General features: G+C 70.4%; 57 protein-coding genes and 3 pseudogenes (1 of these 60 running past the window's edge). 30 read left to right on the top strand and 30 right to left on the bottom strand.

Going from position 1 to position 54,893, the window contains the following annotated elements; translation table 11 throughout:
- From ACWGKQ_RS31090 to ACWGKQ_RS31075, 4 genes are all read left to right on the top strand, one after another.
- Positions 1-227: the 3' portion of a cytidine deaminase family protein gene (locus ACWGKQ_RS31090; RefSeq protein ID WP_453295328.1), read on the top strand. The gene continues 187 nt to the left of window position 1, outside the view; only the last 227 of its 414 coding nucleotides appear in the window; its start codon lies beyond the left edge, outside the window; the stop codon is at positions 225-227.
- 241 nt (positions 228-468) lie between these two features.
- Entirely contained in the window at positions 469-1,386 is a 918-nt protein-coding gene (locus ACWGKQ_RS31085; protein ID WP_453295327.1) for an endo-beta-N-acetylglucosaminidase H, read from the top strand.
- Positions 1,387-2,024: 638 nt separating this feature from the next.
- Positions 2,025-2,525 carry a cupin domain-containing protein gene (locus tag ACWGKQ_RS31080; RefSeq protein WP_453295326.1) on the top strand — a complete coding sequence of 167 codons (501 nt, stop codon included), beginning with the start codon at positions 2,025-2,027 and terminating at the stop codon, positions 2,523-2,525.
- A gap of 232 nt (positions 2,526-2,757) precedes the next feature.
- Positions 2,758-3,348, top strand: coding sequence for a TetR/AcrR family transcriptional regulator (locus tag ACWGKQ_RS31075; protein WP_453295325.1), 591 nt, complete (start codon positions 2,758-2,760; stop codon positions 3,346-3,348).
- 180 nt (positions 3,349-3,528) lie between these two features.
- On the opposite strand, the gene ACWGKQ_RS31070 is transcribed toward ACWGKQ_RS31075, so the two are convergent.
- The gene (locus ACWGKQ_RS31070) at positions 3,529-4,233 is read right to left on the bottom strand and encodes a TetR family transcriptional regulator (RefSeq protein ID WP_453295324.1); all 705 of its coding nucleotides are present in this window, start codon (positions 4,231-4,233) and stop codon (positions 3,529-3,531) included.
- A gap of 80 nt (positions 4,234-4,313) precedes the next feature.
- Here ACWGKQ_RS31070 and ACWGKQ_RS31065 point away from each other — a divergent pair, with 80 nt between their 5' ends.
- Complete coding sequence (locus tag ACWGKQ_RS31065; RefSeq protein WP_453295323.1) at positions 4,314-5,546, top strand: MFS transporter; 1,233 nt, start codon at positions 4,314-4,316, stop codon at positions 5,544-5,546.
- 26 nt (positions 5,547-5,572) lie between these two features.
- Here the strand turns inward: ACWGKQ_RS31065 and ACWGKQ_RS31060 are convergent.
- A pseudogene (locus ACWGKQ_RS31060) lies at positions 5,573-5,725 on the bottom strand (IS1380 family transposase); the annotation flags it as partial.
- A gap of 108 nt (positions 5,726-5,833) precedes the next feature.
- Positions 5,834-6,799 (bottom strand): helix-turn-helix transcriptional regulator, encoded by a 966-nt coding sequence (locus tag ACWGKQ_RS31055; protein WP_453295322.1) that lies wholly within the window; start codon positions 6,797-6,799, stop codon positions 5,834-5,836.
- 63 nt (positions 6,800-6,862) lie between these two features.
- Here ACWGKQ_RS31055 and ACWGKQ_RS31050 point away from each other — a divergent pair, with 63 nt between their 5' ends.
- From ACWGKQ_RS31050 to ACWGKQ_RS31015, 8 genes are all read left to right on the top strand, one after another.
- The gene (locus tag ACWGKQ_RS31050) at positions 6,863-7,249 is read left to right on the top strand and encodes a VOC family protein (protein ID WP_453295321.1); all 387 of its coding nucleotides are present in this window, start codon (positions 6,863-6,865) and stop codon (positions 7,247-7,249) included.
- Between the two features lie 154 nt (positions 7,250-7,403).
- Positions 7,404-7,565 (top strand): hypothetical protein, encoded by a 162-nt coding sequence (locus ACWGKQ_RS31045; protein WP_453295320.1) that lies wholly within the window; start codon positions 7,404-7,406, stop codon positions 7,563-7,565.
- Positions 7,562-8,551 (top strand): TIGR03564 family F420-dependent LLM class oxidoreductase, encoded by a 990-nt coding sequence (locus tag ACWGKQ_RS31040; protein ID WP_453295319.1) that lies wholly within the window; start codon positions 7,562-7,564, stop codon positions 8,549-8,551. Before ACWGKQ_RS31045 ends, ACWGKQ_RS31040 begins: the two co-directional genes overlap by 4 nt.
- Positions 8,552-8,674: 123 nt before the next feature.
- Positions 8,675-9,562 carry a patatin-like phospholipase family protein gene (locus ACWGKQ_RS31035; RefSeq protein ID WP_453295318.1) on the top strand — a complete coding sequence of 296 codons (888 nt, stop codon included), beginning with the start codon at positions 8,675-8,677 and terminating at the stop codon, positions 9,560-9,562.
- Between the two features lie 652 nt (positions 9,563-10,214).
- Positions 10,215-10,343: a hypothetical protein gene (locus ACWGKQ_RS31030; RefSeq protein WP_453295317.1), complete on the top strand. Its 129-nt coding sequence runs from the start codon at positions 10,215-10,217 to the stop codon at positions 10,341-10,343.
- Positions 10,344-10,489: 146 nt separating this feature from the next.
- A complete protein-coding gene (locus tag ACWGKQ_RS31025) occupies positions 10,490-11,155 on the top strand; it encodes an SDR family oxidoreductase (protein ID WP_453295316.1) in 666 nt (221 codons plus the stop codon).
- Positions 11,156-11,172: 17 nt separating this feature from the next.
- Positions 11,173-11,964, top strand: coding sequence for an SDR family NAD(P)-dependent oxidoreductase (locus ACWGKQ_RS31020; protein WP_453295315.1), 792 nt, complete (start codon positions 11,173-11,175; stop codon positions 11,962-11,964).
- A 326-nt stretch (positions 11,965-12,290) separates the two neighbouring features.
- Positions 12,291-13,250 (top strand): NADP-dependent oxidoreductase, encoded by a 960-nt coding sequence (locus tag ACWGKQ_RS31015; RefSeq protein WP_453295314.1) that lies wholly within the window; start codon positions 12,291-12,293, stop codon positions 13,248-13,250.
- 144 nt (positions 13,251-13,394) lie between these two features.
- Here ACWGKQ_RS31015 and ACWGKQ_RS31010 read toward each other — a convergent pair whose 3' ends face one another.
- The 4 genes from ACWGKQ_RS31010 to ACWGKQ_RS30995 form a co-directional block, all read right to left on the bottom strand.
- Positions 13,395-13,553 (bottom strand): hypothetical protein, encoded by a 159-nt coding sequence (locus tag ACWGKQ_RS31010; RefSeq protein WP_453295313.1) that lies wholly within the window; start codon positions 13,551-13,553, stop codon positions 13,395-13,397.
- A 489-nt stretch (positions 13,554-14,042) separates the two neighbouring features.
- Positions 14,043-14,540: a hypothetical protein gene (locus ACWGKQ_RS31005; protein ID WP_453295312.1), complete on the bottom strand. Its 498-nt coding sequence runs from the start codon at positions 14,538-14,540 to the stop codon at positions 14,043-14,045.
- Positions 14,541-15,005: 465 nt separating this feature from the next.
- A complete protein-coding gene (locus tag ACWGKQ_RS31000) occupies positions 15,006-15,773 on the bottom strand; it encodes a dienelactone hydrolase family protein (protein ID WP_453295311.1) in 768 nt (255 codons plus the stop codon).
- Positions 15,774-15,878: 105 nt separating this feature from the next.
- Positions 15,879-16,241 carry a hypothetical protein gene (locus tag ACWGKQ_RS30995; protein ID WP_453295310.1) on the bottom strand — a complete coding sequence of 121 codons (363 nt, stop codon included), beginning with the start codon at positions 16,239-16,241 and terminating at the stop codon, positions 15,879-15,881.
- Here ACWGKQ_RS30995 and ACWGKQ_RS30990 point away from each other — a divergent pair.
- From ACWGKQ_RS30990 to ACWGKQ_RS30975, 4 genes and pseudogenes are all read left to right on the top strand, one after another.
- A pseudogene (locus ACWGKQ_RS30990) lies at positions 16,240-16,457 on the top strand (transposase); the annotation flags it as partial. The gene ACWGKQ_RS30995 and the pseudogene ACWGKQ_RS30990 sit on opposite strands and share 2 nt — an antisense overlap.
- Before the next feature lie 146 nt (positions 16,458-16,603).
- Positions 16,604-16,966 (top strand): MarR family winged helix-turn-helix transcriptional regulator, encoded by a 363-nt coding sequence (locus tag ACWGKQ_RS30985; protein WP_453295366.1) that lies wholly within the window; start codon positions 16,604-16,606, stop codon positions 16,964-16,966.
- A complete protein-coding gene (locus tag ACWGKQ_RS30980) occupies positions 16,963-18,396 on the top strand; it encodes an MFS transporter (protein ID WP_453295309.1) in 1,434 nt (477 codons plus the stop codon). The genes ACWGKQ_RS30985 and ACWGKQ_RS30980 overlap by 4 nt, the downstream gene beginning before the upstream one ends.
- 33 nt (positions 18,397-18,429) lie before the next feature.
- A complete protein-coding gene (locus ACWGKQ_RS30975; RefSeq protein ID WP_453295308.1) occupies positions 18,430-18,723 on the top strand; it encodes a DUF1330 domain-containing protein in 294 nt (97 codons plus the stop codon).
- 286 nt (positions 18,724-19,009) lie between these two features.
- On the opposite strand, the gene ACWGKQ_RS30970 is transcribed toward ACWGKQ_RS30975, so the two are convergent.
- The 3 genes from ACWGKQ_RS30970 to ACWGKQ_RS30960 form a co-directional block, all read right to left on the bottom strand.
- Entirely contained in the window at positions 19,010-19,810 is an 801-nt protein-coding gene (locus ACWGKQ_RS30970) for a Tn3 family transposase (protein WP_453295307.1), read from the bottom strand.
- A gap of 244 nt (positions 19,811-20,054) precedes the next feature.
- Positions 20,055-21,017 carry an aldo/keto reductase gene (locus ACWGKQ_RS30965; RefSeq protein ID WP_453295306.1) on the bottom strand — a complete coding sequence of 321 codons (963 nt, stop codon included), beginning with the start codon at positions 21,015-21,017 and terminating at the stop codon, positions 20,055-20,057.
- A 394-nt stretch (positions 21,018-21,411) separates the two neighbouring features.
- Positions 21,412-21,708, bottom strand: coding sequence for a hypothetical protein (locus ACWGKQ_RS30960; protein ID WP_453295305.1), 297 nt, complete (start codon positions 21,706-21,708; stop codon positions 21,412-21,414).
- A 138-nt stretch (positions 21,709-21,846) separates the two neighbouring features.
- Here ACWGKQ_RS30960 and ACWGKQ_RS30955 point away from each other — a divergent pair, with 138 nt between their 5' ends.
- The gene (locus ACWGKQ_RS30955) at positions 21,847-22,644 is read left to right on the top strand and encodes a hypothetical protein (RefSeq protein ID WP_453295304.1); all 798 of its coding nucleotides are present in this window, start codon (positions 21,847-21,849) and stop codon (positions 22,642-22,644) included.
- 21 nt (positions 22,645-22,665) lie between these two features.
- Here the strand turns inward: ACWGKQ_RS30955 and ACWGKQ_RS30950 are convergent, their stop codons facing one another.
- On the bottom strand, positions 22,666-23,403 hold the full coding sequence (locus ACWGKQ_RS30950) for an SDR family oxidoreductase (RefSeq protein ID WP_453295303.1): 738 nt from the start codon (positions 23,401-23,403) through the stop codon (positions 22,666-22,668).
- A gap of 93 nt (positions 23,404-23,496) precedes the next feature.
- Between ACWGKQ_RS30950 and ACWGKQ_RS30945 the strand changes: the two genes are divergently transcribed.
- Together ACWGKQ_RS30945 and ACWGKQ_RS30940 are read left to right on the top strand one after the other, a co-directional pair.
- A complete protein-coding gene (locus tag ACWGKQ_RS30945; protein WP_453295302.1) occupies positions 23,497-24,360 on the top strand; it encodes a LysR family transcriptional regulator in 864 nt (287 codons plus the stop codon).
- Between the two features lie 296 nt (positions 24,361-24,656).
- The gene (locus ACWGKQ_RS30940; RefSeq protein ID WP_453295301.1) at positions 24,657-25,409 is read left to right on the top strand and encodes an SDR family NAD(P)-dependent oxidoreductase; all 753 of its coding nucleotides are present in this window, start codon (positions 24,657-24,659) and stop codon (positions 25,407-25,409) included.
- A 63-nt stretch (positions 25,410-25,472) separates the two neighbouring features.
- On the opposite strand, the gene ACWGKQ_RS30935 is transcribed toward ACWGKQ_RS30940, so the two are convergent.
- A complete protein-coding gene (locus ACWGKQ_RS30935; protein ID WP_453295300.1) occupies positions 25,473-26,090 on the bottom strand; it encodes a TetR/AcrR family transcriptional regulator in 618 nt (205 codons plus the stop codon).
- Positions 26,091-26,730: 640 nt separating this feature from the next.
- Between ACWGKQ_RS30935 and ACWGKQ_RS30930 the strand changes: the two genes are divergently transcribed.
- The 3 genes from ACWGKQ_RS30930 (at position 26,731) to ACWGKQ_RS30920 (ending at position 28,749) form a co-directional block, all read left to right on the top strand.
- Positions 26,731-27,165 carry a VOC family protein gene (locus tag ACWGKQ_RS30930; protein WP_453295299.1) on the top strand — a complete coding sequence of 145 codons (435 nt, stop codon included), beginning with the start codon at positions 26,731-26,733 and terminating at the stop codon, positions 27,163-27,165.
- A gap of 148 nt (positions 27,166-27,313) precedes the next feature.
- Positions 27,314-27,892, top strand: coding sequence for a carboxymuconolactone decarboxylase family protein (locus ACWGKQ_RS30925; RefSeq protein WP_453295298.1), 579 nt, complete (start codon positions 27,314-27,316; stop codon positions 27,890-27,892).
- Complete coding sequence (locus tag ACWGKQ_RS30920) at positions 27,889-28,749, top strand: RNA polymerase sigma-70 factor (protein WP_453295297.1); 861 nt, start codon at positions 27,889-27,891, stop codon at positions 28,747-28,749. Before ACWGKQ_RS30925 ends, ACWGKQ_RS30920 begins: the two co-directional genes overlap by 4 nt.
- Before the next feature lie 70 nt (positions 28,750-28,819).
- Here ACWGKQ_RS30920 and ACWGKQ_RS30915 read toward each other — a convergent pair.
- The 12 genes and pseudogenes from ACWGKQ_RS30915 to ACWGKQ_RS30860 all read right to left on the bottom strand — a co-directional run.
- Positions 28,820-29,068, bottom strand: a pseudogene (locus ACWGKQ_RS30915) (undecaprenyl diphosphate synthase family protein); the annotation flags it as partial.
- A gap of 321 nt (positions 29,069-29,389) precedes the next feature.
- Positions 29,390-30,148, bottom strand: coding sequence for a DUF2182 domain-containing protein (locus ACWGKQ_RS30910; RefSeq protein ID WP_453295296.1), 759 nt, complete (start codon positions 30,146-30,148; stop codon positions 29,390-29,392).
- The gene (locus tag ACWGKQ_RS30905) at positions 30,145-30,759 is read right to left on the bottom strand and encodes a DUF1326 domain-containing protein (RefSeq protein WP_453295295.1); all 615 of its coding nucleotides are present in this window, start codon (positions 30,757-30,759) and stop codon (positions 30,145-30,147) included. Before ACWGKQ_RS30905 ends, ACWGKQ_RS30910 begins: the two co-directional genes overlap by 4 nt.
- A 179-nt stretch (positions 30,760-30,938) precedes the next feature.
- Complete coding sequence (locus tag ACWGKQ_RS30900) at positions 30,939-31,955, bottom strand: Gfo/Idh/MocA family oxidoreductase (protein WP_453295294.1); 1,017 nt, start codon at positions 31,953-31,955, stop codon at positions 30,939-30,941.
- 30 nt (positions 31,956-31,985) lie between these two features.
- A complete protein-coding gene (locus tag ACWGKQ_RS30895) occupies positions 31,986-33,476 on the bottom strand; it encodes a CoA-acylating methylmalonate-semialdehyde dehydrogenase (RefSeq protein ID WP_453295293.1) in 1,491 nt (496 codons plus the stop codon).
- A 13-nt stretch (positions 33,477-33,489) separates the two neighbouring features.
- Positions 33,490-35,367 carry a 3D-(3,5/4)-trihydroxycyclohexane-1,2-dione acylhydrolase (decyclizing) gene (gene iolD / locus ACWGKQ_RS30890; protein WP_453295292.1) on the bottom strand — a complete coding sequence of 626 codons (1,878 nt, stop codon included), beginning with the start codon at positions 35,365-35,367 and terminating at the stop codon, positions 33,490-33,492.
- The gene (gene iolB, locus ACWGKQ_RS30885) at positions 35,364-36,233 is read right to left on the bottom strand and encodes a 5-deoxy-glucuronate isomerase (RefSeq protein ID WP_453295291.1); all 870 of its coding nucleotides are present in this window, start codon (positions 36,231-36,233) and stop codon (positions 35,364-35,366) included. Before iolB ends, iolD begins: the two co-directional genes overlap by 4 nt.
- Positions 36,230-37,102 (bottom strand): Cgl0159 family (beta/alpha)8-fold protein, encoded by an 873-nt coding sequence (locus tag ACWGKQ_RS30880; protein ID WP_453295290.1) that lies wholly within the window; start codon positions 37,100-37,102, stop codon positions 36,230-36,232. Before ACWGKQ_RS30880 ends, iolB begins: the two co-directional genes overlap by 4 nt.
- Before the next feature lie 4 nt (positions 37,103-37,106).
- Complete coding sequence (iolC, locus tag ACWGKQ_RS30875) at positions 37,107-38,051, bottom strand: 5-dehydro-2-deoxygluconokinase (protein ID WP_453295365.1); 945 nt, start codon at positions 38,049-38,051, stop codon at positions 37,107-37,109.
- Positions 38,052-38,231: 180 nt separating this feature from the next.
- Entirely contained in the window at positions 38,232-39,089 is an 858-nt protein-coding gene (locus tag ACWGKQ_RS30870) for a sugar phosphate isomerase/epimerase family protein (RefSeq protein WP_453295289.1), read from the bottom strand.
- Positions 39,090-39,209: 120 nt separating this feature from the next.
- Positions 39,210-40,223: a sugar phosphate isomerase/epimerase family protein gene (locus ACWGKQ_RS30865; RefSeq protein WP_453295288.1), complete on the bottom strand. Its 1,014-nt coding sequence runs from the start codon at positions 40,221-40,223 to the stop codon at positions 39,210-39,212.
- A 49-nt stretch (positions 40,224-40,272) separates the two neighbouring features.
- A complete protein-coding gene (locus tag ACWGKQ_RS30860; protein ID WP_453295287.1) occupies positions 40,273-41,454 on the bottom strand; it encodes a Gfo/Idh/MocA family protein in 1,182 nt (393 codons plus the stop codon).
- 273 nt (positions 41,455-41,727) lie between these two features.
- Between ACWGKQ_RS30860 and ACWGKQ_RS30855 the strand changes: the two genes are divergently transcribed.
- From ACWGKQ_RS30855 to ACWGKQ_RS30840, 4 genes are all read left to right on the top strand, one after another.
- A complete protein-coding gene (locus tag ACWGKQ_RS30855) occupies positions 41,728-42,765 on the top strand; it encodes a LacI family DNA-binding transcriptional regulator (protein WP_453295286.1) in 1,038 nt (345 codons plus the stop codon).
- Positions 42,766-43,199: 434 nt separating this feature from the next.
- A complete protein-coding gene (locus ACWGKQ_RS30850) occupies positions 43,200-44,291 on the top strand; it encodes a sugar ABC transporter substrate-binding protein (RefSeq protein ID WP_453295285.1) in 1,092 nt (363 codons plus the stop codon).
- Between the two features lie 98 nt (positions 44,292-44,389).
- A complete protein-coding gene (locus ACWGKQ_RS30845; protein WP_453295284.1) occupies positions 44,390-45,454 on the top strand; it encodes an ABC transporter permease in 1,065 nt (354 codons plus the stop codon).
- Positions 45,455-45,456: 2 nt separating this feature from the next.
- Positions 45,457-46,248, top strand: coding sequence for an ATP-binding cassette domain-containing protein (locus tag ACWGKQ_RS30840; RefSeq protein ID WP_453295283.1), 792 nt, complete (start codon positions 45,457-45,459; stop codon positions 46,246-46,248).
- Positions 46,249-46,326: 78 nt separating this feature from the next.
- Here the strand turns inward: ACWGKQ_RS30840 and ACWGKQ_RS30835 are convergent, their stop codons facing one another.
- Both ACWGKQ_RS30835 and ACWGKQ_RS30830 read right to left on the bottom strand, forming a co-directional pair.
- Positions 46,327-46,596, bottom strand: coding sequence for a hypothetical protein (locus tag ACWGKQ_RS30835; RefSeq protein WP_453295282.1), 270 nt, complete (start codon positions 46,594-46,596; stop codon positions 46,327-46,329).
- A 110-nt stretch (positions 46,597-46,706) separates the two neighbouring features.
- Positions 46,707-47,594, bottom strand: coding sequence for a sugar phosphate isomerase/epimerase family protein (locus ACWGKQ_RS30830; RefSeq protein ID WP_453295281.1), 888 nt, complete (start codon positions 47,592-47,594; stop codon positions 46,707-46,709).
- A gap of 259 nt (positions 47,595-47,853) precedes the next feature.
- On the opposite strand from ACWGKQ_RS30830, the gene ACWGKQ_RS30825 reads away from it, so the two are divergent.
- A complete protein-coding gene (locus ACWGKQ_RS30825; protein WP_453295280.1) occupies positions 47,854-48,543 on the top strand; it encodes a helix-turn-helix transcriptional regulator in 690 nt (229 codons plus the stop codon).
- A gap of 31 nt (positions 48,544-48,574) precedes the next feature.
- On the top strand, positions 48,575-49,084 hold the full coding sequence (locus ACWGKQ_RS30820; RefSeq protein WP_453295279.1) for a DUF3291 domain-containing protein: 510 nt from the start codon (positions 48,575-48,577) through the stop codon (positions 49,082-49,084).
- Here ACWGKQ_RS30820 and ACWGKQ_RS30815 read toward each other — a convergent pair.
- The 4 genes from ACWGKQ_RS30815 to ACWGKQ_RS30800 all read right to left on the bottom strand — a co-directional run bounded on the left by ACWGKQ_RS30815 (position 49,018) and on the right by ACWGKQ_RS30800 (position 53,433).
- Positions 49,018-49,917, bottom strand: a complete 900-nt coding sequence (locus tag ACWGKQ_RS30815; RefSeq protein ID WP_453295278.1) for an SDR family NAD(P)-dependent oxidoreductase — start codon at positions 49,915-49,917, stop codon at positions 49,018-49,020. The genes ACWGKQ_RS30820 and ACWGKQ_RS30815 overlap by 67 nt on opposite strands.
- A gap of 45 nt (positions 49,918-49,962) precedes the next feature.
- Positions 49,963-50,868, bottom strand: a complete 906-nt coding sequence (locus ACWGKQ_RS30810) for a LysR family transcriptional regulator (protein ID WP_453295277.1) — start codon at positions 50,866-50,868, stop codon at positions 49,963-49,965.
- A 121-nt stretch (positions 50,869-50,989) separates the two neighbouring features.
- Positions 50,990-52,693: an NAD-dependent malic enzyme gene (locus ACWGKQ_RS30805; RefSeq protein ID WP_453295276.1), complete on the bottom strand. Its 1,704-nt coding sequence runs from the start codon at positions 52,691-52,693 to the stop codon at positions 50,990-50,992.
- Between the two features lie 263 nt (positions 52,694-52,956).
- Complete coding sequence (locus ACWGKQ_RS30800) at positions 52,957-53,433, bottom strand: MarR family winged helix-turn-helix transcriptional regulator (RefSeq protein ID WP_383704931.1); 477 nt, start codon at positions 53,431-53,433, stop codon at positions 52,957-52,959.
- 304 nt (positions 53,434-53,737) lie between these two features.
- On the opposite strand from ACWGKQ_RS30800, the gene ACWGKQ_RS30795 reads away from it, so the two are divergent.
- Positions 53,738-54,838 carry an MBL fold metallo-hydrolase gene (locus ACWGKQ_RS30795; protein WP_453295275.1) on the top strand — a complete coding sequence of 367 codons (1,101 nt, stop codon included), beginning with the start codon at positions 53,738-53,740 and terminating at the stop codon, positions 54,836-54,838.
- The last annotated feature ends 55 nt before the right edge of the window (positions 54,839-54,893 follow it).

The following is a 54,893-nucleotide window of genomic DNA, read 5'->3' as shown; positions in this document are numbered from 1 at the left end:
GTGCGGCAGCCGCCCAGGGCGCCTACGAGCTGGACACGATCGTCGCCGTGGGCGACCGCGACCGAGGGGTCGTTCCCCCGTGCGGTCGCTGCCGTCAGGTCCTTCTCGACTACTTTCCCGCCCTCAAGGTCATCGTTGGCGAAGGCGACCGCGTCCGAACCGTCCCTGTCACCGACTTGCTGCCCGAAAGCTACGTCTGGGCCGACCATCAGCTCGACGCTGAGTAACCACGACGCTCAGCACGGGCCGGCACCGTCAACCGACAACCGGGCGAACGTTGTCTGATGCGGCACTAGTAACTCCCTTGCCGGGACCCAGGGTTACGGTGCGACGTGCGTGCGTGGGACTCGGGAAGAGTTCCCGCATGGTTCTGGGGAGTCGGTCACGGGAACGGAGAGATCCGGGGGGCTTTCTCGGCGCCCGCGAACAGGTCGGGCGCCGCTCCATGCGATGGGAGACCGATCAACGATGTTCACTCCGGTGCGGAGCAGAATACGGACGGCCGCGCTCGCGCTCTCGGCCATTACGGCCCTCGTCTTAGGCGCGACCGCCACGACCGGCGCGGCAGCGGCCCCCGCTCCCGCGAAACAGGGACCAACCTCGGTGGCGTACGTCGAGGTGAACAGCAACAGCATGCTGAACGTCGGCAAGTACACCCTCGCCAACGGCGGCGGCAACGTCTTCGACGTCGCCGTGATCTTCGCCGCGAACATCAACTACGACACGGGCACGAAGGCGGCGACCCTGTACTTCAACGAGAACGTGCAACGCGTCCTCGACAACGCCGCCACGCAGATACGGCCGTTGCAGCAGAAGGGCATCAAGGTCGTCCTCTCGGTGCTCGGCAACCACCAGGGCGCGGGCTTCGCCAACTTCCCGTCCCAGCAGGCGGCTTCGACGTTCGCGAAACAGCTGTCGGACACCGTGGCCAAATACGGCCTCGACGGTATCGACTTCGACGACGAGTACGCCGATTACGGCAACAACGGCACCGGCCAGCCCAACGCCAGCTCGTTCGTGTACCTGGTGTCGGCGCTGCGTGCCAACATGCCGGACAAGATCATCAGCCTCTACAACATCGGCCCGGCCGCGTCGCGCCTGTCCTACGGTGGCGTCGACGTCTCGTCCAAGTTCGACTACGCCTGGAACCCGTACTACGGCACCTGGCAGGTCCCCGGCATCGCGCTGCCCAAGTCGAAGCTGTCGCCGGCGGCCGTCGAGATCGGCGGAACCTCACAGAGCACGGCCGCCGACCTCGCCCGCCGCACGGTCAGTGGGGGGTACGGCGTCTATCTGACGTACAACCTCGACGGCGCCGATCGCAGCGCCGATGTCTCCGCGTTCACCAGGGAGCTGTACGGCAGTGACGCCCACTACACGCCGTAGGTCGACCACACTCCCCGGCGTCCGCTGTCCCCTCGGGGCGTGCTGCATCCCGTAGGGTCGCGCCTCGGGCAGGCCGCGCTTTCGACAACGATGTCGGAGGCGCGGTCGCCACAGGTACCGTGACCTACGCTGTACCAAAGTGCCGGCCATCTCCCTGATTCTGTGCTTCCGGCCGCTGAAGCTGGTTGGCGTCAGCGCAGGTCGCGAACGTCGCCCGATGTCAACTAGCAGTCTTCGTCACATCCAGCAGTCCTTGTGCCTCTGGCCGTAGAAGGATCTCCGGAACCCCCACCGATGGAACCCGTTCTGGCAGTTCCGAGAGGAACCCGCAGCAGCTGCCCGAGGACTGGTTCAGGGTTGTCGTCGAGGCATCGGCCTCGGACCCGCTCGCACGTAGCCCTCAGGTTCCGACGGGCGGGAGTCGTTCGACTGGTCCGGGTGGCGACCGGCACGCCGATGACCGATGCCGCTGTCTTTCTGTAGATCTCCGAAAACATTTCATTTGTGTCAGTTGACATCGCACAACGCGCGCTACTAGGTTGCAGACCGTTCGGTCCATGGACCGAACGGTCCGGTATGGAGTTCGGGCGGCACGGTAGCCGGCCGCCGGTCTGAAGATGTCAGGAAAGGTGTCTCTCTTGTTGACGACAGACTCAAATGAGCACGAGAAGAGCGCGGTTCACGTTCCCGCATCCGGAGGTACCGTCAAGTGGGTTTCGGGTGACGAGTACACCATCAAGCTCACCGGTGAGCAGTCGAACGGATCGCTCGGTTTCGTCGTCGCGACCGTGCCGCCCGGAAACGGGCCGGTCGCGCACATACACACGGAGCACGACGAGTCCTTCTTCCTGCTCGACGGTGAACTGGAGTTCCTTGGCGGCGAAAAGACCTTCACGGCTTCGACCGGCGACTTCGTTTTCGTGCCGCGTGGTATCCGGCACCGTTTCAAGAACCTGACCTCCACGGACGTCAAGATGGCATTCTTCACCACCCCCGGGGGTCAGGAGGAGTTCTTCCTCAGGTATGGCGACGAACCGCTGCCCGGTCATTCGCCGGAGCTGTGGACCATGGACCGTTTCACCCCGGAAATGCTTGAGTTCTCCGACAAGGTTCTCAAGAACGTACTCGCGCCCGAGTAGAACCCAAGACGTGCACCGCCGCTTGGCCGGGATCGGTGCCGCGGCCCGGCGGAATGTGCGAACCAACCGATGTGTCCGGCGGCATCGGCGCCGGTATCGCCAAGGCTCTTGCTGCCGAGAGCGATATTGGGCCGATCGGCCTGGAGGTTGATCGGCCCGGAGGTCGACCCTGCTGATCGCGGGCCGTTCAGCCGACAGATGCAGACCGTTCGGTCTGCTAGGGTTCGCGGGTATGTCCCCTCGTACTCGCGACCCGGAAGTCCGGGAACGGATCCTCGACGTGGCGTCCCGGCTGTTCGACAGTCACGGTGTGCGCGCGGTCGGAATGCAGCAGATCACCGATGAGCTGGGCTGCGGCAAGGCAATGCTGTACCGCGAGTTCCCCACCAAGGACGACCTGGTCGTGGCTTATCTGGAGCGGTACATCCACGCATGGGACCGGGTCAGGGAGTCGGTGGCTGAGCGACAGCCCGACGACCCTGCCGGCCAACTGGTCGCGATCATCAGTTTCACCGCCGAGCAGGCTATGGCGCCGGGCTACCGTGGTTGCCCGGTCCGCAACATCCACGCCGAGTTCCCCGACGAGGGTCATCCCGCACACAGGGTCTCCGTCGCCTACTACGACCGGGTGCACGGCGACCTGATCGACCTGGCCGAACAGACGGGCGCCGCGGACCCGCGCAGGCTGGCCGACCGGCTGATGCTGATCATGGACGGCCTGAACGCCGGCGGCGCAGCCCGCGGCCGCGCGGGTGCCGCGCCCGCAGGCGTGGCGTTCGCCGAGGAAGCGACCCGACACGCCCTGGGGCGGTGCGGGACGTAGGCGGTCCCGCGATGCAGTACCAGATACGGCGTGCGGCAGGTGAGCCGGAGCCGCCCCCGTCTTTTGGGGCGGTATGCCGGTGTGACCAGAGCGGATCGATGAGAAGGGTCACCGGAGAACTCGCCGGGAACCAGGGGTGCGGCCGGCGTGGCCGCGGGTGCCCTGGGCGACGGGGAGACCCTACGACCGCGCTTCGGCCAGGCTGAGGACACCGAGGATCTGGCGCAGGAAGATGTCTTGCAGGGTCTGACGGAACGATTCCGGTGCGAGCGACTGCCCGAGTTCGCGCATCACGGTGGCGATGGCGTCGGTCGGCCGTGTGAAAGGCCACAGCCCCGTGAGGGTGAACTGGACGGTGACACTGAAATCCCAGCTGTCGCCCTCGCTGAATGCGGGGAACTCCGCGCGTACAAGGTCGGCGAGCCGTCGGCGGTTCGCGTACGTCTGGCGCTTGAACTCCCGGGCGAACTCGACGGGGATGTTGCGTTCCAGGATCGTCGCGATGCCGCTCATCAGCTCACACAGCAGCGGCCGGGCCAGTAGCGTGCCCGCGAGGACGGCCGCGACCCGGCGCGGGCGGGCGGGCCCCGAGCGCAGCAGACCCCGGGTCGCCGCCGGCAGCGCGGTCTCCAGTTCGCTGAGCCAGTCCTGCCATTCGGCGTGCAGGATCTGGGCGAAGATCGCCTCACGGCTGTCGAAGTAGCGCAGCACGTTCGACATGGACAGGCCGACTTCGTCCGACAGTTCGCGCAGACTGACGTCGGCGGCGCGGCGACGCGCGAGCAACTCGCGAGCGACGGCAAGGATCGCATCCCGCCGCTCCTGCACCTGCTCAGGGGTGCGCGCCCGCTTGAATGCCCCCTGCGGCGTGCTCTGCGTGCTCACATTCCGGATACTAGCGCCCGGTCTCTGTAATAGAGAGGCTCTCTCTTAATAAGAGAGAGCCTCTCTGTTATTTTGGAGGCATGTCGACGTCAACGCCGCCCGCCACTGGTCAGTTCAGGGCGGACGGGAACAAGCAGGAGGGCCTGGGTGCACTTGCCTTCGTCCTCGCCGCGGCCTGCGGTCTGGCCGTCGCCAACATCTACTACGCGCAGCCGCTGCTGAGCCTGCTGGCCAGGTCGTTCCACACCAGCGACGGCGCGGTCACGATCGTCGTGACCGTTACGCAGATCGGCTACGCGGCGGGCCTGTTCCTGCTGCTTCCCCTGGGCGATCTGATCCAGAACCGCAAGCTCACGTCGGCCATGCTGGTGGTGACCGCCGCCGCACTGGCCGTCGCCGGGTTGTCGCCCGGCCTCGCCGTGTTCCTGGCCGCCTCGATGATCATCGGCGTCACGTCCGTGGTGGCGCAGATCCTCATCCCGTTCGCAGCGCATCTGACCGGGCCGCAGAACCGGGGGCGGACGATGGGAACCGTGCAGAGCGGGATGCTGCTCGGCGTCCTGCTCGCCCGGGCGCTGTCCAGCCTGGTTGCGGCAGCGTGGGGCTGGCGTGCGATCTTCTTCATCTCCGGCACGCTCATCCTGTGCCTGGCCGTTGTCCTGTTCCGGATGCTCCCGCCCCGCGCCCCGGACCACACGGCCGGCTACGGCCGGCTCATGTTGTCGATAGTGGCGATCGTGCGGGAGGAGCCGGTCCTGCGGGAACGATCGCTGCGCCAGGCGATCATCTTCGCCGCGTTCAGCGCCTACTGGACAACCATCGCCTACGAATTGGGGGACGCACACGGGTTCAACCAGGCGATGATCGGGCTGTTCGCACTGGTGGGCGCGGTCGGCGTCGTCGTCGCCCCGGTGGCCGGTCGGATCGCGGACCGCGGCACGGACCGGTTCGCCACCGGCGTCGCGCTCCTCATCCTCGTCGCCGCCATGGTGATCGCATGCACGGGCGCCGGCAGCGTCATCCTGCTCGGCGTGGCCGCGGTGCTGCTCGACATCGGCATGATCTGCAACCAGATCCTCAGCCAGCGCCAGATCTATCAGTTGCGGCCGGACGCGCGGGCGCGCCTGAACACCGTCTACATGGGCAGCGCGTTCATCGGCGGCGCGATCGGCTCAGTGGCCGCCGGCCACCTGCACGGCGCGTACGGCTGGACCGGGGACACGATCTTCGGCGCGGCGCTCGGCGGCCTCGCCTTCGTGCTGTGGGCCCAGTCCCGCCTCCGGGCACACTTCGTGCGGCCATCCCATTCCTGACAGGTTGTTCTCTCGAACCTCGCGTGCAACACAGCCAGGATCCGGATCGCTTCGCCTCCGTCGGCGAGTACGACCGCCGGGTCCACCTCGACGAGGCCGGTATCGTGCCCGGTCCCACGCGGCCGCAGCCGGTACAGAGCATCGGTGAAGGCGCTGGTCAGCGAGGTGGCGTCGACCACGTGACCTCGGACGAAACGCGCCGTCGAGCAGCAACGGCGAACAGAAAGTAGGCCCTGGAGACGCTTCCGGCGCCGGTTGAGATCGGCGCTCGTGCTCGGCGTGATCCTTTACGAGAGCCGATTGCCCCCGTTGTCCTCGAACAGTTCTTGGGTGCGGCGCAGCAATGCCTGCCTCACGTCGTCCGGGGACAGCACGTGTAGCGGGGTGCCCAGGCTGAGCAGGTATGCGGCGAGCTCGTCAGCGTCGTTGCCGCCGATCTCGACGATGGTTTCCTCGGGGTCGTCCGGATGGTGGATGCCGACTATGGGCCGGACCAGTCGCAGCGCTGCGTCCAACGGCAACGGCAGGCGGACCTTCGCGGAAAGCGGGTAGGTGCCGCCGCTGATGCTGCGTGAGACGAGAACCGCCGGGTCGGGTGGGTCGACGATTTCCACCAGCTGCCCCGTCGGCTGTGTGTGCGCCACCCGGTCGGCCCGGAACGTCCGCCACTGGTCGCGCGCCACGTCCCGGGCGACGAAGTACCAGCGGCGCCCGGTGTGCACGAGGCGGTACCGGTCGACCTCGCGGACCGTGGCCTTCCCTTCCCGGTCTCGGTACGACAGGCGGGTGCGCTCGCTGCGGCGGCACAAGACGGCCAGTTCCAGCAGCATGCCCGGCGCGATCTGCTGCTCGTCGTGCCTGGGCGTGTACGCGAACGCGCCGTCCAGTTCGCCGAGCCGGTCCGCGATCCGCGGGGGCAGTCCCTGCCGCAGTTTCAGCAGCGCGGACAGCGATGCCTCGTTGCTGCCGAGGACGCCGCTGAGTGCGGCCTCGCGCAGGGCGACGGCCACGGCGAGCGTCTCCTCGTCGTCGAGGACCAGCGGCGGCATGCGGGTGCCGCTCCCCAGGCGGTAGCCGCCCCAGGGGCCGGGCTCGGACTCGACGCCGTAGCCCAGTTCCCGCAGCCTGGCGATGTCCCGGCGGACGGTGCGTTCCGTGACCTCCATCCGACCGGCCAGATCGCGGGAGGTCCACGACGGCCGTGAGGACAGCAGCGAGACCAGTCGCAGCAGACGGGCGGAGGTACTGATCACATCTCGAAGTATCGCCGATGACCCGGACAGAACCTGTCCTGATCCCGGCATAGCGTCGTTTCCATGAGCACTGAAACCACGCCCGCACCGCCGATCCGCTACGCGTCCGTCACGTTCGACTGCCCGGACCCCGCCGAGCTGGCTCGCTTCTACGGCGAGGTCCTCGGCCTGCCCGTGCGCTTCTCCAGCGACGACTTCATCATGCTCGGCAAGGAGGGCTCGACCGGACTGAGCTTCAACCGGTTGGCCGACTACCAGCGTCCCACCTGGCCGGACCCCGACCAGGAAAAGCAGGCCCATCTCGAACTGGGGGTCGACGACCTGGACGCCGCCCAGGCACGACTGCTCGCCCTCGGCGCTGTCGAGGCGGCTACTCAACCCAACCCTGATCTCTGGAGGGTCCTGCTGGACCCCGCCGGCCATCCGTTCTGCATCACCACCCTGGGCTGAGCAGGACCGGCCGACCAGTGACCTGCCCCCCGTGCCCGGTGGGAGTCGGTGAAGTCGCGGCAGCCCTGCCAGGGGGATAGCCGGGCGTCCGCACGGCGGGGTGCCTCGCCATGTCTACCAGGCCGTCGGACTCCGCGACGGCCAGGCCGTCCTCATGGCGAACTGGGCCATTTTGATTGCGGAACTGGAGAAAACCATGACTGCACAAAACGCTGAATCGAAGCGTGCATTGGCTTTGGGCGGCGCGCTTGACGCCGCCGCACGAATTTCCCACAAGCGGACGACGGTGGCTTCCGGGAATAGGGCGGTGATATGAGCATCGGTGTGGTCCTCGCCACCACCGCCACACCCTCCGGCAACTACGTCGACGCCGTCACACGCCGGGCCCGCGAGGCAGCGGAGGCCGGTCTGCGGTCGGTCTGGTTCGGCCAGCCGTTCGGCTACGACGCGGCCGCCCTCGCCGGGATCGTGGGTCGGGAGGTCCCGGGCGTCGAGGTCGGCACCTCCGCGATCCCGATCTTCGGCCGCCATCCACTTCTGGTGGCCGGTCAGGCGCAGACGGCCCAGGCCGCCACCCACGGTCGTTTCCACCTCGGGCTCGCGCTGGGCAGCAAGGCGTTCACCGAAACGGCCTTCGGTATCCCCTACGAGCGGCCGATCGCCCGGCTGCGTGAGTTCCTGACCGCGCTGCGCACCCTTCTGGAGACCGGTGGCGCCGACTTCCACGGCGAACTGCTCAGCACCGCGCCGACGCTGCCCGTCGGCCTGCCCGGGGCCGATCCGCGGGTGCCGCTCCTGATCGGCGCGATGGGGCCGCAGGCGCTGCGGGTCAGCGGGGAGGTGGCCGACGGCATCCTGCCCTACCTCGCCGGGCCCAGAGCCCTCAGCGAGCGGATCGTCCCGGCTGTGACCTCGGCCGCGGCCGAAGCCGGCCGTCCCGCGCCCCGCATCGTGGCCTTCGTGGCCGGCGCGCTGGCGTCGGACCCGGAGTCGGCACGGGCGGCCGCCGTTCGGCAGATGGCCTTCTACGACCGCATTCCGTCCTACCAACGGGTGATTGCCCTGGAAGGCGCGGAACGGGCCGCTGACCTGGCGGTTATCGGCGACGAGGACACCTTGGCCGCGGCGGTGCGCCGCTACTTCGACGCCGGCGCCACCGACGTGGTCTTCACCCAGACCGACATCGCGGGGGAGGCGGACCGCGAGCGCACCGTGCGGTTCCTGGGCACGCTCCGCCGGGACCGGCAACCTGCCGGGGCACCGCAGGCGGGATCTGCCGACGGCCAGGCTCTCGCCCAGTGACCAGGGCAATGCCCAGCGAGTCCGCACGTCTTCGGATGCCGTCCGCCGACCCGCCGGCGACACCGGATGACCTCGACACCCGACCACCGAACTGACCTCATGATCGTGAAACTGGAGAATGCCATGACGAAACAGAACGGCGAACCGACACGTGCGTTGGTCCTCGGCGGCGGCGGCCTGGTGGGCATCGCCTGGCAGACAGGTCTGCTCACGGGCCTGCGCGAGGCCGGGCTCGACCTGGCCGATGCCGACGTGATCCTCGGCACCTCGGCCGGTTCGGTGGTCGGGGCCATGACGGCCGCCCGCACCGACCCAGCGGCCGTGCAGGCCAGGATGGCCGCCGTGGCCGAAGTCGTGGGCGCCGAGCGGCTGGCCGCGGGCTTCCAGAAATTCATGACCGCCATCTGGCAGGTCGACCTGGAGAGCGCACCCCAGCAGGGGCTGCGCTCGATCGCCAAGGACGCCGAGGACGCGGACACGATCGACGAGCAGGCCTACCTGGGCCTGTACGAGGCGTTCGCCGGCCTGCCCTGGCCCAGCGCGTACCACTGCACCGCCATCGACGCCGAAACCGGCGAACTGGTGGTGTGGGGTCCCGAGTCCGGCGTCCCGTTGCGGAACGCGGTGGCCTCCAGCTGCGCCGTTCCGATGATCTACCCGAGCGTCACCATCAAGGGGCGCCGCTACATCGACGGCGGGCTCGCCAACCACCTCAACGCCGCCGCCGCCCCCCGGACTGACCGCATGATCGTCCTCTCGTCCGTCCCGGTGGGCGCCGAGGTGCCCGGCATGCCCGCCGCGATGGGCAAGAACGCCGACCGCGGACTCGCCGAGGTCGCCGCGGACAGGTGGCTCGCCACGGTCGAGCCGCTCGGCTCGGACGAGGGCAAGCCGGTCAACCCCATGGACCCGCAGGCGGCCGCCGGGGCCTACGCCCTTGGCCTGCGCCAGGCGGAGGCAGAACTCGAGCGCCTCACCGCCGTCTGGAGCGGCCGGCGCCCGCAGGACTGACACGGCCCAGCGGAATGCGGAGCACTCTGCCCCGTCGGCGGGTCCGCCTGTTCACCCGGGCCCGGGCAGCAGCCCACCTGGCCCGAGTGCAGGCCCGCGCGGTCACCGTGTGAGGCGGTCGCCAGGTGCTGGGCCTACCAGGGACGGCCTGTGCCTGACGGCCTGTGCCTGACGGCCTGGCCTGCCGTTCGCGCGCGTCGTCCGCGCACGCTCGCCTGGCCAGATCCCCTCCGCCCGCTGGGCACCCGATCGCACCGGGCGACGGCAAGGGTGTGCGCGGGGTGCTTCTCATCAGGGGCTCCGGTGCGGCCGCTGCGGACCGGGGAGCCGCGGCAGTCCGGGGGCATGACCAGTTTCGGCGGTCCAGCCGACGATCGCGATCAGACGGCCTCGCAGAGCTGCCGGGCTGTTGTCCGGCCACGGGTCGCTGACGTGGTCCCGGGCAGGGTGCGCCTGCGCCACAGCCGGGCCGCCACGTCGAGGGCCCGTTCCCGCAGCTCCGGTTCGCGTCCGCCGGGCGACACGCCGACGCACTTATCGGACTAAGTGGTCTATTTCACTCGTTTGACTGCTCGGGGTCTGCGGGGTTAGGTTTCAGACTGATCAGTCCATGGACCGATCGGTCCGTTCTTGGTTGCGCGGAGGAGGCCCAGTGAACCTGCAGGAGGCCACCGCAGCGGAGGTCGGCGGACCGCCGGCGCTCGCCCGCCGTGCGGTCTCCACCCCCGGCAGCCAGGTGGCGGGTGCTACCGGCCCGAGGCCGAGCGCACCACCGTCGTGAATGGCGGCGACCGACGGAAATTCCCCACGTACGGCCCGGTACGGACTCAGCGGAGAGTAGTGGGTTCCGGTTGCTGGGGGCCGTAGCTACCCACCCCGACTTCCCGCACCCGCCCAGGGGCGGGACCACGCCCCACGAGGAGCAGCATGCCCACCATCGCCGTTGTCGGAGCAGGTCCCGGCCTTGGCCTGTCGGTCGCCAAGGTCTTCGGGAGCCACGGATTCGACGTCGCCCTGATCTCCCGGAGCGAGACCAAGCTCGCCACCCTGGTCGCCGAGCTCGCCGACGCAGGCGTCACGGCGGCTGCCTTCCCCGCCGACACCTCCGACCGTGACCAGCTCACCGCGGCCCTGGAAGGTGCCGTAGCCCGGTTCGGGCGCATCGACGTCCTCGAATACTCCCCCTTCGCCAGCCTGGTGCAGAACGCACCGCAGGACGTGACCGTGGAGGACCTGCAGCAGCAGATCGACGAGATCCTCCTCGGAGCCGTCACCGCCACCCGGGCCGTGCTGCCGGGAATGCTGGAGGCCGAAGCAGGCACCCTGCTGTACACAGTCGGCGGCGGAGCGATCAACCCGCTCCCGTTCATGGCCGGCATGAACGTCGCCCAGGCCGCACTGCGGAACTGGGTCCACAACCTGCACAACACCCTCGGCGAGAAGGGCATCCAGGCCGCCACCGTGTCCATCAGCGTTGTGATCGCCGAGCAGTCACCGGAGGGCTACCCCCACCGCGCCGCCGACGACATCGCCACCACCTACTGGGACCTGCACACCCACCGCGACCAGATCGAGCACGCCATCAACCCCTGAGCGTTCCGGCGGACCGAGTGCTGGGCCGAACACCATTATCGAACCAAGGATCTGACATGAAACTGACCGGAAAGGTCGCCGTCGTCACCGGCGCATCGGCCGGCATCGGTGCCGGCATCGCCGAGGCCCTCGGTGCCGAGGGCGCCACCGTCATCGTGAACTACGCCACCAACAAGAGCGCCGCCGACACCGTTGTCGCGTCGATCGAAGAAGCCGGCGGCACGGCCACCGCCGTGCAGGCGGACATGAGCAACTCGGCTGACGTGGTACGCCTGTTCGGCGCGGTCAAGGCCGAGCACGGCAAGGTGGATGTGCTCGTCAACAACGCCGGCATCGCCGTGTTCGAAATGGTCGACGACCTCACCGAAGAGGCTTTCCACAAACAGTTCGACGTCAACGTGCTGGGCTATTTCCTGGCGATCCGGGAAGCGGTGAAGCTCTTCCCGGACGCCGGCGGCAGCATCGTCAATATCAGCTCGATCCTCAGCACCGACCCCTACCTGGCCTCCAGCGTCTACTCGGCGACGAAGGGCGCCGTGGACACGATGACCTTTGCGCTGGCCCGCGAACTCGGGCCGCGCAGGATCCGGGTGAACTCGATCCTGCCGGGCCACACCAACACACCCGGCACCGACGGCAACTTCGCCGGCGAACTCGGCGAGAGGCTGCTCGCCGGCACGCCGCTCGGCCGTTTCGGTGAACCCGACGACATCGCACCGGTCGCGGTCTTCCTGGCCTCGGACGACTCGCACTGGGTGACGGGTGAATCGCTTCGGGCCGCAGGTGGCGTTCGCGGCGTCGGATACTGAGCAACCAGGCCAGGCCCGCTCAACCGGTATACGGCACCCGCTCCATGTACTGGGCGCCGTATGCGGCCGGGTTTGTGTGTTCATGGGGACCGCGGGCCTTCCCCGGGGTGCCCTTGAGTGCCCGGGGAGCGCGAAACCCGGACATGCACGTCCCTCCAGCTCGGCGCGTGCGAATGCGGTGGACGTGGCGGTGCAGCTGCGCGCGCCGTGGTCGGCGGCCGGCGAGTAGCAGTTCGGCAGCGACCGGTTGGCGCCGGGCTGTCAGGCCGTGGCCGATGCGGAGCCGGCCGGTCGAAGTCCCGGACAAGAGAGTTCAGGAGTGTCAGATGCGTGCTGTGGGATTCACCGAGTTCGGCGGACCCGAGGTTCTGAAGGTACTGGAGCTGGACGAGCCGCACGCCGGGCCTGGTGAAGTTCGGTTGCAGGTAGGGGCGGCTGCGGTCAGCCCGACGGACGTACATACCCGCGCGGGTACGGCGCTTGCTGCGATGCGCCGGATCGACCCCGCTTTCGCCCTTCCCGAGCCGCCCTACGTGCTGGGCTGTGATGCCGCCGGCGTCGTCGACGAGATCGGTCCCGGCACCAGCACCGAACTCGAGATCGGCGACCGGGCCATAGCCGTACTCCACTCGATGTCGCTGCGCGGCGCCTATCAGGAGTATGTGGTCGTCCCCGCGGCCTCGGCGGTACCTGCCCCGCGCAACGTCGACGACGTGACGGCCTCCACCTTGCTCATGAACGGGCTTGCCGCCCGCAACGCGCTGGACCGGCTTGCACTGGCTGCCGGGAAAACGGTGGCCGTCACCGGCGCCGCAGGCACCGTCGGCGCGTATGCGGTGCAGTTGGCGAAGGCGGACGGGCTGCGGGTCGTGGCCGAGGCGTCCGAGGCCGACGAGACGCTGCTGCGTCAGCTGGGCGCGGATGTCGTCGTGCCACGCGGCTGCGAGGTGGCCCGGGCCATCCGTGACCAGGTGCCGCAGGGTGTCGATGGGCTCGTGGACTGCGCGGAGCAGGACGATGCGGTTCTGGGAGCGGTACGCGACGGGGGAGTGATCGCCAGCCTCCGCGGTCACCAAGGACCGGCCGAGCGAGGCATCAGCCGGGTTCCGGTGCTCTATCTCGACTACCTGACGGAGCACTCCGTCTTGGACCGACTGCGCCGACAGGTCGAGTCAGGGGTACTCAGGCTGCGCGTGGGCGGCACCTATCCGGCCGAGCACGCCGCCAGGGCGCATCACCGCATGGAGGCAGGTGGAGTCCGCGGACGCCTGGTACTGACCTTCTGAACCCGCTTGCACTTGAACGACCGGTCCGAAGGCGCGGCGGGTGACCAATGCGGCAGACCAGGGCCCCAACGGAGCTGAGCATGTCCGCGCCGGCGAAGGGAGACTCATCGCCCACGCAGTGAAAGGCCGCAGTGACAGCGGTGGTCATGCGGTCAGCTCCTCGGGGCGCAGAGGCACTTCGCCGTCCTTGTCGCGGACGTGGGCGGCGGCTTCGGCCGGCAGGACGGGGTCGAAGCGGTCCAGGACTTGCTGAATGCGGGTGGCGTAGGGGCCGAAGACGGCCATGAAGTGGGCGGCGGGCATCTGCTGCCACTGCCTGGAGAAGAACGCCTTCAGCCGGAGTGTGGTTCGGGTCGATGGTGGCCCGTGCGCTGCCTGTCCAGGTGCGCTTGTCGCGCATCGCGTGATGGGTGGTGCGGATCCGGGACCGGTGGATCTTCAGCGGTTGGCCCTCGGCGTCGACGATGCCGTGCCGCCGGGCCCATGACCGCCGGGAGACGCTGGTGACCTTCCGCGCGGCCAGGGCCGGGTTTCCCGGCCGGGCCAGCGGCTTCGGCGTGCGGCGCCACGAGCTCGGCGCCGGCGCCCCGCTGGCCGGGAGCTCACGCAGCCACCGGTTCACCACCGCCGCCGAACGCGGCGCGGCCGGACCGTCCTCGAAGCACAGGTCGTCGACGAGCACGGGCATCCCCTCGGGGATCAACGGCCGATGCTCGATGTCCCAGGACTCCCAGCCCCGGGACGAGAAGAAACTCAGGATCACGGGCGCCGACACCAGAAACACCACACGGCTCAGCGCAAAGCCCAAACTCCCAGGCCATCAGACCAGTTGATGTCAATCACCACACGAAAACTAAGCAGAGACAATGTGACGTAGCCGGTGAAGCGTCCAGCCGTCCAGGTCCTCGATGTCGGCGGGCGAGGCGAGGGGGTTTGCCGGCAGCCGGGTGTTCTCCTCGAAGATCTCCTCAGCGCGGCGGTGGGAGAGCCGGGCCCGGCCGGTCTCCGGCACACGTCGAGCGTGGGTGTTCCGGCCGGGGCCTTGCGGTCGGTGAGGATCAGCGGGTCGCGGGTACGGCGGGCGATGAGGCGGGGCAGGAGTTGGGCGGTGCCGGACTGCCGGTGGATCCACTCGGTCGCCCCGCCCTTGGCGGTGATCCTGCCGCGCTTGTCCTGCGGGTAGAGGTCTTCCACGTTGAGGCACAGCACCTCGATCCGGCCTTGGCGCTGCCACCAGCCGATCGCCTTGCGCGCGATGGACAGCTCCCGGTTGACGGTGTCGGCGTCCATCTCGTCCGCCCGCGCCGCCGCCGGCTCGGCCAAGACCTCCGGCAGCACCGGGTCGTCGATCGCGGCGACGGGCGAAGACGGGCGGTTTCGCGCCTCGGCGGGCGGGTCCGGTCGGCGGCGGTTCGCCGGCGAGCATCCATCCCCACGTCGCGAGGGAGATCCGGTAGATCCGCGCGGAGGACTTCGCGATGCCCGCGCCGGTGAGGTACCGCTCGACCGCCGCGGTGTACGACGACGGCGGGGCGGACAGAGGTACGACCCGAGCTCGCGGCAACCGAAGTGCGCCCCCGCTCCCCAGTTCGGTCACCGGTTCGATCGTCACGCCGTCACGCCGTCCCGCCGTCCCGCCCTTCCGGTACCGCCGCAGTAAATCCGGTATTTGCTGCGGTAGTTGTGAATACGTCTCAGCGATCGAGCAACCGCCCGAATGCGTTTCTGCTGTGCGGACTTGGGGGGAGTGGACTGTCAGTGCCCGGGGCCAGCATGCTTACCTGGGTCATGCCCCAGATCCTCCGTCACGGGCAGGCACTCGGCGAGCAGGTCGACGACGTCGCGCCAGGCTCGCTGCGCGTGCCGTGGGTGGTAGCCGACGCCGGGGACCACGGGGTGGCCGACCGGCGGGTGGTGGAAGGCGTGCAAGGCGCCGCCGTAGACCACGAGGCGCCAGTCGACGCCCGCGGCCTGCATCTCGGCGGTGAATGCTTCCCGTTGCGCGGGCGGCATGATCGGGTCTTCCGACCCGACCCCGGCCCACACCGGGCAGCGAATGCGTGCTGCCTCGCCCGGTCGGCCCGTGGTCAGTGCGTTGACTGTCCCGATCGCGCGCAGGCTGACGCCGCCGCGCCCGAGTTCCAGCCCGACGGCACCCCCCGTGCCATAGCCGACGGCGGCGATCCGGTCGGGGTCGGTCCGCGGTTCGGTGCGCAACACATCGAGCGCCGCATGGCCGATGCCTCGCATCCGCTCGGGATCAGCGAGCAGCGGCAGGCAACGGGCCAGCATCTCCTCGGGGTCGCCCAAATAGCGCCCGCCGTGGAGGTCGAAGGCCAGCGCTACATATCCCAGTTCGGCGAGCGCATCGGCCCGGCGGCGCTCGACGTCGCTGAGGCCCATGCCCTCTGGTCCGAGCAGCACCGCGGGCCGGCGGTCGACACCGGCCGGGAGCGCGAGGTGCCCGATCATCGTCAGACCGTCGGCCGGATACTCGACCGTACGCGTCGTAATCGTCGTCATGAGACTGGACGGTAGTGATCGTCGAGCCCGGTCCGGCCGCTGTTCTGCCGCTGGCAGAACAGCGCGGGTATCCCTCTGAAATACGGCGAGCGCCCACAAGAACCGTCACAAACCCTGCCCCCCACGGCAGCGCTGTCGGATCACCTGCCGGGCCACGGTGTTGGAGGCTGACCCTCGCAGCAGGATTCCGGGGTGTACCGGCCCGCTCCCGTGAAGGGCGTCACCGGCTGGTTCCCTCACGGCCCAGGCAGCCTGGCCGAGGCCGGCGGCGGTCAGGTCCTGCTCGCGCAGCGGGGTGAAGTCGACGTCGGGTTTCGGGTCGTACGCCTTGGGCTGGATGCCGAGTTCGTGGGTGCTGTACTCGCCGAACCGGTTGATGTGTTCGGTCGGGTACGGCGAGATGTGCGCCAGGTCTTCCGGGGCGGACTCTGTCGGGCGTTCTGCCCATGTCCCCCAGGAGCCTGACATGTCCCTCCAGCCCCGTCCCGGAGCCGAGATCCCGGCGCTGACCGTGCGGGTCGCCCGGGCCGGCAACCCCCACGGCACCGCTGCGATGTGTACCCCGGGCTCTCGCCCGCGCAGTCGGCCACCGTCTGCGTGCTGCAGTACGCGCTGAACCTGTCGGACCGTCAGGCCGCCGAGGCGGTGCGCTGCCGCATCGACTTCAAGTACGCCCTCGGCCTGGAGTCGACCATTTCCATAAACTATGAATATAAAATTGCTATGCTTCGACCATGAGTCGTCAAGACACCGCTCCTGGCGCGTCCGCCGCCATCGGGGCAGCCCTCTACGGCCTGGCCACCAGGGCCGCGAGACGCCTGCCCCGGGACATGAGCCTGACGTCCGCCGCCACCCTGGCCACCCTGGACCGGACCGGCCCGCGGCGCATCACCGATCTGGCCGCGGTCGAGGGCGTCACCCAGCCCGCGATGACCGCCCTGGTCCGGGTGATGGAGGAGTCCGGCCTGGTCGAGCGGCGGGGCGACGCGTCCGACAAGCGGGTCACGCTGGTGTGCCTGACCGAGGCCGGCGCCTCCTATGTCCGGACGCGGCACCAGGCGGGCGTCCACGCGTTCGAACGGTTGATCGGCGAGCTCACCGGCGACGAGGTCGAGGCGCTGGTGGCGGCCCTTCCGGCGCTGAAGCATCTGGCAGAGCTCGAAAGCCGGGACCGCGAAGGGCCGAAGCAGTGACCGGGCAGCCGGTCGGCGGGGGCACGGTGAAGGCGTTCCCGGTGGCGCGTTCCGAGGCGCGGCTGCTGGTCCCCGCCCTGATGTTCATCGCTCTGGTCGTGGCGGCGGTCGCCAGCCTCGGGACGCCGCTCATCACCAGCGTGGCGACCTCGTTCCACGTCTCGCTCGGCAGCGCGCAGTGGACGCTGACCGTCGCGCTGCTCAGCGGCGCCGTCGCCACGCCGGTCCTGGGCCGGCTCGGAGCCGGCCGGCACCGGCGGGCCACGATCCTCGCCACGCTGGCGGTCGTCGTCGCCGGCAGCGCGCTCACCGTGCTGCCGCTGCCGTTCGCGTGGCTGCTGGCCGGCAGGGCGGCCCAGGGCGTCGGGCTCGGGCTGACGGCGCTGATTATGGGCGTGGCCCGGGACCACCTCCCCGAGGAGCGCAGCGCGGCCGTGATCGCCCTGATCTCGGTGGTCTCGATCATCGGGGCCGGCGTAGGCTACCCGCTGGCCGCGCTGCTCGCCGAGCTCGGCGGGGTACGGGCCGCCTACGGCCTCGGCCTGGTCGTCACCGCCGCCGCCCTCCTGACCGCGTGGCGCTCCATGCCCGAAGCCCCCGAAGGCCGCTCCGCCCACGTGGACGTGGCAGGCGCGGTCGTCCTGGCCGCCGCGCTGCTCCTGGTGCTGTTCCTCGCCGGCGAACGGAATCTGTGGAGCCGGCACCTCGCCGTGGCGGCGGGCCTCGCCGTCGTCGCGGTGGTGCTGCTCTGCGTCTGGGCCGTCATCGAGCTGCGCAGCACGACGCCCCTGGTCGATGTGCGGGCGGTGCGGCACCCGGCGGTCGCCGGGGCGAACCTCGCCATGTTCGTCGGCGGGATCGGCATGTACCTCCTGCTCACGCTCATCACCCGGTACGCGCAGACGCCGCACGGCGCCGGCTACGGCTTCGGGCTGACGACCTTCGTCGCCGGGCTGGTCCTCATCCCGTTCTCGGTGCTGGGGTTCGTCGCCGGCAAGCTCACGCCGCGGGTCCGGACGCGGATCGCCGACCCCCTGCTCCTGGCCGGCAGCGCCGTCGTGGTCGGCGGCGGGTTCGCCCTGTTCGCGACGGCCCGGTCGGACCTGGCCGAACTGTTCGCGGCGATGGGCGTGCTCGGCTTCGGCGTCGGCGGCTTCTCGGCCGCGATGCCCGGCGTCATCCTGGCCGTCACCCCCAGGAGCGAGACGTCGAGCGCCATGAGCTTCAACTACGTCGTCCGCAGCGTCGGGTACTCCCTGGGCAGCGCCATCGGCGGCCTGATCCTCGCCGCGGGCACCGGCCCCGGCCGCCTCTTCCCCGACGACAACGCCTACACCACCGCGGCGCTGGTCGGCATCGGCGCCATGGCGATCACGACGCTGACCAGCCTCGCTCTCGCCCGCCGACGCTCGTCCGCGACCAACCCGTAAGTCAGATGCACTCATACCGACACCGGAGGTTCCATGCCCAAGGGCTACTGGGTCAGCGTCTACCGCACCATTTCAGACCCTGAGAAGCTGGCTGCTTACAACAAGCTGGCCGCTGCGGCCGTCAAAGCCGGGGGCGGCCGGGTCCTCGTCCGTGGCGGTCGGGTCGTGGCGCATGACGCCGGAATCGCTGAGCGCACCATCCTGATCGAGTTCGACAGCTTCGAGCAGGCCGTTGCGGCGCGCGAGAGTGCGGCCTACCAGGAGGCGCTGGTCGCCCTCTCCGACGGCGTCGAGCGCGACTTCCGCATCGTCGAAGGCATCGACTGACCGAGGTCCGGTCGGATCTTCACTGAAGCAGCAGGATTCCGGGGTGTACCGGCCCGCTCCCGTGAAGGGCGTCACCGGCTGGTTCCCTCACGGCGCAGGCAGCCTGGCCGAGGCCGGCGGCGGTCAGGTCCTGCTCGCGCAGCGGGGTGAAGTCGACGTCGGGTTTCGGGTCGTACGCCTCGGGCTGGATGCCGAGTTCGTGGGTGCTGTACTCACCGAACCGGTTGATGTGTTCGGTCGGGTACGGCGAGATGTGCGCCAGGTCTTCCGGGTCGATCTCCCATCCCTATTCCAGCAGCCGGCGGACGATCCCCGCGATGTCCAGGGCATTGTGGAAGATCACCGCGTTCGTGAGCAGGGCGTTGAACTTCATCGCCTTTTCCTGCTCGACGGGGTCGTTGTCGGCAATGACACCGCCGGTGCGGATCACCCGGCCGACCTCGCGGAAGGCGGCGTAGGTGGCGTTCTTCCTCGACCCCGAGCGCAGGCGCTTGAGCAGTGTGGAGGAGGAGATGGTGCCCTCGCGTACGGAGACGGCCACCCGCATCAGGTGACGGAACTGGGACTGAAGCAGGTGCCGGCGATCGGCGACTTCGAGAGCATCCGGGGCGGCTTCCTTGACCGCCCTGGTGTAGGCGGTGGCCCGGTCACGACAGATGATCTCCGCACCCGGATGCTCCGTCAGCCAGGTCGCGAACGTCTCCGCGGTGCGGTCCGGCAGCACGTCCACGACCCGGCTGGCCTCGACGTCGACCAGGACGGTGCCGTGGGTGCAGCCCTTGCGGAAGGCGAACTCGTCGACCCCCAGTACGTGCGGAGACCGTTTTGGAACCGGCGGCCGTTCCAGGTGCCCGAGGAGCCGGGTCCGCCCGGCGGCCGGCTGTGACCGGCGGCACAGCCGGTCGCCCGCACGGCCGCCGAGTTCAACCGCGATGGACCGTAGCCAGCTCTTCAGGGAGGTGCTCGCCCGGCGATACCGCTCGGTCAGGCCCTGGAACTGCTCTGCGAACGTCCGGCGCCTGCAGGACTTCCGGTCGCAGAAGAACCGCCGGACCCGCAGCCGGATCGTGACCAGCCGGGCACCCAACGGCCGCTCGGCCAGGCAGCGTTGGTACGTGCTGTGCGCGCGTCGCCCGGCGCTGACGGTCCGGACACCGGCCTGTCGGGCCTATGGACACTGCCTCCACCACCAGCCCGCCCGGGGCCACGCTCGTCCGCTCCACCCGCACATCGATTCCGGAGAACAGCACATCCTCGACCAGGGTGAGTTCCTGCGGGGTCCGTGCCTGATGCCGGCGCTCATCCGGGGGGATCTCTGATCCGTCGCGGCGTCAGACCCAGTCGGGCAGCATGGCCTCGGGGTACCTGGCGCCGAATCCGCCGGCGGGCAGGATGTCGCGAATGGCCGCCAGGTCGGTGTCGGTGAGAGTGAGATCGGCGGCTGCGATGTTCTCCTCGACCCGCTCGATACTGCGGGTGCCGGGGATCGGCACTATCTGCTCACCTTGGGCGAGCAGCCAGGCCAGGGCCAGTTGGGCGACTGTGGCGCCCTTGGCGGCGGCAAGGTCGCCGAGCCGGCGAACGGCGTCCAGGTTCTTCTCGAAGTTGCCCGGCTGCCAGCGCGCGTCGAAGCTGCGCATGTCGGTCTCGTCGTACTCGGCGGCGGGCTTGGCGGTGCCTGTGAGGAAGCCGCGGCCCAGAGGCGAGTAGGGGACGAAGCCGATGCCGAGTTCGTCCAGGGTCGGGAACAGTCCCTCGACGTCGCGTTCGAACAGGGAGTACTCCGTCTGCAGCACGGAAACCGGCTGCACCGCGTGGGCCTTGCGGATGGTCTCGGGCCCGGCCTCGGACAGCCCGAAGTACCTGACCTTGCCGGCGTCGATGAGCTCCTTGATCGTCCCGGCGACGTCTTCGATCGGCACGTTCGGATCGACGCGGTGCTGGTAGAAGACGTCGATGGTCTCGATGCCGAGGTGGCGCAGGCTGTTGTCGGCCACCTCACGAATGTGCTCCGGTCGACTGTCCAGGCTGAAGGAGGGAGTGAACCCGAACTTGGTCGCGATGACCACCTCGTCACGGAAGCCCGCGACAGCCTTGCCGACGAGCTTCTCGTTCTCGCCCCAGCCGTAGCCTTCGGCGGTGTCGAAGAAGGTGACGCCGAGATCATGGGCGCGGCGGATGGTGGTGACCCCGTCCCGGTCGCCGCTGGGGCCGTAGGCCACGTCGAAACCCATGGCGCCGTATCCGATGGCCGAGACGGTCAAACCCTGTCGGCCGAGTGTCCTGCGCTGCACGAGATGCTCCCTTGAATCAAACCGAACCATTCGGTTTCACTTTGCGCGGCTGTCAGATCCCGACTGCGCGACTGCCGGCTCCCGATGCCGCAGGTGCGGCCTGCGGCCCGGATCGACTCACCCGCCACCCATCGCGAGTCGTCCGATGCTGGGAATACCTGACCGGCGCGATGTCCTCGGGTTCGCCGAACCGGCCCAGCGCCGGACCGGGCGAGCAGCTTCTCAACGAGCTCGCCGACAAGGTTCCGGCCGGCTGTCCGCACGTTCATGAGGCCCGGCAAGATCTAGTTGCCCGGGATCGGATGACAGACCGATCGGTCCAAACCGTAGTGCGGCGGCTGCGCGACGTCAACCGCATGGATGGACCGATCGGTCTGTCGGCATCAGGTCTGCATCAGGTCTTGTGTCGCCCCCCGGGCGTGACCTGGAAGTCCGGGAACGCCTCTGCTGGGCCCTGCCGTGCCGCGAGTCCCCACCGAGGGGCCTCGTAGTCAGTGAACGGTTGTTGGCTGACGTCCTCTGTCGGCTCGGCACCGTCGGGCTCGGTGAGCGGCGGGAACCGTACGGTCGCGAAGATGTGAGCCGAGTACTGCGTCACATCGGTCAGCGACAGTTCCACGGAAAGGTGCAGTTCCGGCAGCAGCATCGTGGGAGCCAATGGCGTTCCCGGCGTTTCGGCTTCCGAACGCACACTCCGCTCGTGGCTCGGTTTCCTATCCCTGTCAGGGTGTGGTCGGGTTGCTGGCGTTGGCCTGGTCGGATACGGCGAGCGTCGCCGGGTGCCGGGGCTGCGTCGGGAGGAACCGGCACAGCCGGCGCGCCGGAGAACGTGGCTCTCGGCCCGGACGGCACCGCCTACGTCACGTTCTCGGTCGCGCGGCAGGTGGCCGCAGTGTCCCCGGGCGGCGCCGTGCGGAGTCTTGCCACGATGCCGGCACCGGCCGATGGCGGCGCCGACACGCCGGTGGTGAAGTCGGCGATCACCTGCGGCATCGTGCGCACCGGCGACGGAACGCTGTACTTCCTCTACGCCGGCGGCGATGCGGACTCCACCGGCCTGTACCGGCTGCGTCCCGGCGGGGCTCCGGAACGCATCGCCGCGCTGCCGGCCTCCGGACTGCCGAACGGCCTGGCATTGGACGAACGGACCGGGACGTCCTACGCCGCCGACTCCGTGCTCGGTACGGTCTGGGCGATACCGATGAGCGGTGGCCGAGCGCAGGTGTGGTCCTCGGCGCCGGAGCTCGCATCGACCGGGTTCCTCGGCGCGAACGGCATCAAGGTGCACGGCGGTGACGTCTGGGCCAGCAACACGGACAAGGGGACGTTGCTCCGTATTCCCTTGCGCCATGCCAGGCCGGGACCCGTCCAGGTGCGGGTCGACGGGCTCGGGGGCATCGACGACTTCGCGTTCACCGGCGGCGGCGACGTGATCGCGGCGCTCGACTTGCAGAGCACCGTCGTGCGCATCGGCCGCCACGGGCACGTCATGCCCTTCCTGGACAGTGCGGACGGCGTGCGGAACCCCACGTCGGCGGTCGTCCGCGGCCGTACCGTCTACGTACTGAACTCCGCGTTCTCCGGCACCGATCCCAACCTGGTGCTCGCCACTCTGCTGCACCGCTGAACGCTTACGACGGGTTCGAAGTCACCATGGGATGACGCCGTCGTCCTCGAAGAACGAACCCGTGGGACCGTCGTCGGGCAGCGTGGCGAGCCGGATCGGGGTGGCCGCACCCTGCTCGGGAGTGCGGGGTCCGTGGAAGTTCGTGAAGTCGCTCGCGACCAGGCCCGGGCAGGCGACGTTGATCAGGATGTTCGTTCCGGCGAACTGGCGGGCGTACTGGACGGTGACAGCGTTGAGGAAGGACTTCGACGGTGCGTAGGCCGCCATGACGGGGCCGATCTCGATGTCCGGGTCCGACTGCCGGGCCAGCGAGGCGACGGCACTGGAGACGTTGACGATGCGTGGCGACGTCGAACGCCGCAGCAGCGGCAGCATCGCGTTGGTCACCCGGATGACCCCCATGACGTTGGTCTCCACGACCGTGCGGACCACATCGAGGTCGAGCGTGGTCGGGTCCTGCACCCACCCCGGCCCCGTCTCTCCCGAGACGCCGGCGTTGTTGACCAGGACGTCCAGGTGCCCGGCCTGCCGTTCGACCAGTGCCGCGGCACCGGTGACGCTGTGGTCGTCGGTCACGTCCAGGGGCACCCCGAACGCGTCGGCCCCGGCGGAGCGCAGCTTGTCCACGGCGGACTCACGCCGGGCCCCGTCGCGGGCTCCCACACCCACGCGGTACCCGAGGGCACCCAGCCCGGCCGCGATCTCGTATCCGATTCCCTTGTTCGCGCCGGTCACCAGCGCGATCTTCGTCTCGCTCATGCCACCGATGCTCGCGCGCCGGCTGACGGCGCATCCAACACCGATACGGTGCACTGTCATACCCGGCAGGTATCACCGACGTACGCTGAGGCCATGGACACCTTGGAGACCCGCGAGCTGAGGTACTTCCTGGCCGTCGCCGAGGAACTGCACTTCGGCCGCGCCGCCGAGCGCCTCGGCATGGCCCAGCCACCCCTGTCCCGGGCGATCCAGCAGCTGGAGCGGCGCCTCGGCGTCTCCCTGCTGAAACGCAACCGCCGCGGCGTCCGGTTGACCGGCGCCGGAGAGGTGCTGCTGCACGAGGGCCGCGCAGCCCTCGACGCGACCACCGCCGCCGCTCGCCGCACCCGTCGCGCCGGTGGCGCCGACACTCCGGGCGGCCCCCGCGACCGCCTGGTGCTGGCGGTCAAGGCCGGCGCCTCTCACGAACTGCTGCACAAGCTCCTCGACGCCTACGCGGCCGAGCCGGACGCCGCCGAGATCGAGGTGCTGCCGAGCGGCATGTGCGAGCAGGAAGGGATGCTGCGCGACGGCCGCGCCGATGTGGCGCTCATGCACACGCCGTTCAACTCCCTTGCCGGGTTCGACAGCGAAGAATTGATGGCCGAGGGGCAGGTCGCCATCCTGCCCGCCGGGCACCCTCTCGCCGCGCACCGGACTCTGACCCTGGCCGATATCAGGGACGTCCCCGGCCTTCCGCTCGCCCGCTGGCCCCGCCACGGCACCTACCCACCCGGCCTGGGCCCCGCGATCCACGACCAGACGCAACTGGCCCAACTGATCGCTCTGGGACGCACGATGGCCGTCTTCCCCGACTCCGCCCGCGCCTGGCTGTGGGCCGATCACACCGCCGTCCCCGTGACCGACGCCCCGCCCGTCGTCACCCACATCGCCTGGCCCGCGCACAGCCGCTCCCTCGCCCTCGCCGGGCTGATCCGTACGGCCGGCCAGCTGTGACTCTCTCTCGACTTCTGTCGCCGACATCCTCCTGACGCCTCCCGCCACGGGTATCGCCTCCCCGTGTCCCCTTGCCGTCCCGACCCGGGCACTCAGCCGTCTCGAAGCCTCAGCAGAGGGCCCTCTCGACCGGACTCCTTCGCGATGGACCGATCGGTCTGTTAAGGTGATGGTGCAGGGTGTTTCGCGGTCCGCTTCGCCCTTCAGGTTGGCGAGGTCACCCAGGCGGCCTCTGCGGCGGCGAATCATCCCTGGTGAAGGTGGTCGACCATCACGGTCCATACCAAGGTGGGAAAATGGCGCATACCGGAATGCTGCACGACAAGATCGCGCTCGTGGTCGGAGCCAGCCGGGGCATCGGGGCCGCCGCGGCGCGCCTGTTTGCCCGGGAGGGAGCGACGGTCGTCCTCGCCGCCCGCACCGAGAGCGCCCTCAAGACCATCGCCGCGGACCTCGACGGCGCGTCCTACGTGGTTGCCGATCTCGCCGATGTGCCGAGTGTCGAGCGTGCGGTTTCCACCGTCGTCGAGCGGCATGGACGGCTCGACATCGCATTCAACAACGGCGCGGCCCTGGTACCGCGGCACTCCATCGTGGACTTCCCCGAGGACGACTTCGACCTGGTCGTCAGGGTCAACCTCAAGGGCATCTTCTACGCCGTGTCGGCTGAGGTGAAAGCCATGATCGCAAGCGGCGGCGGGGCGATCGTCAATACCAGCAGCCTGGGAAGCCTGATCGGAAATCCGGCTCTGCCGGCGTACGGGGCGGCCAAGCGCGGCGTCAACAGCATCACCGAGTCGGCGGCTGTGACCTATGGGCCGAACGGGGTCAGGGTCAACGCGATTGCCCCGGGGGTGACGATGACCGAGATGATCGAAGGGTGGAATCGCGAGGACCCGGGAGCGATCGAGCGCGTCACCGCGAGGACGCCGCTGGGGCGGCCGGCGGCACCGGAGGAGATCGCAGAGGCCGCCGCCTGGCTGCTCAGTGACCGCGCCTCGTACGTGACGGGCGCAGTGCTGCCTGTCACCGGGGGCGCTGCCGTGTGAACGGCCGTCGGTCACACCATTGCAAGCGTCGGACCTCGTCGTCGGATACTTCCGCGCAGTGCGCTACTGACGAGCCAGCACCTCTGGGTGCGCCGTTGAATTGGCAGGCAGGGCGCGTCGGATCACTTCTTCGGCGAACCCCACACCCGCCGGTGCCGCACCCGAACGGCCCCGGGCGGCACCGCTGACACTCAGTCCGTCGATGATCAGCATCAGCCGGTCGGCGAGCCCGCGCGGATCCGCGGCCCCCGCCTGCCTGGCCAGGTCCATCAGCCCGCCGTGGATCCGGTCGTAATAGGCGACGGAGAGGGCGTGTGCGGGGTGATCCTCGTCCGGGAACTCCGCATGGGTGTTGTGGACCGGGCAGCCGCGGTAGCCCGGGGACATCGCTTCTTCGGCGGTCCAACCGACGATCATGAGCAACTGGCCGGCCGGATCGCCGGGCCGTTGCTTGGCCGCCAGTTCCCGGACCCGGTCGAAGGTGCGGGTGTACCGCTCCAGGTAGGCCACGACCAGGTCGTCCTTGGTGGCGAACTCGCGGTACAGCATGGCCTTGCCGCAGCCGACATTGTCGATGATCTGCTGCATCCCGACCGCGTGCACGCCGTGACCGTCGAACAGCCGGGACGCCACGTCGAGGATTCGTTCCCGGATTTCCGGGTCGCGCTTACGGGGGGACATGCGTACGTATGTTACCAGACCGGCCAGTCCACCTGCAGTTTTCGACAGGGGCCGGGCCGACAGACCACGACATCGGTTGCACCCGGCGCTGAGGTTGTCGGGGGAGCTGCGAGGCGGGTTGCCACTACGGCGAGCATGCTGCAGGTGCTCGGTGACCGAACTGGCAGGGGCCGCCGCAACCGACGATTGACGGTCCGTAAGAGGACGACGGTCAGTGTGCCGGCGCAAGCGTCCAATACACGTCCCCTGAGTCCGGGCAGATCCACGGTGCACGGAGCCGTCCGTCGGACGCCCACGGAATCTCCGCCCGCAGTGGGAAAATGGCCTCGTGCTCCCGGTGAAACACCCCCTGACCTGCGGTGTACCAAAGTGCCCACTATCGATCCTGGTCGCATGTTGTGACGAGGATTCTTAGTCGGTGCTGAGGGTTGTCCCGCAACTGATCCTGGCCTGAAGGCGGTTGGCCGGGACTGGAGCCTGGGGGCCACTGGGGCGCTCCGCCGCCACGGTCGTGTCGTTCTCGTGGACTGTTCGGTTTGATCACTTGGTGTCCGAGGCAGCCCAGGATGCGACGGGGGACCGGCGGATCCGCCTGGGGAAATGAGCGGCGGGGTCCGCTGGTACGCGGTACGGTGCGCCGATGTCAGAGATCAAGAAGTTCCAGGTCACCTTTGACTGCGCGGAACCTGAGCGCGTCGCTCGCTTCTGGTGTGAGGTGTTGGGGTACGTCGTACCGGCGCCCCCCGAGGGGTTCGCCAGCTGGGACGATTTCAACCGCACCCTGCCTCCTGAGAAGCAGGGATCATGGTTCGCCTGCAGCGATCCCTCAGGCGTGGGCCCGCGCCTGTACTTCCAGCGCGTCCCCGAGGGCAAGGTCGTCAAGAATCGGGTGCATCTCGATGTCCGGGTCGGCACCGGGCTCGTGGGGGACGAGCGCCTCGCCGCGCTCGAAGCCGAGTGCGCACGACTGGTCGCGCTAGGTGCGACCCACGTGCAGACGCTGTACGCCGACGAGGAGAACGAGTCGTGCATCCCGATGCTGGACATCGAGGGCAACGAGTTCTGTATCGACTGAACATCCTCCGAGCCGGGGAGGCGGGGCGCCACTCCTGGAAGCCCGTCGGCGGCAGAGTGGGTACCGGCGGGTGCGGCTGTCACACCCGTGGGCCGGACGGTGTCTTCATGCCGAACAGCCCACTGGGACGCGTGCAAGGAGAGACATCATGACGCTGCGCCTGCCGAAGGCCGAGCTTCCCGCCGAGCTCGAAGAGAACATGATCAAGCAGCTGGGCCTCGTGCCCGAGAACGTCGAGGTGCTGTGGCACAGCCCCCGGGTGACCCAGGACAGCCTGGAGTTCGGTGCCAAGGTGGGGGCGTGGGACGCGGTGGACCCGGGCCTGAAGTCGTTCGCGCACATGGCCGTCGCGTCGCAGGTCGGGTGCAGCTGGTGCCTGGACGTCGGCTATTTCCAGGCGCGCAACGAGAACCTGGACCTGGCCAGGGCGAGCCAGGTGCCGCGCTGGCGGGAGGCGGACGTGTTCACGGCGCTGGAGCGCGATGTCATGGAGTACGCCGAGGCGATGACGAACACGCCGCCGACCGTCACCGACGAGCAGTACGCCGCACTTCTGGAGCGGCTCGGACCGCCGGCGATGGTGGAGCTCACCGCGTTCATCGCCTACGTCAACCTGGCCACCAGGGCGAACGTGGCGAACGGGGTCACCTCGCAGGGCTTCTCCGACGTCTGCGAGATCCCGCTGGCCGAGCGTCCGGCGACGTCCCGCGCCGGGTCCACGGCATGACCGGGGATCCGTTCGTCGCCCACCGCAGCCTGCTGTTCACCGTCGCCTACGAGATGCTCGGCTCGGCGGCCGACGCGGAGGACGTGCTGCAGGAGACCTGGTTGCGGTGGGCGGACGTCGACCGGTCACAGGTCCACGACCCGCGGGCGTACCTCGTCCGGGCCGTCACCCGGCAGGCGCTCAACCGCATACGCACACTCTCACGCCGTCGCGAGGACTATGTGGGCGAGTGGCTGCCGGAACCCCTGCTGACCCACCCCGACGTCGCCGACGATGTCGAACTCGCGGAAAGCGTCTCCATCGCCATGCTGACCGTCCTGGAAACGCTCGGACCGGTGGAGCGCGCGGTGTTCGTGCTCCGCGAGGTCTTCGACCTGCCGCATGACGAGGTGGCCGAGGCGGTGGGCAAGACCCCCGCCGCGGTCCGGCAGATCGCCCGGCGGGCCCGGAACCACGTCGCCGCTCGTCAACCACGGGTCAGCGTGAGCCCGATGGAGCACAAGGCCGTGATGGACCGGTTCCTCGCCGCGCTGCACACCGGTCGTGTCCAGGACCTTCTGGAGACCATGGCTCCGGATGTGATCCTCGTCGCCGACGGTGGCGGGCTCACGGCCGCCGCACCGGCCCCCGTCCGAGGGGCCGAGCTCGTGGCGGCGATGCTCGCCGGCACGGACCGGGCCGGGGCCGAGACCACGGTGGTGTGGCTCAACGGCGCCCCCGCGATCCGGATCCGGTCCGGCGGCGGACCGGCCGCGGTCAGCCTCCTGATCGAGAACGGGCGCATCACCCGGATCTACGCGACATCCAACCCGCAGAAGCTGACCCGGATCGACGAACCGACCGAACTCACCAGGTAGACACATCCCGGGGCAGCGGACAGGCTCTGACGGCTCTCGGCCGGCCTCGGCCGTCCGAGGCCGGCCGGCTTCAGGCGCCGTAGCGCCGCTGCCGGACGGCGTACGCGCGTACGGCACGCAGGAAGTCGGCTTCGCGGAATGCCGGCCGGTACGCCTCACAGAAGCAGAGCTCCGAGTAAGCGCTCTGCCAGAGCGGGAAGTTGGACATCCGCTGCTCCCCGCTGGTGCGGATGACCAGGTCGGGGTCCGGCCGGCCGGCGGTGTACAGATGGCCGGCGATGTCGTCCGCGGTCAGGTCATCGGCGAGGTCCCGCATCGACCTGCCGGCGGTGGTGTCCGGCAGCGTGTCGAGTGCTCCGGCGATATGCACCTGCCGGCGCGGTCGCGGCTTGACGAGGTGCAGGCTGCTGACCAGGTGCTCGGCCTTCAGCGCAACACGGAGCGTGCCGTGGCCGCCGGTTGTCTCAGCCGCCGGCAGGCCGACGGCCGGCTCGGGCATCTCGCCGGGCAGCCCTTCTTCGCCGCCGTCACGCTCTACGTCGTCACCGCGGAGTCCCCAGCGCGCGAGCGCTCTTCTTGAACGGGCTGTCGGCCCGGGCGTCGGCGGTGCGACTGCGGCGCCGCCCCGGGCTGCGTGTCCTCACATCCCGGTCATGCCGCCGCCGGTGAGGCCCGGAGCCAGTGCCGGGACCCAGAAGACGGCGCAGGCCAGGGCGATCGAGGCGACTCCCACGGCACGGGCAACCAGGCGGCCGGCCGGAGCCAGCTTCTCGGTGGTGATCACGGCGGTGAGGACCACCATGGCCCACAGGTTCATCACACCGAACGCCGCCAGAAGCACCATCAGCGACCAGCAGCAGCCCAGGCAGAAGGCCCCGTGGTGGCCTCCGGCACGCAGATCGCGCGAGGGCCCCGGGTACGAGGCGTAGCGCAGCATGAGCCCGACCGGGGAGCGGCACTTCGCCAGGCAGCGGTCTTTGAGGGGCGTGAGCTGGTAGACGCCGTTGACCGCGAACACGGTCGCGGCCACCGCGGTCGCCCCCCCGGTGGGGAGGCTCGTCGCGCGGCCCAGGCCGGCGGCCAGCCCGTACGCGGGCAGCCCGGCCGCGGCCCAGACAAGCAGGTAGGCGATGGTGAAGACGAACATGCGCGGCGCGCGATGGACGGTGATGGTACGTGCGTACAGCGCGGCGACGGGCGCCGTGGCGGGCAGCATCATCGCGGCCGTCATCAGCGTCCACACGGCCAGGAAGGCGGGCAGGCCCAGGCCCATGGTGCCCGGCATCGCCGGCATGCCGCCCCGGCGGGTCACCAGCCAGACCCAGGCGGCGGCCGCCGCGACCAGCAGCAGTCCGGCGGGGCTCGCCCCGCGGCGGACGGTGACCGGCCGACCGGTCACGCGGACCACGTGAAGGGCGCCGAGTGTCCGTTGCCGCCGGAGAAGTCCCAGGACCGGCCGTACACGCCGTCGCCCGTCGCCCGGGTGGACCGGGCAATGGTCAGCGTGCTGTTCACCGGGTGGAACATGCCGGTCAGGCCCATGACCGGACCGTCCTCGCCGAACTGCGGGGCGACCTGGTCCTGGATCTCGATGTCGATGGCGTCGCCCACCCGTGCGGCGTGGCGGCGGCCGTCGTCGCGGTAGTCGATGGCAACGCGCTCCACGCCGAGGACCTCGCCGATGAGCGGAGCGAGCGCCGCCATCGGGCCGCCGGCCTGACCGGAGAAGACCTTGCCCAGCGCCTCCGCCTGGCCCTCGTCGGCCGAGGCGTCCAGGTAGAGCGCCACCTGCCAGCCGCCTTCGGCCATCACCCGGGGCGCGTCGATGAAGACGGCGACGCTGCGGTCGGAGACGTCCACGCCGTCCACGTCCCCGCTGTCGACGTGGAACGCGAAGGTCACCTGACAGCGCTCGTGGTCGGCCGGTGCGGTGAGGCCCGAGGTGGTGCAGGGGCACACCACGTCGCAGTTGCAGCTCTCCAGGTACGTGCCGGTCAGATTCCAGGGCATTGCTCAAGGCCTCCCTCTGCTCCGTCCCCCTCGGTGAAGGGAAGCATCGGGAGGCTCCGTTCCGTCCCGGTGCCGCTCTTCTCCAGGCTATTCCCGACGACCCCCGTCGCGCAGATCGGCGGCCGCTTCGTGGGGCCGAGCAGCCTGCCACGGCGGCCCGGCGGCCCGGTGGCGCAGACCTACGCGTCACCGCCGTAGAAAGCGGGCCGGGGCTTCATGTCCGTGGCGACGATACGGCCCGACCGGCGGGCCTCGACCGTGGCGTTGGAGATGACGGTGGCGGCGTAGCCGTCCCAGGCGGAGGGGCCGGTGGGTTCGGTGCCTGCCGCGATGCCGGTGATCCACTCGCGGAACTCGGTGTCGAAGGCGTCCTTGAAGCGGCCCGCCCAGTCCGTGAGGATCGCGGTGCTGTGGTGTCCGGCGGTGCGGACGCCGACCGCGGCCGGGTCGGGCAGCCGGACCAGGCCCTTCTCGCCGACCGTTTCGCACTGGATGTCGTAGCCGTACTGGCAGTTGACGAAGACCTCCAGGTCGATGCGGACGCCCTTGGCGGTCTCGAAGAGCATGATCTGCGGGTCCGTGAGGTGCTCGAAGCGCTTGCCCGTGGAACGCGGCAGGACCACCTGGGTGGAGACGATCTCGTCGTCAAGGAGCCAGCGCAGTACGTCGATCTCGTGGACCGCCGAGTCGAGTGCCGCCATGTCGGTGTGGTACGACTCGGGGGCGGTCGGGTTGCGGTGGGCGCAGTGCACGATCAGCGGCTCGCCGATCCGCCCGGCGTCGATGACCTGTTTGAGCTGCCGGTAGCCGGTGTCGTAGCGGCGCATGAAGCCGACCTGCACCAGGCGGCGGCCGTGTGCGCGCTCGGCGTCGACGATGCGCAGACCGTCCGCCGCGGTCGTCGCGAGCGGTTTCTCGCAGAACACCGGCTTTGCGGCGGTGATCGCGTTCAGCACGTGTTCGGCGTGGGTGGGGCCCCAGGAGGTGACGAGTACGGCGTCCACGTCGTCCGCCGCGACCACGGCCGCCCCGTCGGGCAGCACCCGGGCACCCACCCGGGCCGCCGCCTCCTCGGCGCGCGCGGTGTCGAGGTCGGTGACCGCGGTCACCCGGGCGCCGGTCACCGTCTCGGTGAGCCGGCGCATGTGTTCCTGACCGATCCAGCCGGCCCCGATCACTCCTACGCGCACAGTCATGAGGGTTCCGATCCTTGCGGCGGGGGCCGGTCAGCTGGAGGTGGGGAAGTTGAAGCCCGCGGTGACCTGCTGGGCGGGCTGGGGCCAGCGGGTGGTGACGACCTTGGGGCGGGTGTAGAAACGGATGCCCTCGGGGCCGTGGACGGGGGAGTCGCCGATGAGGGAGTCCTTCCAGCCGCCGAAGGAGTAGTACGACATCGGGACCGGCACCGGCACGTTGATGCCGATCATGCCGACCTTGATCCGGCGCTGGAAGCGGCGGGCGGCTTCGCCGGAGCCGGTGAAGAGGGCGGTGCCGTTGCCGTAGGGGTTGGCGTTGATCAGGTCGATGGCCTGGTCGAGGCTTTCCGCACGGACCACGGCGAGGACCGGGCCGAACAGCTCCTCCTTGTAGGCGTCCATCTCGGTGGTGACGTGGTCGAGGAGGGAGGGGCCGGTGAAGAAGCCGTCCTCATGGCCGTCGATCTTCAGCCCGCGGCCGTCGACGACGACGGTGGCGCCCTGCGTGGCCGCGGTGCCGACGGCGTTCTCGACGCGCTCCTGGGCGGCCTTGGTGACGAGCGGGCCCATGTCGGTGCCGGGCGCGTCGCCGGGGCCGACCTGCACCTCGTTCGCCTTGCGCTCCAGGATCGCGACCAGCGCGTCGGCCGCGTCACCGACGGCGACGGCGACGGAGACGGCCATGCAGCGTTCGCCCGCGGAGCCGTAGGCGCCGGCGGTGATGTGGTTGGCCGCGAACTCCAGGTCGGCGTCGGGCAGGACGACGGCGTGGTTCTTGGCGCCGCCGAGGGCCTGGACCCGCTTGCCGTGCGAAGTCGCCTGCTCGTGGACGTACTTGGCGATCGGCGTGGAGCCGACGAACGAGACGGCCTCGATGCCGGGGTGGGCGAGGATCGCGTCGACCGCGTCCTTGCCGCCGTGCACGACGTTGAAGACGCCGTCGGGCAGGCCGGCCTTCCTGTACAGCTCGGCGACGAAGTTCGCGGCGGAGGGGTCGCGCTCACTGGGCTTGAGGATGAACGTGTTGCCGGTGGCGATCGCGACCGGGTGCATCCACAGGGGGACCATCGCTGGGAAGTTGAACGGCGTGATGCCCGCCACCACACCCAGCGGCTGGCGGAAGTTGTGGACGTCGACGCCACGGGAGACCTGGTCGGAGAAGGAGCCCTTGAGGACGTCGCCGAGACCGCAGACGTATTCCACGACCTCGCGGCCGCGGGTGATCTCGCCGCGGGCGTCGTCGACGGTCTTGCCGTGCTCGGCGGAGATGATCCGGCCGAGTTCCTCCTCGTGCTCGACGAGCAGCTGGCGGAAGTCGAACATGACCTGGACGCGCTGGGAGAGGGAGGAGTCCTGCCAGGTCTCGAAGGCGGCGGCCGCGGCCTGTACGGCGGCGTCGACCTCGGCGGCGCCGCCGAGCACGACCCGGGCCTGCTCGGCGCCGGTGGCCGGGTTGAACACCGGGGCGGTGCTGCTGCCCGGGAGCGGCGAGCCGTTGATCCAGTGCGGGATGGTGTTCACGGGATGTGTGTCCTTACAGGTAGTGACGCTGGGTGCGCTTGCCGGCTGCGTACGTCTCGTAGGCGGCCCGGGTGGAGTCGAGGGCGGAGGTCTGGCTGACCGGGACGTCCCACCAGCCGTGGCCGGGCGGGTTGGGGCCGTACAGGTCGGTCTCGACGTGCACGACGGTGGTGCGGGTGGCGGCCTTCGCCTTCTCCATCGCGGAGCGGAACTCCTCGACGGAGGCGGCGTGCAGGACGTCCGCGCCCAGCGAGGACGCGTTGGCGGCCAGGTCGACGGGGAGCACGTCGCCGTCGAGCTGCCCCGAATCGCCGTTGCGGTAGCGGTACTTGGTGCCGAAGCGCTGTGAGCCGAGGGACTCGGAGAGGGCGCCGATGGACGCGAAGCCGTGGTTCTGGACGAGGACGATGACGACCTTCAGGCCCTCGGAGACCATGGTGACGATCTCCTGAGCCATCATCAGATACGAGCCGTCGCCGACGAGTACGACCACCTCGCGCGACGGGTCGGCCATCTTGGCGCCGACGCCCGCGGCGACCTCGTAGCCCATGCAGGAGTAGGCGTACTCCACGTGGTAGGCCTTCGGGTCGCGGGCCCGCCACAGCTGCTGGAGGTCGCCGGGCATGGAGCCGGCCGCGTTGATGACCACCGCGCGGTCGTCGAGGACGTCGTTGAGGGCGCCGAGGATCTCGGTCTGGGCGGGCAGCGGCCCGTGGCCGAGGTTGAAGCACCCGTCCTCGATCTCCCGTGTCCGGGCGATGAGTTCGCGGGTGCGGCGGCGGTAGTCGGGGGAGACCTCCCAGCCGTCGAGGGCTCCGGCGAGGGCCTGGATGCCCAGACGGGCGTCGGCCACCAGCGGCTCCGCCGAGTGCTTGACGGCGTCGAGGCGGGCCACGTTGAGGTTGACGAAGGTGACGTCCGGGTTGCCGAAGACGGTGTGGCTGGCGGTGGTGAAGTCGGAGTAGCGGGTGCCGATGCCGAGGACGACATCGGCGTCCTTCGCGAGCTCGTTCGCCGCGTAGGAGCCCGTCGAGCCGATGCCGCCGACCGCGTAGGGGTGGTCCCAGGCCACCGCGCCCTTGCCGGCATGGGTGTCGGCGACCGGGATGCCGGTGGCCTCGGCGAAGGCGCGCAGCGCGGTCTCCGCACCCGAGTACACCGCGCCGCCGCCGGCCACGATCAGCGGCTTCCGCGCGCTGCGCAGCAGACGTGCGGCGCGCTCGACGGCGGCGGGCTCCGGCACCGGGCGGCCGACGTGCCACACCCGGCGCCGGAAGAACTCGACCGGCCAGTCGTATGCCTCGGCCTGCACGTCCTGCGGCAGGGCGAGGGTGACGGCACCGGTCTCGACCGGATCGGTCAGCACCCGCATCGCCGCCAGCGCGGCCGGGATCAGCTGCTCGGGACGGGAGACGCGGTCGAAGTACTTGGAGACGGCGCGGAAGGCGTCGTTGACGGTGACGTCGCCGCCGCGGGTGTCCTCCAGCTGCTGGAGGACGGGGTCGGCGGCACGGGTGGCGAACATGTCGGAGGGCAGCAGCAGGACCGGCAGGCGGTTGGTGGTGGCCAGGGCCGCGCCCGTGATCATGTTCGTGGAGCCCGGACCCGTGGAGGCGGTACAGGCGAAGGCGGCCAGCCGGTCGCGCATCTTCGCGTAGGCGACCGACGCGTGGACCATGCCCTGCTCGTTGCGGGCCAGGTAGTAGGGGAGGTCGGCCTCCTGGGTCACGGCGGCCTGGAGGAGTGCCTGTCCGATGCCGGCGACGTTGCCGTGCCCGAAGATGCCCCACACACCGGGGATCAGGCGCTGCTCCTGGCCGTCACGCTCGCTGTACTGGTGGGCGAGGAAGCGGACCAGGGCCTGCGCGGTGGTCAGTCGTACGGTCTTCATCGGTTCTCTCCGAAGGGCAGCCGGTCGTCCACGTCCTGGGCCTCCCAGGTGGCGCGGACCCAGCCGTGGGCGGGGTCGTCGCAGATCAGCCAGGCGCGGTCCTGCCCCGGACCGGCCATGACGTTGAGGTAGTAGAGGTCGTAGCCGGGCGCGGCGATCGAGGGGCCGTGCCAGCCGTGCGGGACCAGCACGGTGTCGCCGGAGCGGACCTCGGCGAGCACGTCGAGGGGCCGCTCGGCGGTGCCGTAGACCCGCTGGTAGCCGAAGCCGTTCGCACCGCCGGAGACCTCGAAGTAGTAGATCTCCTCCAGCTCCGACTCCTCGCCGGGGCGGGCCTCGTCGTGCTTGTGCGGCGGGTAGGAGGACCAGTTCCCGCCGGGGGTGAGGACCTCGCAGACCAGCAGCTGCTCGGCGTCGAAGGTGCCCGGCAGGCAGTAGTTGTTGACCTGCCGCGAGCAGGCCCCGGCGCCGCGCAGCTCGACGGGGACGTCCTCCTTGCGCCCGTACCGAGCCGAGTGACCTCCCTGCTCGGTACGGGCGGAGGGCAGCGCGAATCGGCCTCCCGCCGCGCTGCGGATCACGGCCGCCGACCCGCGGGGGAGGTAGGCGAAGTCGGTGGCCGAAGCGAACACGCCCGTCCGGCCGGCGAGTTCGAAGGTGCTGCCGTCCGTGGTGACGGTGCACGAGCCCGTCAGCGGCAGCACCAGGAACTCGGAGTCCCCGGTGGACAGGGCGTGCGTCTCGCCCGGCGCCAGGGTCAGGACCCTGAGGCCGGAGTATCCCCAGCCCGCCGACTCGGGCGTGACCAGGAGGTCGTAGCGGCCGTCGGCCGAAGTACCGGCCGGCAGATGGTACTTGCCGCTCACAGCAGGCTCACCGCCTTGTCGACGGCGCCGGCGACGTCGCCGCCCGCCGGGTAGAGCAGGGAGCGGCCGACGACCAGGCCCTGCGCGGTGGGCTGCCTGAGGGCCCGGCCCCAGGAGGCGAAGGCGGCCTCGGGGTCGGTGACCTCGCCGCCCAGCAGCAGCGCGGGCAGCGTGGAGGCGGCGAGCACGCGCTCCATGTCCTGGACCACCGGCAGCTTCAGCCAGGTGTAGGCGGTACCGCGGCCGAGACCCGACGCGATGGTGACCGATTTGATCACGGCGTCGGTGGAGAGGTCGTTGCGGATCCTGCCGTCCCGCCACTCGGACATGAACGGCTCGACCATGGCGATGAGCCGCCGGTCGTTGAGTTCGTTGACCGCGCGGGCGGTGTCCTGGAGAGCCGACGGGGTGGCGGGGTCGGTGAGGGCGATGCGGGTGAGCATCTTGCCGCCGTCGAAGCCCATCGCGGCGATGGTCTCGGCGTCGTAGCCGGTGAAGCGGTCGTCGATCTCGAAGACCGAGCCGGCGAGTCCGGCGCGGTTCATGGAGCCGAAGACGCTCTTGCCGTCGAGGACGCCGAGCAGGAGCAGGTCCTCGAGGATGTCGGCGGTGGCGAGGACGCCCGTCACACCGGGGCGTTCCAGGGCGGTGCAGAGGCGGTCGAGGAGTTCGAAGCGGTCCGCCATGGCATGGGGATCCGCGCCGACGCCGTTGGCGCCGCGGGCGGGGTGGTCGGCGGCGATGATCATCGCCCTGCCGTGCTCGCCGAGCAGCGAGGTCGCCTTCACCCGGCGGGCCGCCGCGGCGGCGACCGCGCCGGGGTCGTGCACCCGGGCGGCCACGATCCGGCTCACGTTGTCGGACAGCACGTCGTCACACCTCTCGCTCGGAGTCGTCGGTCGTCCCGCGCAGCTTCGCCTCGACCTCGGCCTGGGTCGGCATGGCGTCGGAGCAGGACAGGCGGCCCGCCACCAGGGCGCCGGCCGCGTTGGCGAAGGCCACCGTGCGCGCGGTGTCCCAGCCGGACAGCAGGCCGTGGCACAGGGCCCCGCCGAAGGCGTCACCGGCACCGAGCCCGTTGACCACGTCCACGGGCACCGGCGGTACCTCGGTGACCGAGCCGTCCCGGTCCATGGCCAGGACCCCCTTGGGGCCCTGCTTGACCACGGCCAGTTCCACCCCGGCCGCCAGCAGCGCCTTGGCCGCGGCGTGCGGGTCGCGTTCGCCGGTGGCGACCTCGCACTCGTCGATGTTGCCGACCGCGACGGTGGTGTGCCGCAGGGCCTGCGTGTAGTACGAGCGGGCCGTGGCCGGGTCGGCCCAGAACATCGGCCGCCAGTCCAGGTCGAACACCGTCGTTCCCGCCTTGGCCCGGTGCTGAAGGGCGGCCAGGGTCGCCGAGCGGCTCGGCTCCTCGCTCAGCCCGGTCCCGGTCATCCAGAACACGGCCGCCCCGCGCACCGCGTCCAGGTCCAGCTCCTCGGGCCGGATGTCCAGGTCGGGGGCCTTGGGCAGGCGGTAGAAGTACAGCGGGAAGTCGTCCGGCGGGAAGATCTCGCAGAACGTCACCGGGGTGGGCGCGATCTCCGACGTGCCGACGAAGCGGGGGTCGACGTGGTAGCCGGACAGGGCCGTGCGGACGAAGTCGCCGAAGGGGTCCCGGCCGGTCTTCGTGATCACCGCCGCGGTGCGGCCGTACCGGGCCGCCGCGACCGCGACGTTGGTCGGGCTGCCGCCCAGGTACTTGCCGAACGAGGTGACCTCCGCCAGCCCCACGCCCGTCTGGAGCGGATACACGTCCACTCCGACCCGGCCCATGGTCAGCACTTCGTACGGCTTCACGCTGGTTCCCTTCGCTTCGGAGCCCCCGGCATGGCGGCCGCGGTACGGGACCGCGACGGTGTGAGAGCGCATTTGCAGCGTCCCCGAGTCCCTTACGATGCCGCCCACCATATGTCATGTCAATAGGATGTCGTGATGATGCTGTCGACGGGTGGGTCACGTCCAGGCGGCCACGTACTCGCCGATCCGTTCCCGCATGAACAGGGAGGACTCCTTCGCCTTCTCCTCCCAGGCGAACACGCAGGCGGTGAGGGTGCCGTCGAAGCCGTTCGCGTGCAGTTCGCGGAAGAGCTCGTCGAAGTCGACCTCGCCCTCGCCGATGTCGAGGTGCTGGTGGATGCGGGCCTGGGTGCCGGGCGGGTTGAGGATGTAGCGGTTGCCGGAGGACGCCGTGTGGTCGAAGGCGTCGGCGAGGTGGACGTGAGTGAGGAGGCCGCCCGCGCGGGCGATGATGCCGGGGGCGTCGTTGCCGATGTGGAAGGTGTGCGGGGCGCAGTAGAGGAAGCTGACGTTGGGGTGGTTGATGCCCCGGATCAGGTTGACCGCGTCGTGGCCGTTCTCGATGAAGTCGTCCGGGTGGGGTTCCAGGGCGAGCTTGATGCCCTCGCGCTCGAAGAGCGGGAGCAACTCGTCCATGGACTGCCAGAACCGGGCCTCGCTGCGGTCGGACTCCTCCGGCCGGCCGTTGAACTCGGAGATCATGCTGTCGACGCCGAGGTCCGCGCAGATCTGGACGGAGCGCTTCCAGTACCGTACGGCGGCCTGGCGGGCCTCCTCGTCCGGTCCTGACCAGCGGAACAGCGGCAGCAGGGAGGAGATGCCGACCCCCGCCGTGTCCAGCGCCCTGCGGAACTTCCGTACGGTGGCGTCGTCGACGCGGGGATGGCGGAAGAAGGGGATGAAGTCCTCCCGGGGCGAGAGCTCGATCCACTCGTAGCCCAGCTCGGCGACCACGGCCGGGAGTTCGAGCAGCGGCACGTGACGGATCATGTACGGGTCGAGGGCGATCTTCATGGCGGGTTTCCTGCTCCTTGGCGTCTTGTCATCGGCTCCGGCGGCGCGAGGTCCGCCGGAGCCACTCCCCGTTCCGGTGCGGATGAGGGAGTGAAGGGGCGCGGGCCGGGGCCCGGGCGGTCACGGCCGCAGGGACTCCTGGAGTGCCGTGTCGGCGGCCTTGAGGACTTCGGCGGCGACGGCGACGCCCTCGACGGGGCCGAGTTCGGTGTCCTCGTGCTCGATGTTGACCAGCATGTCCGGGTCGACCTCGTGCAGGGCGCGCAGGAACTCGGTCCAGTAGGCGATGTCGTGGCCCTTGCCGAGCGCGACGAAGTCCCAGGCGGAGTCCTCGGGCCACTCGTTGGCCCACTCGTCGCCGCCGAGGTTGGTACGCGGCTCGTCGGAGGAGAGGCGGCGGAAGCCGTTGTCGAGGACGCCGTTGAGGGCGGCGTGCCCGGGGTTGACGCGGACGTCCTTGGCGGCCGCGTGGAAGACCAGCTCGCCGAGGTGCCGGACGACCGCGACGGGGTCCATCTGCTGCCAGAACAGGTGGGAGGCGTCCAGCTCGACGCCCACGTGGGTGGCGCCGGTGAGGTCGATGAGCTGGTGCACACTCGCGGAGTTGAAGACGACGTTCTGCGGGTGCAGCTCCAGGGCGACCTTGACGTCGTGGTCGCGGGCGAGCCGGTCGGTCTCGCGCCAGAAGTCCGCGGCGATCTTCCACTGGTGGTCCAGGACGTCCAGGGCGGCGGAGTTCCAGGCGTTGACGATCCAGTTGGGGCGGGTCGCGCCCGGTTCGCCGCCGGGCAGCCCGGACATGGTCACCAGGCGGTGCTGGCCGAGCCGTTCGGCCAGCAGGATGGAGCGGCGGATGTCCTCGGCGTGCTTCCCGCCGATGGCCGGGTTCGGGTGCAGCGGGTTGCCGTTGGCGTTCAGGCCGGCGATGGCGACGCCGGTGCCCTCGAAGAGGCCGAGGAAGTCGTCCCGGGCGGTATCGCTGACCAGGATGTCGTCGAAGGCCGGCACGTGTACGGCCGGGAGGAAGCCGCCGGTGTTGATCTCGATGCCGGTCAGGCCGAGATCGGCGATGACCTTGATCGCTTCGGGCAGCGGGCGGTCGTGCAGGATCGCGTTGTAGAGGCCCAGCTTCATGGTGTGTTTCTCCTCGGTCCTTCGGGTGTACGGGGCGAGCCGGGGCGGGTCACTGGACGGTGACGGCCTTGCCGCCGGCGTCGGCGGAGGCGACGATCGCGTCGATGACGCGCAGGTTGTGCAGTCCGTCGGCGAGGGTGGGGCAGGGCGGCAGCCGGTCGAGGCCGGCGATCTGCTCCAGGAAGGCGCGGGCCTGCCAGACGAAGAACTCGTGCTGGCCGTGGCCGACGCTGGGGAAGTCCATGGGCAGGCCGCCGGCGATGTAGGGGTGGCCGGGACCGACCACCACCCGCCGGTAGCCGTCCACCGGGTCGGCGGCCGCCGCGTCGGCGATGGTGAACTCGGCCGGACGCGACAGCTCGAAGGTCGCCGCGCCGCCCTGGGTGAACACCTCGAAGCCCAGGGAGTTGGCCAGGCCCCGGGCGATGCGCGAGACGGAGAAGGTGCCGACGGCGCCGGAGGCGAACGTGGCGGTGAACGTGGCGATGTCGTCGTTCTCGACCCGGGCCCGTTCCCGGCCCACCCGGACGTCGGCCGAGTGCCCCACCGCGGTGCCCAGCGGCACCGGGCGGTCGGGCACCTGGGTGGAGAGCACGGCGCCCTGCACACTCTGCACCGGGCCGCAGAAGTACTCGCCGAGGTCGATGAGGTGGCTGCCGATGTCCGACAGCGCACCCGAGCCGAGCGGTCCCCGGTAGCGCCAGCTGATCGGGGCGTCCGGGTTGTGGCCGTAGTCGCACCAGTAGTGCCCGTTGAAGTGCTGGACCGCTCCGAGCGACCCCTCCAGCACCTGCTGCCGTACGGCGTTGATCGCGGGGGAGCGGCGGAAGGTGAAGCCGGTGGCGGCCACCAGCCCGGTGCCCTCGGCCGCCTCCACCATGGCCTGGGCGTCGGCCACGCTCGGCGCGAGCGGCTTCTCGCACAGCACGTGCTTGCCGGCCGCCAGCAGGGCCTCGACGATCTCGCGATGCAGGTGGTTGGCGACCACGACACTGACCGCGTCGATGTCGTCGGCCTCGGCGATCTGCCGCCAGTCGGTCACGGCCCGCTCGTAGCCGTAACGGCGGGCCGCGTCCTGTGCGAACGGCTCGTGCGCGTCGGCGACGGCGACCAGGCGCACCTCGGGCAGCCCGGCACCGTACAGGGTGGCGGCCTGCCGGTACCCGTTGAGGTGGGCCCGGCCCGCCATACCGGCTCCGACGACCGCCACACCGATGGGCCTCGTACTCATCATGCTTCCTCTCCGGCACGTCGCCGTGCCGTGGGTCAGGGGGGTGAGGGAACCGACCAGAACCGCGCTCGGCCCGGCGGGGCGGCGCCCGTGACCGTGTGCACCCGAAATCCCGGTGCAGTCGGGCCGCCGCCAGGGAATGCGTAGTTAGAGCGCTTTAAAAAGTGGGTTTAGAGCGCTTTAGATCATCACTCGAGAGTGCTCTGGGTGCTGGTACTCTCAGTGGCGTCGCGGCCCTGTGTCAAGGGTGTTACGCAAACGACGGGAGATGAAGTGGGCGATCTCGGCTCCGCAGTCCCCACGGGTGGCAACGGCGCGGTGCCGCGCCCCCGGCTGGAGGACGTCGCCGCGCGCGTCGGCCTGTCCACGGCATCGGTGTCGCTGGTCCTGCGCAACGTACCCGGTCCCAGCGAGCGCACCCGGCAGCGGGTCCTGAAGGCGGCCGCCGAGCTCGGCTACCGTCCCGACCGCACCGCCAGCGCCCTGGCCAGCAGGCGCAGCAGGCTGCTCGGGGTCATGGTCGACGTGCACAGCCCCTTCCACGCCGAGCTGGTCGAGCACCTGCACACCGCGGCCGAGGAGGTCGGCTACGACCTGGTGCTGAGCGCCCTGACCCGGACCCGGGACGAGACCACGGCCGTCGAGACGCTCCTCGCGTTCCGCTGCGAGGCGCTGCTCCTGCTCGGCCCGGTCGCCCCCGCCGCCACCCTCGCCGACCTCGACCGCAGGGCGCCGGTCATCTCGGTGGGCCGCCGGCTCACCGGCGCCGGCCCGGACGTCGTCCGCAGTGCCGACGACGACGGAGTAGGCCAGATCGTCGACCATCTCGTGGGCCTCGGTCATCGCGCGATCGCCTACGTCGACGGCGGCAGGGGCGTCATCGCCACCGATCGCCGCCGCGGCTACCGCAGTGCCATGCGCCGCCACGGTCTCGACGGGCGGATCAGGATCCTTCACGGCGACCTCACCGAGGAGGCCGGCGACCGGGCGGGCCGGCAGCTGCTCGCCGGCGGCGGGCTGCCGACCGCCGTCGTGACGTTCAACGACCGCAGTGCCGTCGGCCTGCTCACCGCGCTCAGAGGCGCCGGGGTGGACGTTCCCGGCGCCGTTTCCGTCGTCGGCTACGACGACGACACCCTGTCCCGGCTGACCTGCTTCGACCTGACCACGGTCAGCCAGAACGCCGAGGAGCAGGCCCGGCACGCCGTGGCGGCCGCCGTCGAACGCCTCGACCAGGGCCGTACCGTGTCCCGCGAGATCGTCCTCGCCCCCTCCCTGGTCGTGCGGGGCACCACGGCGCCGCCGCGCTGATCCCGAAAGCCCGGTGCGAGGCCGGCGCGGCCTGCCGCGCCGGCCTCGTCGTATCCCGCGCCCCGGCGGAAAACATGTGGTAGTTGCAGCTTTTCACGGGTGGATCACGGCATGGCGCGCATTCGTGAGAAGACTCTTGACACATTTCCGAAACGCAAGCATGCTCTGGCCACTACTTAAAGCGATTTAAGAGATCGCGGAATGAATACCCGCCCCGCGACTCCGGCGTTGCCGTTCCGGTGATCCCGACGAATACCGCCGGCCCGAGCGTCCGAGCGAGACATCCGGTGCGGCGGACGCATCCGGTACTCCCCCCCCCGCATCCGCGTGACCCGGTTCGCGCCCCCGCCGCATCGCCGCACCACCACACCCCGAGACCTGCCCGGTACCCCTCACGCCCCCGCCCGGCATCACAAGAAGGAGCACCACAGCACATGGAACGCACCCAGAACCGGCGGCCCTCCCGCCGCCGTCTCTCCAGAAGCGGTCTGACCCTGGCGAGTCTGCTCGCCATGGCGGCGGCCACGTTGACCGGGTGTGCCAGCGGCAAGGCCACCGGCGACGACGCGGGCCAGGCGACGGCGTCGGCCGGCGGCGGAACGTCGTCCGGTACGGCGAGCAGCGGCAAGGTCTCCATCGTCGTCGTCGGCGGCAAGGCCGACGACCCGTTCTGGTCCACCGTCAAGCGCGGCGGCGAGGACGCGGCGAAGCTGGTGAAGGCGGGCGGCGGCACGGTGACCTTCCTGGGCCCGCAGAACTACGACAACCTCGGACCGGACGCGGCCAAGCTGACCCAGACCGCGCTCTCCCAGAACCCCTCGGCCATCCTGGTGCCGGACTGGGTGCCCGACAGCCAGGACGCGGCGATCAAGCAGGCCGTGGCCAAGGGCGTCAAGGTGTTCGTCTACAACTCGGGCGGCGTCGAGGCGGCCGACAGGACCGGCGCGGTCAAGTACATAGGCTCGGACGACTACCAGGCCGGCAAGGCCGGCGGTGCCGAGTTCGCCGAGTCCGGCGCCAAGCACATCCTGTGCGTCAACACCGTTCCCGGCGCGGCCAATTCGGAGGCGCGCTGCAAGGGCATCGCCGACGGAGCCAGGAGCAAGGGCGCCAAGTCCAAGCAACTTCCCCTGCCGTCCTCCAACTTCGGCAACCCCTCCGCCGTCACCCAGGCGATCAAGGGCGCGCTGCTGAAGGACAGCAGCATCGACGCCCTGGTGACGATCGGTGTCCAGGACGCGGACAGCGCCGCCGCGGCGATCGACCAGGCCAAGGCCGGCGGCAAGGTCCAGCTGGGCACCTTCGACCTTTCGCAGTCCCAGCTCGACCGCATCAAGTCCGGCAAGCAGCTCTTCGCCATCGACCAGCAGCCCTACCTCCAGGGCTTCTACGCGGTGTCGATCGCGGGCCAGTACCTGTCCTACGGCGTGCTCCCGCCGCAGAACCCGCTGCTGACCGGCCCGCTGCTGGTCACCAAGGACAACGTCGACGCGGCGCTCTCCGGTACCAAGGCCGGCGTCCGCTGATCCGCCCACCGGTGCCGGGCCCGCCTCCCCAGGGTCCGGCACCCCTTCCCCGCACACCGCGCACCCCATCCGCGAGCCATGAAGGTGACCCCGAGCCGATGACTACCTCACTTCCCGACACGGCGGCCGAGAAAGCGGCCGCCGTCGCACCCCCCAAGCAGTCCGAGAGCCCGCTGGCGCAGCTACGGCACCGTCCCGAGGTCGGCGCGCTCATCGGAACGCTCGGCGTGTTCGTCTTCTTCGCGATCTTCGGAGGCGAGAAGTTCCTCGCTCCGGCGGGCGCGGCGAGCTGGCTGAACATCGCCTCCGAGCTCGGCATCATCGCCATCCCGGTCGGACTGCTGATGATCGCCGGCGAACTCGACGTGTCCGTGGGCTCGGTGCTCGCCGGCAGTTCGATGACCCTGGCCATCGTCTCGGGCCACTGGGGCGCCCCCATGATCGTCGGCATCCTGTGCGCGCTCGCGCTCGGCCTGCTGACCGGCCTGCTCAACGGGTTCCTCGTCACCCGGACCAACGTCCCCTCGCTGGTCATCACGCTGGCCACGCTGTCCGGTCTGGCCGGTCTCACCCTCGGCCTGTCCCGCGTCACGACCGGCACCACCAGCGTCCCGCTCAACCCCGACCCGTTCTCCAAGGCGCTGTTCGGCCAGCTGATCGGCGGCCAGTTCGAGGTCGCGATCTTCTGGTGGCTCGGCATCGCGGCCGTGGTGACCGTGCTGCTCCAGATGATGAAGTACGGCAACTGGATCTTCGCGATCGGCGGTGACACGGAGAGTGCCCGCGCCACCGGCATCCCGGTCGACCGGGTGAAGATCGCCCTGTACATGGCCAGCGGGTTCGGGGCCGCCCTGGTCGGTGTGATCCAGACGATCCTCTACAACGGCGCCCAGGTCGCCAACGGACAGTCCTTCGTCTTCAACTCCATCATCGCCGTCGTCGTCGGCGGTGTGCTGCTGACCGGGGGATACGGCTCCGTGGTCGGTGTCGTCCTCGGGACGCTGACGTTCGCCATCGTCAACCAGGGCATCTACTACACCGGCTGGAACTCCGACTGGGCCAGCCTGATCCTCGGCATCCTCATCCTCACGGCGGTCCTGATGAACAACACGTTCCGCCGCCTCGCCCTGTCCTACAAGCCCCGCACCGCGAAGAAGGCCTGACCATGACCGCACCCGTGCTGCGCCTGGACGGCGTCGGCAAGTCGTTCCTCGGCACCAACGCGCTGCAGGACATCTCTCTCGAGGTGCATGCCGGACAAGTGCTGTGCCTGCTCGGCGACAACGGCGCCGGCAAGTCGACCCTCATCAAGATCATGTCAGGGTTCCACAAGCCGAGCACCGGCACCATCGAGGTCGACGGCGAGCGGGCGGAGTTCGACAGCCCGCGCGACGCCAGTGCGCGGGGCATCGCCACCGTCCACCAGTTCGGCGGAACCTTCCCGCTGATGGGGGTCGGCCGCTGCTTCTTCGTGGGGGCCGAACCCACCAAGGGCTTCGGTCCGTTCCGGCTGTTCGACAAGAAGCTGGCCGGTGAGATCGCGGTCCGTGAGATGCGGTCCCTGGGCATCACCCGGGTCGCGGACGGCAACCGGCTGGTGGGCAGCCTGTCCGGCGGCGAGCGCCAGGCCCTCGCCATCGCGCGGGCGGTGTACTTCGGTGCCAACGTCCTCATCCTCGACGAGCCGACGGCGGCCCTGGGGGTCAAGGAGGCCGCCCATGTCCTGCGGATCGTCATGCAGGCCCGTGCCAAGGGGGTCGCGGTCATCCTCGTCACCCACAACGTGCGCCACGCCATGATGGTCGGCGACCACTTCGCCGTCCTCATCCGCGGCCAGAAGGCCGACGACTTCCACAAGGGCGAACGCACCCGCGAGGAGATCACCGACCTGATGGCCGGCGGCGAGGCGATGGCCGACCTGGAGGCCGAACTCGCCCAACTGGAAGCCGGCGCCTGACGAACAGGGAGGCGTGGCGGGCCGGCGCACCCCCGCGAGGGGCGCCGGATGCCCGCCGACCGGCTGCCGACGCGCAGGTCAGGCGGCCCCGCCGATGACCTGCGTCCTGCCACCAGGGTGCCGGGCTGTTGAAGGGGGGTGACCACTGGATCGCCGAGGGTCGGGCCGGGCCGTCGTCCGGCAGGCGCGCCGCACGTCCTGGCGCAGGTCGTGGTGGAGGATCGTGGACCGGCGGCGCTCGCGCAGCAGGCGGGTGCTGTCGTGGTCGAGGCCGTGGGCGACGAAGACCGCACAACGTCGGCCGAGGGCGTCGAAAGCGTCCAGGCCGTCGCTGTCCGTGCCTGCCACCAGGGAGCGGGGCGCGGCGAGTCGCGTCGCGCCGCGGAAGCCCGCCTCGCGTTCGTGTCCCGCGTCTGCGATGACCCTTCCGGCCTTGCCGGTCTCTACGCGGCCGACGGTTACGCGACGCCCCGCAGTACCGAGCGCAGATGCTCGGCGCTGGCCCACACGTCCTCGACCGGGCCCTTCTCCTTGGGCTCCGCGGTGATGATGGTGTCCTGCTCCAGGACGTACCAGCCGTCGTAGCCGCGGGCGGCGAGGTGGGTGACGATGGCCTGGACGTCGACGTCGCCGGCGCCCAGTGGGCGGTACATGCCGGCGCGGACGGCGTCGGTGTAGGTGAGGCGGCCGGACTGGACCTTGGCGGCGAGGGAGGCGTCCACGTCCTTCATGTGGGTGTGGGCGATCCGTTCGGGGGCCTGCCGGGTCAGCTCGGCGGGGTCGGTGCCGCCGATGAGCAGGTGGCCGGTGTCCAGGCAGAGGGAGATCGAGGAGTGCTCCAGGACCCGGCGGACCTCGTCGCCGTTCTCGATCATCGTGCCGACGTGCGGGTGCAGGACCGCGCGCACCCCGCGTTCGGCGGCCAGTGCGGTGAGCCGGTCGAGGTTGGACAGGAGCAGTTTCCAGCCGTCGGCGTCGAGTTCGGGCCGGGAGTCGTAGCCGTCCTGGCCGGTGATGGCGGAGAGGACGAGGACCTCGGCGTTCGAGGCGGCGTAGCCCTCAAGGAGCTGTTCGGCCTCGGGCAGCGGGTCGTGTCCGGGGACGTGCAGCAGCAGCGGGGTGAAGCCGCCGACGGCGTGCAGGTCGTGGTCGGCCAGGACGCGGGCCATCGCGTCCGGGGCGGCGGGCAGGAAGCCGTCGGGGCCGAACTCGGTGGCGGCCAGGCCCACCTCGCGCATCTCCTTCAGCACCCGCTCGGGCGTCAGCTGGTAGCCCCAGCCGGGCACTTCGCACACACCCCAGGAGATGGGCGCGCCGGCGATCCGGTTCAGCTGCGGGGTGGTCATGCCGTGGCCTTTCGATGGTTCCGGTCGGGGGCGGCGGACGCGTCGATCGCTCTCGTAGGGCCGACGGCGAGGCCGTTCGCGTGCTCGCAACGCTAGGTTCGCGGAGGGAATTGGTGAAGCCCTCGAATCCATCAATTTCCCGTCATCGGGGCCATCATTTTCCCGTGCGACGTGCCGTGTCGTGCTGCGCCGTGCGCGGTACGGCTCCCGGTCCGAGGCGGTTTCTATCGCCGACCCGCATTGTTCCTAGAATGGTGGGGTGAACGACATCGACGCGATCGCGGCGTTGCAGGATCCGGTGCGGCGCAGGCTGTACGAGTACGTGGCGGCGCAGGGCCGCGAGGTCGGCCGCAACGAGGCCGCCGAGGCGACCGGGGTGGCGCGCACGCTCGCCGCGCACCATCTGGACAGACTGGCCGAGGCCGGGCTGCTCGACACCGGCAGCCGTCGCCTGACCGGGCGCTCGGGGCCGGGGGCGGGCCGGCCCGCCAAGGTGTACACGCGGGCGCGGGGCGAGCGGACCGTGTCGCTGCCCGCCCGCGACTACCGCACCGCCGCCGAACTGCTCGCCGAAGTCGCCGAGCAGGCCGGGCTGGACGCCGGGCTCTGCGCGGCCGCCCGTCGCCGCGGCGAGGCCCTGCGCGGCTCGGCGGCACCCTGCGGCGGCCTCGACGAGGCCATGGAGACGCTCGCGGCCCGCGGTTACGAACCGCACCTGGAGGGTGCCGAGGACGCCGAGGGTGCCACGGGGGTGGGTGAAGCCGTCGTCCGGATGCGCAACTGCCCCTTCCATGCCGTCGCCGAACGCTTCCCGCCGCTCGTCTGCGGTATGAACCTCGCACTGCTGGAGGGGCTGCTCGGCGCCGACGGCCCGGTCCGGGCCCGCATGGACGCCCGGCCGGGCGAGTGCTGCGTGGTGGTGGAAGCTTCTAAAAACAACGATGATTGACATAGAAGTCGGGGCATGCTGACATGAGGTCATGACCGCCTCCGCGTACGACGCCCACCTCGCCCAGCTGAATGTCGCCACGCTCCGTTTCCCCCTCGCCGACCCGCGCATGGCGCCGTTCGTCGAGATGCTCGACACGGTCAACGCCGCCGCTGACGACGCGCCCGGCTTCGTGTGGCGGCTCGTGGAGGAGGGGGCGGCCGACGCCACCGCCCTGCGTCCGGCGGGCGCGGACATCATCGTCAACCTGACGGTGTGGGAGACCCATGACGCGCTGTGGGGCTTCACCTACCGCAGTGAGCACCTGGACGTGCTGCGGCGGCGGCGTGAATGGTTCCAGCGGCACGTGGAGGCGCATCTGGTGCTCTGGTGGGTTCCGGCCGGTCACCTCCCGACCGTCGGCGAGGCCCTGGAGCGGCTGGCGGACCTGCGGGCGAACGGACCGTCGGCGCGCGCGTTCACCTTCTCCTCCGCCTACTCCGCCGACGAGGCGGGCACGGGTCGTGACGTGCCGGTGAGGCCGGGGAGCCCGGCCGGGTAGTCCTGGCCGAAGTCGGCCGACCGGCTCACCGGCTCCCAGGCGGCCGCCTCCGCCAGCTGGCCGCTCGAGTAGTCCTGCGCCATCTGTACCGCGCCGGCGCCCAGGATCAGGTGGGAGGGCGGGTCCTGCCACTTCACGACCCGGACCAGGATCTCCCCGGCGCGCTTCGGGTCGCCGGCCGCGGCCACCGTCCCGCCGAGCCGCCGGACCATCTCGCCGACCGTCGGGTCGTACTCCGGTGCCACCTCGGGGATCCGCATCGACGGGCCCGCCCAGTCGGTGGCGAAGCCGCCCGGCTCCACGACCAGGCAGCGGATGCCGAAGGGCGCGGTCTCGGCGGCCAGCACGCGGGTGAAGCCGTCGACGGCGAACTTCGCGGCCTGGTACGACCCGAGGCCCGGCGTCCCGCCGACCCGGCCGCCGATGGAGGAGAACTGCACGATGGTGCCGCCCCCTTGCGCCCTGAGGACCGGGAGCGCGGCGGTGGAGACGTTGTAGACGCCCCAGAAGTTGGTGTCGAACTGGCGGCGGAAGTCGTCCTCGGGGGTGGTCTCGACCGCGGCGAGGTTGGCGTACCCGGCGTTGTTGACCACCACGTCGACCCGGCCGAACCGGTCCACGGCCGCCCGGAGGGCGGTCACCGCGGCCGGCCGGTCGGTGACGTCGAGCGCGACGGGCAGGACGCGGTCGCCGTACTTCGCTACGAGGTCGTCGAGTTGCTCGGGCCTGCGGGCCGTGGCGACGACGTGGTCACCGGCCTCCAGCGCCGCGATCGCGAGGTTGCGGCCGAAGCCGCGGGACGAGCCGGTGATGAACCAGGTGTGGGTGCTCATGCCAGTAGCAAAACACGGTTGCGGTATTAGTGCAACCAGGTTGCGTTACGACTGTGCGGTCGCGGTGCTCAGGGCGTGGTCGATGAAGCGCCGGGCGGCCGGGGGCGGGGTGCGGGCGGCCAGGCAGGCGATGCCGATGTCACGGACGGCCTGTACGTCGGTGAGCCGGAGGTAGCGGACCGGCAGGTCCGGGTTGGTCTCCGGGGCCGCGACGGCATCCGGCGCGGCCGGGATCAGGGAGACGCCGAGACCGGACGCGACCAGGCCGCGCAGGGTCTCCACCTCCTCGCCCTCGAAGCCGACGACGGGGCTGAACCCGGCCTGGCGGCACAGGGTCTCCGTGACGCTGCGCAGGCCGTAGCCGGGCTTGAGCACGATGAACTGCTCGTCGGCCACCTCGGCCAGCCGGACCCGCCGGCGCTGTGCGAGGCGGTGGCGGGCCGGGACGGCGAGCCAGAGGGGCTCGACCAGGAGCCGGCGCCAGGTGATCAGCGGATGGCCGGGATCCTTGCCGGTGATGACCAGGTCCGCGGTGGCGTCCAGGAGGTGCTGGGCGAGGCCGTTCTCGTCCGCCTGGTGCAGTTCGAACCGGACGGCGGCGAAGCGCTGCCGGAACCCGGTGACCAGGCTCGGCACCAGCCAGGTGCCCAGGGTGTGCAGGAAGGCCAGCGAGACCACGCCCGCGTCCGGGTCGACGACCTCGGCCACGGCCCGCCGCCCCCGGTCGTAACTGTCCAGCACGGTGTCGACGTACCCCTTGAACACCCGCCCCGCCGGGGTGAGTCGCAGGACGCGGCCGACCCGCTGGAGGAGTTCCGCACCGACTTCCCGCTCCAGCCGGTCCAGGGCCCGGGAGAGGGCGGGCTGGGTGATGTGGGCGGCGGCCGCGGCCTCGGTGACCGTCGCGCCCTCGGCCACCGCCTGGAAGGAGCGCAGTACCTGAAGATCCATCCGCCTATTCTCGTCCCGCATGGGACGGGCCGTATCGAGGCGGCAGGGGCATGGACGGCGGCCGGGGCCGGCCCGGGGGTTCCCGGTGGGCCCGGCCGGCCGGGAACCCCCGCCGGTCAGATCAGACGGCCTTGACCGGCGGGTACACCGGCTGCCACATGGCGGCCCCGACCCGCTTCTCGACGGAGTCGTCGACGGTCGTCCCGGCCACCCCGTCGGCGGCCGCGGCCCGGGCCACCGCCACCGCGACCGCCACCGAGGTCTCGCGCAGCTGGTCGGTCAGGGGCAGGATCGGTGCGCCCGGACCGTCGGTCTCCGTCTGACCGGCGACGGCGTGCGCGGCGGCGACCAGCATGCCGTCGGTGATCCGGGTGGCCCGGGCGACGATCGCGCCGAGGCCGAGGCCGGGGAAGACCAGGGCGTTGTTGGCCTGCCCGATCAGGTACCGGACCCCGTCCTGCTCGACCGGGCGGAACGGGCTGCCGGTGGCGATCAGGGCCCGGCCGTCGGTCCAGGCCAGCAGGTCCGCGGGGACCGCCTCGGCCAGGTCCGTCGGGTTGGACATCGGCAGGATGATCGGCCGCTCGGCGTGGGAGGCCATCGTGCGGACGATCTCCTCGGTGAAGGAGCCGCCCTGCCCGGAGGTGCCGATCAGGACCGTCGGCCGGACCCGCCCGACGACCTCGGCCAGCGCGATGCCACCCACCTGCTCGTCCCGCCGCCAGTCGGCGACCTCGGCGGCCGGGCGGGCATAGCGGACCTGGAAGTCGCGCAGGTCCTGCTGGTCCTCGGTGAGCAGGCCGTGGCGGTCGACGCCGAAGATACGGGCGGTGGCCTCCTCGGCGGTCAGCCCGTCGGCGACCATGGCGTCCCGCAACTGGTCGGCGATGCCGATGCCGGCGGTGCCCGCGCCGAAGATCACCACCCGGTGCTCGCGCAGCGGCACCCCGCTGGCCTTCACCCCGGAGAGCACGGCGGCGAGGTTGACGGCACCGGTGCCCTGGACGTCGTCGTTGAAGGTGAACTCGCTCGGGCGGTAACGCTCCAGGATGCGGCGGGCGTTGGCGGGACCGAAGTCCTCCCAGTGCAGCAGGGCGGCCGGGAAGAGCCGGCGGGCGGTGGTGACGTAGGCGTCGATGAAGGCGTCGTACGTCTCCCGGTCCACGCGCGGGTGCCGGTTGCCGAGGTAGAGCGGGTTGTCCAGGAGCTCCTGGCGGTTGGTGCCGACGTCCAGCATGACCGCCAGGGTGCGGTTCGGGTCGATGCCCGCGGCGGCGGTGTAGACGGCGAGCTTGCCCACCGAGATGTCGATGCCGCCCACCCCCCAGTCGCCGATGCCGAGGATCGCCTCGCCGTCCGTGGCCACGATCAGGTCGACGTCGTCCGGGCCCAGACCGGCGGCCGACAGCGCGCCCTCGATCTCCTCCGGGGCGTGCACCGACAGGTACACGCCGGCCGGGCGCCGGTACTCGTTGCTGTAGTGCTGGATCGCCTTGCCGACCGTCGGGGTGTAGACGATGGGCAGCATCTCGTCGAGGTGGTCGCAGAGCAGCCGGTAGAAGAGCACCTGGTTGCGGTCGTGCAGCGCGGTGAGGTTGACGTTCTTGGCCAGATCGGTCGGCTGCGCCGCGTACTGCCGGTAGGCCCGCTCGGCCTGCTGCTCCAGGGTCAGCACCGCCGGCGGCACCAGGCCCACCAGGCCCAGCACCCGACGTTCCTCGGGGGTGAAGGCGGTGCCCCGGTTGAGGCGCGGCTGGGAGAGCACGGCACGGCCGCGGTCGGTGGTCTCCATGCATCCTTCGCCGGCGTTCCACTGGGTCGTCATGATCGGCTCCTTGCCGTTTCCGTATCGCTTCCAGGATCGCGTCAGGGGCGCTCCGAGTCGCTCCGAGTCGCTCCGAGTCGCCTCCGGGGAACTCGTGATGCCTGCAAGCCTCGGCGGCCGCACATACATGCGTCCAATGCCTGGAACGGGGGCGATCCATGAGTCGAATGCATGGTTGGCCCGCCACCTGGGTGTTTCACGGATCCCTGAGGGCGGACCGCGCCACCGCTGTGGGGCACGTCCCAGCCGCCTTCCGGCGGGGATCAGCCGCGGCGGGCGGTGGCGTAGGCGCGTTCGAGTTCCGCGACCGTGCTGAGGAAGTCGGCGCCCTTCAACCGGTGCAGGGTCTCGGTGGCGAGGCGGTCGAGGGTGGTCCAGAGGTCGGCGAGCGGCTCGCGGAGCGCCTCGCCGTCGGCGGTGAGCGAGACGATGAAGGCCCGGCGGTCGTGCTCGGCGCGGGCCCGGGCGACCAGGCCGGCGTCCTCCATGCGGCGGATCGACCGCGAGACCGTGGAGTGGTCGAGCCCGACCGCCTGCTGCAACTCGGCCTGGGTCTGGCCGTCCCGGTCGAAGAGCCGCATCAGGATCAGCTCCTGGCCGGGGTGCAGACCGAGCTTCAGGAGGAGTTCCGCGCCGTAGCCGTGCAGTTCGCGGGAGAGCGCGAAGAGCCCGAAGCTGACCGGGGCGCGCTCGACGAGGCTGGGCCGAGGCATCACCGGGTCGGGCTTCGCGGCTGGCATGGCGCTCCTCGTCTGGCGGGTGGTGACGGGCGACAGGGGGGGCGGAAACTCGCCGCCCGGCTGCTTCCCGGGGCTGGGAATACCTTAGTCGCAGCGGGTGTTGGGGGCGGTTTCTCCGGTGGTTCTCCAGTGGCTCTCCGGTGGTTCTCCGAGGGGCGCGGCATGTCCTGAATCGCTCGGAAGCGTGCGACGAGTTACTTGCTTAGGCAAGTGATTCGGGGCTACGGTGAGCTCGTTGCGCCGGGCGGGAGCCGATGGGGCGGATCGCCCTGGCCTTCCCGGAACCGTTCCGAAAGGAATCGACATGTCATCCAGCTCCGCATCCGGAACCGACCGCCGGTCGTTCCTCGCCAGAGTCGCCGCGGCCACCGCCGTGCCGGCGGCCGCGGCCCTGGTCGCCGGGGGCACCGCGACGACGGCCTCGGCGGCCACCGCGCACGCCCCGGCCGCCGGATCCGACGATGCCGGTCTGCCGGACTACGCGCCGGTGCCCGCGGGCTCCCTCGGCCCGGCCGTGAACAGCCAGGGCTACTACGTGGGCCGCGTCCAGCGCAATCTCTACTGGGTCACCGACGGCGACTACCAGGCCGCCTTCCTCACCACCCGGGACGGGGTCGTGCTGTTCGACGCCCCGCCCACCATCGGCCACAACCTCCAGCGTGCGGTCGACGAGATAGCCGCCGCCAACGGCACCAGTAACAAGGTCACCCACATCGTCCACTCGCACCACCACTCCGACCACGTAGGCGCGTCCGGGCTCTTCGGCCGTCACGTGGTCCGGATCGGGCACGAGGAGAACCGCCGGCTGCTGCTGCGCGACAACAACCCCGGCAAGCCCGCGCCCGACGTCACCTTCGCCGACCGCTACACCCTGCACGTCGGCGGCGAGCGGGTCGAACTCGCGTACCACGGCAGCAACCACGCGCCGGACAACATCTACATCCGGTTCCCGCACCACGACGCGCTGATGCTGGTCGACATCAACATCCCGGGCTGGGCCCCGTTCGGCGCGCTCAACTACAGCGAGGACATCCAGGGTTACCTCGCCGCCCCGGCCAAGGCGCTGTCGTACCCCTGGAAGCACCACATCGCCGGTCACATGGGGCGGCTCGGCACCCGGGCCGACGTCACCGTGCACCAGCAGTACATCGACGACCTGACCGCGTCGATCGAGCAGGCCCTCGGGACCGTCGACTACGGCGTCTACGCGGCGAAGTACGGGAACAACATCTGGGCCGTCGTCAAGACCTGGCTCGACGAGGTCTGCCGGCAGGCGGCGGCCCCGGTCGCGGCCAAGTACACCGGGACGCTCGCCGCCGCCGACGTCTTCACCGAGAGCAGCGCCTTCTCCCTGGTGGAGTCCCTCCGGCTGGACCTCGGCCTGGGCAGCGCGATCCACGACTGACCGGATCTCGCATCCATAGTTTATTGCTTACGCGAGCAATGAAGACGGCCGGTGC

The sequence above is a fragment of the Streptomyces sp. NPDC054770 genome (assembly GCF_053611985.1).
The sequence above is the reverse complement of the archived record's forward strand: the minus strand, read 5'-3'. Positions and strand labels throughout refer to the sequence as shown.

Coding starts and splice junctions, on each gene's coding strand:
- ACWGKQ_RS30840 (WP_453295283.1), top strand. CDS start 45,457: ATGACCGCACCCGTGCTGCGCCTGGACGGCGTCGGCAAGTCGTTCCTC.
- ACWGKQ_RS31005 (WP_453295312.1), bottom strand. CDS start 14,540: ATGGACGCCGACACCGTCAACCGGGAGCTGTCCATCGCGCGCAAGGCG.
- ACWGKQ_RS30845 (WP_453295284.1), top strand. CDS start 44,390: ATGACTACCTCACTTCCCGACACGGCGGCCGAGAAAGCGGCCGCCGTC.
- ACWGKQ_RS30900 (WP_453295294.1), bottom strand. CDS start 31,955: ATGACTGTGCGCGTAGGAGTGATCGGGGCCGGCTGGATCGGTCAGGAA.
- ACWGKQ_RS30940 (WP_453295301.1), top strand. CDS start 24,657: ATGGCGCATACCGGAATGCTGCACGACAAGATCGCGCTCGTGGTCGGA.
- ACWGKQ_RS30930 (WP_453295299.1), top strand. CDS start 26,731: ATGTCAGAGATCAAGAAGTTCCAGGTCACCTTTGACTGCGCGGAACCT.
- ACWGKQ_RS31040 (WP_453295319.1), top strand. CDS start 7,562: ATGAGCATCGGTGTGGTCCTCGCCACCACCGCCACACCCTCCGGCAAC.
- ACWGKQ_RS30850 (WP_453295285.1), top strand. CDS start 43,200: ATGGAACGCACCCAGAACCGGCGGCCCTCCCGCCGCCGTCTCTCCAGA.
- ACWGKQ_RS30870 (WP_453295289.1), bottom strand. CDS start 39,089: ATGAAGATCGCCCTCGACCCGTACATGATCCGTCACGTGCCGCTGCTC.
- ACWGKQ_RS30795 (WP_453295275.1), top strand. CDS start 53,738: ATGTCATCCAGCTCCGCATCCGGAACCGACCGCCGGTCGTTCCTCGCC.
- ACWGKQ_RS30865 (WP_453295288.1), bottom strand. CDS start 40,223: ATGAAGCTGGGCCTCTACAACGCGATCCTGCACGACCGCCCGCTGCCC.
- ACWGKQ_RS30830 (WP_453295281.1), bottom strand. CDS start 47,594: ATGACCACCCCGCAGCTGAACCGGATCGCCGGCGCGCCCATCTCCTGG.
- ACWGKQ_RS30950 (WP_453295303.1), bottom strand. CDS start 23,403: ATGAGCGAGACGAAGATCGCGCTGGTGACCGGCGCGAACAAGGGAATC.
- ACWGKQ_RS30995 (WP_453295310.1), bottom strand. CDS start 16,241: ATGTCAGGCTCCTGGGGGACATGGGCAGAACGCCCGACAGAGTCCGCC.
- ACWGKQ_RS30925 (WP_453295298.1), top strand. CDS start 27,314: ATGACGCTGCGCCTGCCGAAGGCCGAGCTTCCCGCCGAGCTCGAAGAG.
- iolC (WP_453295365.1), bottom strand. CDS start 38,051: ATGGGCCGGGTCGGAGTGGACGTGTATCCGCTCCAGACGGGCGTGGGG.
- ACWGKQ_RS31035 (WP_453295318.1), top strand. CDS start 8,675: ATGACGAAACAGAACGGCGAACCGACACGTGCGTTGGTCCTCGGCGGC.
- ACWGKQ_RS31075 (WP_453295325.1), top strand. CDS start 2,758: ATGTCCCCTCGTACTCGCGACCCGGAAGTCCGGGAACGGATCCTCGAC.
- ACWGKQ_RS30935 (WP_453295300.1), bottom strand. CDS start 26,090: ATGTCCCCCCGTAAGCGCGACCCGGAAATCCGGGAACGAATCCTCGAC.
- ACWGKQ_RS30800 (WP_383704931.1), bottom strand. CDS start 53,433: ATGCCAGCCGCGAAGCCCGACCCGGTGATGCCTCGGCCCAGCCTCGTC.
- ACWGKQ_RS30810 (WP_453295277.1), bottom strand. CDS start 50,868: ATGGATCTTCAGGTACTGCGCTCCTTCCAGGCGGTGGCCGAGGGCGCG.
- ACWGKQ_RS31045 (WP_453295320.1), top strand. CDS start 7,404: ATGGCGAACTGGGCCATTTTGATTGCGGAACTGGAGAAAACCATGACT.
- ACWGKQ_RS30905 (WP_453295295.1), bottom strand. CDS start 30,759: ATGCCCTGGAATCTGACCGGCACGTACCTGGAGAGCTGCAACTGCGAC.
- ACWGKQ_RS30805 (WP_453295276.1), bottom strand. CDS start 52,693: ATGACGACCCAGTGGAACGCCGGCGAAGGATGCATGGAGACCACCGAC.
- ACWGKQ_RS30920 (WP_453295297.1), top strand. CDS start 27,889: ATGACCGGGGATCCGTTCGTCGCCCACCGCAGCCTGCTGTTCACCGTC.
- ACWGKQ_RS31000 (WP_453295311.1), bottom strand. CDS start 15,773: ATGACGACGATTACGACGCGTACGGTCGAGTATCCGGCCGACGGTCTG.
- ACWGKQ_RS30985 (WP_453295366.1), top strand. CDS start 16,604: ATGAGCCTGACGTCCGCCGCCACCCTGGCCACCCTGGACCGGACCGGC.
- ACWGKQ_RS31025 (WP_453295316.1), top strand. CDS start 10,490: ATGCCCACCATCGCCGTTGTCGGAGCAGGTCCCGGCCTTGGCCTGTCG.
- ACWGKQ_RS31050 (WP_453295321.1), top strand. CDS start 6,863: ATGAGCACTGAAACCACGCCCGCACCGCCGATCCGCTACGCGTCCGTC.
- ACWGKQ_RS30820 (WP_453295279.1), top strand. CDS start 48,575: ATGACCGCCTCCGCGTACGACGCCCACCTCGCCCAGCTGAATGTCGCC.
- ACWGKQ_RS31015 (WP_453295314.1), top strand. CDS start 12,291: ATGCGTGCTGTGGGATTCACCGAGTTCGGCGGACCCGAGGTTCTGAAG.
- ACWGKQ_RS30945 (WP_453295302.1), top strand. CDS start 23,497: ATGGACACCTTGGAGACCCGCGAGCTGAGGTACTTCCTGGCCGTCGCC.
- ACWGKQ_RS31065 (WP_453295323.1), top strand. CDS start 4,314: ATGTCGACGTCAACGCCGCCCGCCACTGGTCAGTTCAGGGCGGACGGG.
- ACWGKQ_RS30815 (WP_453295278.1), bottom strand. CDS start 49,917: ATGAGCACCCACACCTGGTTCATCACCGGCTCGTCCCGCGGCTTCGGC.
- ACWGKQ_RS30975 (WP_453295308.1), top strand. CDS start 18,430: ATGCCCAAGGGCTACTGGGTCAGCGTCTACCGCACCATTTCAGACCCT.
- ACWGKQ_RS31085 (WP_453295327.1), top strand. CDS start 469: ATGTTCACTCCGGTGCGGAGCAGAATACGGACGGCCGCGCTCGCGCTC.
- iolD (WP_453295292.1), bottom strand. CDS start 35,367: ATGAAGACCGTACGACTGACCACCGCGCAGGCCCTGGTCCGCTTCCTC.
- ACWGKQ_RS31010 (WP_453295313.1), bottom strand. CDS start 13,553: ATGCCCGCCGCCCACTTCATGGCCGTCTTCGGCCCCTACGCCACCCGC.
- ACWGKQ_RS30860 (WP_453295287.1), bottom strand. CDS start 41,454: ATGAGTACGAGGCCCATCGGTGTGGCGGTCGTCGGAGCCGGTATGGCG.